Annotated in this window: 47 protein-coding genes (2 of these 47 running past the window's edge); 16 read left to right on the top strand and 31 right to left on the bottom strand. The window is 33.8% G+C overall.

The annotated features are described in order from the left end of the window. Nucleotides 1–348, bottom strand: partial view of an endopeptidase La gene (gene lon, locus O5O44_RS08845; RefSeq protein WP_019386397.1) — the 5' portion only. The gene continues 2,103 nt to the left of window position 1, outside the view; the window shows 348 of its 2,451 coding nt (coding positions 1–348); its start codon is at nucleotides 346–348; the stop codon falls past the left edge of the window. A 167-nt stretch (nucleotides 349–515) separates the two neighbouring features. Continuing rightward, the gene (locus O5O44_RS08840) at nucleotides 516–1,166 is read right to left on the bottom strand and encodes a rhomboid family intramembrane serine protease (RefSeq protein ID WP_289194012.1); all 651 of its coding nucleotides are present in this window, start codon (nucleotides 1,164–1,166) and stop codon (nucleotides 516–518) included. Between the two features lie 106 nt (nucleotides 1,167–1,272). Here O5O44_RS08840 and O5O44_RS08835 point away from each other — a divergent pair, with 106 nt between their 5' ends. Then, on the top strand, nucleotides 1,273–2,154 hold the full coding sequence (locus O5O44_RS08835) for a lysophospholipid acyltransferase family protein (RefSeq protein WP_289194011.1): 882 nt from the start codon (nucleotides 1,273–1,275) through the stop codon (nucleotides 2,152–2,154). Nucleotides 2,155–2,160: 6 nt separating this feature from the next. Here the strand turns inward: O5O44_RS08835 and aroC are convergent, their stop codons facing one another. Next, nucleotides 2,161–3,222 (bottom strand): chorismate synthase, encoded by a 1,062-nt coding sequence (gene aroC, locus O5O44_RS08830; protein WP_289194010.1) that lies wholly within the window; start codon nucleotides 3,220–3,222, stop codon nucleotides 2,161–2,163. 126 nt (nucleotides 3,223–3,348) lie between these two features. Then, nucleotides 3,349–6,258, bottom strand: coding sequence for an FAD-binding and (Fe-S)-binding domain-containing protein (locus O5O44_RS08825; protein ID WP_289194009.1), 2,910 nt, complete (start codon nucleotides 6,256–6,258; stop codon nucleotides 3,349–3,351). A 137-nt stretch (nucleotides 6,259–6,395) separates the two neighbouring features. On the opposite strand from O5O44_RS08825, the gene O5O44_RS08820 reads away from it, so the two are divergent. Next, nucleotides 6,396–6,887 (top strand): hypothetical protein, encoded by a 492-nt coding sequence (locus O5O44_RS08820; RefSeq protein ID WP_019386402.1) that lies wholly within the window; start codon nucleotides 6,396–6,398, stop codon nucleotides 6,885–6,887. A gap of 76 nt (nucleotides 6,888–6,963) precedes the next feature. On the opposite strand, the gene bshA is transcribed toward O5O44_RS08820, so the two are convergent. The 8 genes from bshA to O5O44_RS08780 form a co-directional block, all read right to left on the bottom strand. Further along, entirely contained in the window at nucleotides 6,964–8,100 is a 1,137-nt protein-coding gene (bshA, locus tag O5O44_RS08815) for an N-acetyl-alpha-D-glucosaminyl L-malate synthase BshA (protein ID WP_289194008.1), read from the bottom strand. A gap of 19 nt (nucleotides 8,101–8,119) precedes the next feature. Further along, on the bottom strand, nucleotides 8,120–11,038 hold the full coding sequence (locus tag O5O44_RS08810) for a serine hydrolase domain-containing protein (RefSeq protein ID WP_289194007.1): 2,919 nt from the start codon (nucleotides 11,036–11,038) through the stop codon (nucleotides 8,120–8,122). Between the two features lie 192 nt (nucleotides 11,039–11,230). Continuing rightward, nucleotides 11,231–11,716, bottom strand: coding sequence for an ABC transporter ATPase (locus tag O5O44_RS08805; protein ID WP_289194006.1), 486 nt, complete (start codon nucleotides 11,714–11,716; stop codon nucleotides 11,231–11,233). A gap of 9 nt (nucleotides 11,717–11,725) precedes the next feature. After that, complete coding sequence (locus O5O44_RS08800) at nucleotides 11,726–12,382, bottom strand: hypothetical protein (RefSeq protein WP_289194004.1); 657 nt, start codon at nucleotides 12,380–12,382, stop codon at nucleotides 11,726–11,728. A 10-nt stretch (nucleotides 12,383–12,392) separates the two neighbouring features. After that, entirely contained in the window at nucleotides 12,393–13,184 is a 792-nt protein-coding gene (locus tag O5O44_RS08795) for a (Fe-S)-binding protein (protein ID WP_289194003.1), read from the bottom strand. A 157-nt stretch (nucleotides 13,185–13,341) separates the two neighbouring features. Continuing rightward, nucleotides 13,342–14,655 carry a 4Fe-4S dicluster domain-containing protein gene (locus tag O5O44_RS08790; RefSeq protein ID WP_289194002.1) on the bottom strand — a complete coding sequence of 438 codons (1,314 nt, stop codon included), beginning with the start codon at nucleotides 14,653–14,655 and terminating at the stop codon, nucleotides 13,342–13,344. Nucleotides 14,656–14,669: 14 nt separating this feature from the next. Then, nucleotides 14,670–15,632, bottom strand: coding sequence for an MlaD family protein (locus O5O44_RS08785; protein ID WP_289194001.1), 963 nt, complete (start codon nucleotides 15,630–15,632; stop codon nucleotides 14,670–14,672). A gap of 50 nt (nucleotides 15,633–15,682) precedes the next feature. Beyond that, a complete protein-coding gene (locus tag O5O44_RS08780; RefSeq protein WP_289193999.1) occupies nucleotides 15,683–16,792 on the bottom strand; it encodes an N-acetylmuramoyl-L-alanine amidase family protein in 1,110 nt (369 codons plus the stop codon). Nucleotides 16,793–16,963: 171 nt separating this feature from the next. Here O5O44_RS08780 and O5O44_RS08775 point away from each other — a divergent pair, with 171 nt between their 5' ends. Continuing rightward, nucleotides 16,964–19,726, top strand: a complete 2,763-nt coding sequence (locus tag O5O44_RS08775; protein WP_019386411.1) for a putative LPS assembly protein LptD — start codon at nucleotides 16,964–16,966, stop codon at nucleotides 19,724–19,726. Between the two features lie 11 nt (nucleotides 19,727–19,737). Continuing rightward, a complete protein-coding gene (locus tag O5O44_RS08770) occupies nucleotides 19,738–20,118 on the top strand; it encodes a RidA family protein (protein WP_289193998.1) in 381 nt (126 codons plus the stop codon). A 10-nt stretch (nucleotides 20,119–20,128) separates the two neighbouring features. On the opposite strand, the gene O5O44_RS08765 is transcribed toward O5O44_RS08770, so the two are convergent. After that, entirely contained in the window at nucleotides 20,129–21,550 is a 1,422-nt protein-coding gene (locus O5O44_RS08765) for a response regulator (protein ID WP_289193996.1), read from the bottom strand. A gap of 131 nt (nucleotides 21,551–21,681) precedes the next feature. On the opposite strand from O5O44_RS08765, the gene O5O44_RS08760 reads away from it, so the two are divergent. The 4 genes from O5O44_RS08760 to O5O44_RS08745 all read left to right on the top strand — a co-directional run bounded on the left by O5O44_RS08760 (nucleotide 21,682) and on the right by O5O44_RS08745 (nucleotide 29,710). After that, nucleotides 21,682–22,722 carry a GMP reductase gene (locus O5O44_RS08760; protein ID WP_289193995.1) on the top strand — a complete coding sequence of 347 codons (1,041 nt, stop codon included), beginning with the start codon at nucleotides 21,682–21,684 and terminating at the stop codon, nucleotides 22,720–22,722. 199 nt (nucleotides 22,723–22,921) lie between these two features. Next, nucleotides 22,922–26,251 (top strand): transglutaminase family protein, encoded by a 3,330-nt coding sequence (locus O5O44_RS08755; protein WP_289193994.1) that lies wholly within the window; start codon nucleotides 22,922–22,924, stop codon nucleotides 26,249–26,251. 6 nt (nucleotides 26,252–26,257) lie between these two features. Then, on the top strand, nucleotides 26,258–28,819 hold the full coding sequence (locus O5O44_RS08750) for a circularly permuted type 2 ATP-grasp protein (RefSeq protein ID WP_289193992.1): 2,562 nt from the start codon (nucleotides 26,258–26,260) through the stop codon (nucleotides 28,817–28,819). Then, nucleotides 28,820–29,710, top strand: a complete 891-nt coding sequence (locus O5O44_RS08745; RefSeq protein WP_289193990.1) for a transglutaminase family protein — start codon at nucleotides 28,820–28,822, stop codon at nucleotides 29,708–29,710. 6 nt (nucleotides 29,711–29,716) lie between these two features. On the opposite strand, the gene O5O44_RS08740 is transcribed toward O5O44_RS08745, so the two are convergent. From O5O44_RS08740 to O5O44_RS08670, 15 genes are all read right to left on the bottom strand, one after another. Beyond that, entirely contained in the window at nucleotides 29,717–30,238 is a 522-nt protein-coding gene (locus tag O5O44_RS08740; protein ID WP_289193989.1) for a nuclear transport factor 2 family protein, read from the bottom strand. A gap of 127 nt (nucleotides 30,239–30,365) precedes the next feature. Next, nucleotides 30,366–30,899: a hypothetical protein gene (locus tag O5O44_RS08735; RefSeq protein WP_289193988.1), complete on the bottom strand. Its 534-nt coding sequence runs from the start codon at nucleotides 30,897–30,899 to the stop codon at nucleotides 30,366–30,368. A gap of 117 nt (nucleotides 30,900–31,016) precedes the next feature. Continuing rightward, on the bottom strand, nucleotides 31,017–32,771 hold the full coding sequence (locus O5O44_RS08730; protein WP_289193986.1) for an ATP-binding protein: 1,755 nt from the start codon (nucleotides 32,769–32,771) through the stop codon (nucleotides 31,017–31,019). A 170-nt stretch (nucleotides 32,772–32,941) separates the two neighbouring features. Continuing rightward, nucleotides 32,942–33,541 carry a hypothetical protein gene (locus O5O44_RS08725; protein WP_289193984.1) on the bottom strand — a complete coding sequence of 200 codons (600 nt, stop codon included), beginning with the start codon at nucleotides 33,539–33,541 and terminating at the stop codon, nucleotides 32,942–32,944. Between the two features lie 160 nt (nucleotides 33,542–33,701). Then, entirely contained in the window at nucleotides 33,702–33,833 is a 132-nt protein-coding gene (locus O5O44_RS08720; RefSeq protein ID WP_289193982.1) for a hypothetical protein, read from the bottom strand. Nucleotides 33,834–33,976: 143 nt separating this feature from the next. After that, complete coding sequence (locus tag O5O44_RS08715) at nucleotides 33,977–35,422, bottom strand: hypothetical protein (protein WP_289193981.1); 1,446 nt, start codon at nucleotides 35,420–35,422, stop codon at nucleotides 33,977–33,979. Between the two features lie 162 nt (nucleotides 35,423–35,584). Then, a complete protein-coding gene (locus tag O5O44_RS08710; protein WP_289193980.1) occupies nucleotides 35,585–37,027 on the bottom strand; it encodes a P-loop ATPase, Sll1717 family in 1,443 nt (480 codons plus the stop codon). A gap of 156 nt (nucleotides 37,028–37,183) precedes the next feature. After that, the gene (locus tag O5O44_RS08705) at nucleotides 37,184–37,735 is read right to left on the bottom strand and encodes a hypothetical protein (RefSeq protein ID WP_289193978.1); all 552 of its coding nucleotides are present in this window, start codon (nucleotides 37,733–37,735) and stop codon (nucleotides 37,184–37,186) included. Nucleotides 37,736–37,885: 150 nt separating this feature from the next. Then, entirely contained in the window at nucleotides 37,886–38,020 is a 135-nt protein-coding gene (locus O5O44_RS08700; RefSeq protein ID WP_289193977.1) for a hypothetical protein, read from the bottom strand. A 141-nt stretch (nucleotides 38,021–38,161) separates the two neighbouring features. Next, entirely contained in the window at nucleotides 38,162–39,760 is a 1,599-nt protein-coding gene (locus tag O5O44_RS08695; RefSeq protein WP_289193975.1) for a DUF4062 domain-containing protein, read from the bottom strand. A 183-nt stretch (nucleotides 39,761–39,943) separates the two neighbouring features. Then, a complete protein-coding gene (locus O5O44_RS08690) occupies nucleotides 39,944–41,155 on the bottom strand; it encodes an ATP-binding cassette domain-containing protein (RefSeq protein ID WP_289193973.1) in 1,212 nt (403 codons plus the stop codon). 9 nt (nucleotides 41,156–41,164) lie between these two features. Beyond that, entirely contained in the window at nucleotides 41,165–42,025 is an 861-nt protein-coding gene (locus tag O5O44_RS08685; protein WP_289193972.1) for an N-acetylglucosamine kinase, read from the bottom strand. A gap of 283 nt (nucleotides 42,026–42,308) precedes the next feature. Further along, nucleotides 42,309–43,316: a type I glyceraldehyde-3-phosphate dehydrogenase gene (gap, locus tag O5O44_RS08680; protein WP_289193971.1), complete on the bottom strand. Its 1,008-nt coding sequence runs from the start codon at nucleotides 43,314–43,316 to the stop codon at nucleotides 42,309–42,311. A gap of 17 nt (nucleotides 43,317–43,333) precedes the next feature. Further along, nucleotides 43,334–44,320 carry a 6-phosphofructokinase gene (gene pfkA, locus O5O44_RS08675; protein WP_019386429.1) on the bottom strand — a complete coding sequence of 329 codons (987 nt, stop codon included), beginning with the start codon at nucleotides 44,318–44,320 and terminating at the stop codon, nucleotides 43,334–43,336. A gap of 145 nt (nucleotides 44,321–44,465) precedes the next feature. After that, nucleotides 44,466–48,854: a translocation/assembly module TamB domain-containing protein gene (locus O5O44_RS08670; RefSeq protein WP_289193970.1), complete on the bottom strand. Its 4,389-nt coding sequence runs from the start codon at nucleotides 48,852–48,854 to the stop codon at nucleotides 44,466–44,468. A 254-nt stretch (nucleotides 48,855–49,108) separates the two neighbouring features. Between O5O44_RS08670 and tsaD the strand changes: the two genes are divergently transcribed. The 8 genes from tsaD to O5O44_RS08630 all read left to right on the top strand — a co-directional run bounded on the left by tsaD (nucleotide 49,109) and on the right by O5O44_RS08630 (nucleotide 55,473). Continuing rightward, on the top strand, nucleotides 49,109–50,131 hold the full coding sequence (gene tsaD / locus O5O44_RS08665; protein WP_289193969.1) for a tRNA (adenosine(37)-N6)-threonylcarbamoyltransferase complex transferase subunit TsaD: 1,023 nt from the start codon (nucleotides 49,109–49,111) through the stop codon (nucleotides 50,129–50,131). Nucleotides 50,132–50,254: 123 nt separating this feature from the next. Continuing rightward, nucleotides 50,255–50,893 carry a peptidylprolyl isomerase gene (locus O5O44_RS08660; RefSeq protein WP_289193968.1) on the top strand — a complete coding sequence of 213 codons (639 nt, stop codon included), beginning with the start codon at nucleotides 50,255–50,257 and terminating at the stop codon, nucleotides 50,891–50,893. After that, nucleotides 50,893–51,597: a 16S rRNA (uracil(1498)-N(3))-methyltransferase gene (locus O5O44_RS08655; RefSeq protein ID WP_289193966.1), complete on the top strand. Its 705-nt coding sequence runs from the start codon at nucleotides 50,893–50,895 to the stop codon at nucleotides 51,595–51,597. Before O5O44_RS08660 ends, O5O44_RS08655 begins: the two co-directional genes overlap by 1 nt. Before the next feature lie 6 nt (nucleotides 51,598–51,603). Then, nucleotides 51,604–52,245: a DUF4159 domain-containing protein gene (locus O5O44_RS08650; protein ID WP_289193965.1), complete on the top strand. Its 642-nt coding sequence runs from the start codon at nucleotides 51,604–51,606 to the stop codon at nucleotides 52,243–52,245. Nucleotides 52,246–52,307: 62 nt separating this feature from the next. Next, the gene (locus O5O44_RS08645; protein WP_289193964.1) at nucleotides 52,308–52,808 is read left to right on the top strand and encodes a TrmH family RNA methyltransferase; all 501 of its coding nucleotides are present in this window, start codon (nucleotides 52,308–52,310) and stop codon (nucleotides 52,806–52,808) included. A gap of 21 nt (nucleotides 52,809–52,829) precedes the next feature. Continuing rightward, complete coding sequence (locus tag O5O44_RS08640) at nucleotides 52,830–53,918, top strand: AI-2E family transporter (RefSeq protein ID WP_019386436.1); 1,089 nt, start codon at nucleotides 52,830–52,832, stop codon at nucleotides 53,916–53,918. Nucleotides 53,919–53,926: 8 nt separating this feature from the next. After that, nucleotides 53,927–55,120 carry a THUMP-like domain-containing protein gene (locus O5O44_RS08635; protein WP_289193963.1) on the top strand — a complete coding sequence of 398 codons (1,194 nt, stop codon included), beginning with the start codon at nucleotides 53,927–53,929 and terminating at the stop codon, nucleotides 55,118–55,120. Then, nucleotides 55,117–55,473 carry a hypothetical protein gene (locus O5O44_RS08630; RefSeq protein WP_289193962.1) on the top strand — a complete coding sequence of 119 codons (357 nt, stop codon included), beginning with the start codon at nucleotides 55,117–55,119 and terminating at the stop codon, nucleotides 55,471–55,473. The genes O5O44_RS08635 and O5O44_RS08630 overlap by 4 nt, the downstream gene beginning before the upstream one ends. A 36-nt stretch (nucleotides 55,474–55,509) precedes the next feature. Here O5O44_RS08630 and O5O44_RS08625 read toward each other — a convergent pair whose 3' ends face one another. The 3 genes in view from O5O44_RS08625 to O5O44_RS08615 are tightly spaced (at most 11 nt apart) and all read right to left on the bottom strand, a layout consistent with a single transcriptional unit that may run on beyond the window. Then, nucleotides 55,510–56,493: an MlaD family protein gene (locus O5O44_RS08625; RefSeq protein ID WP_289193961.1), complete on the bottom strand. Its 984-nt coding sequence runs from the start codon at nucleotides 56,491–56,493 to the stop codon at nucleotides 55,510–55,512. An 11-nt stretch (nucleotides 56,494–56,504) separates the two neighbouring features. Continuing rightward, on the bottom strand, nucleotides 56,505–57,284 hold the full coding sequence (locus O5O44_RS08620) for an ABC transporter ATP-binding protein (protein WP_289193960.1): 780 nt from the start codon (nucleotides 57,282–57,284) through the stop codon (nucleotides 56,505–56,507). Between the two features lie 2 nt (nucleotides 57,285–57,286). Continuing rightward, nucleotides 57,287–57,671 carry the end of an MlaE family ABC transporter permease gene (locus tag O5O44_RS08615; RefSeq protein ID WP_289193958.1) on the bottom strand. 386 nt of this gene lie beyond the right edge of the window, so 385 of the gene's 771 nt are visible here — the last part of the coding sequence; its start codon lies off the right edge, out of view; its stop codon occupies nucleotides 57,287–57,289.

The raw sequence follows: 57,671 nt of genomic DNA, 5'->3' as shown, positions 1-57,671 counted from the left end.
CATTTTTAAAACTCGTAAAATTCTAGCAACAGTTCCCGTTTCATGAATTTCTTTTGCTGAAGGGTTTTCAACTGATTCATCTTTTTGAGCCACGACTCCAATAACTTTTCCTCCCTTATTGGCGTCGTTTATAAGTTTTATAGACTTATCTCGTCCTGCAGTAATTGGGATAACCACTCCTGGAAATAACACCGTATTTCTTAACGATAGAATTGGTAGAGTTTCTGGCAATTCTTCGTTATTTATAGCTTCTTCATCCTCCGGTGTCATTAACGGAATTAATTCTGAGTTTTCATCAAATTCCTGTAATGACAAACTGTCAAGAGTTGTAAATTTTGATTTCTTCATATATCTTATTAGGTCAAACTGTCAGAAAACAAATTAGACCATTTATTTTATTAATAAAAGCAATTTTTTAAAATGTTGATAATCAATATTTTAATATTAAATATATAGACTCAACATACTTATAAATTCAATAGCTATGCCAATTCAGAAAATTAACACTTTAAATATTACATTTTACCCATTTTCTTTAAGCCAAAAAGCAAAATAATAGGAATAGCTAACAAGACCACCATAAGTAAGTTGGTTTTAAATAGCCAAGGTGAAAGTATTAAGGTAATTAAATAACCGCCCACGGCGCCACCAAAATGCGCATCATGACCAATATTTCCAATTCTATTTTTCATCCCGTAAATAGAATATAACAAATAACCAATTCCAAAGAGATAAGCAGGAATTGGTATTGGAATAAAAAAGAATAATAATTTCATTCCCGGTTGCAAAAGTATAGCAGAATAAATAATACCACTAACGGCTCCACTGGCTCCAACGGCGCTATAATGATATTCGTTTTTATGAAAATAAAGGGATAACAAACTTCCTAACAATAAACTCCCTAAGTAAATAAGTAAAAATTGAAAAGGGTTTAAAAGATCAATAACAACGTCTGCGAAGAAGTATAAACTTAACATATTAAATAACAAGTGTTGTGTATCGGCATGTAGAAAACCAGAACTAAACAATCTTATTTGTTCACCACGCTGCACACTACCTACTTGAAACTTATATTTTTCAAAAAAACTGTAATCACTAAATCCTTTATAAGAGATAATCACATTTGCTGCAATTATTATCATTGTTACTAAATCTAACTTGCCCATAGGGTATAAACGTTTATTATCAAATTAACATATATTTCTTCTATTTATGCTAAATTTTGAATGAAAAATTTCATGTACTTTTGTCCCACAAATCTAAAACTAATTCATGCAATTTCTAGTTTATATTCTGGTTTATCCCATTTTATGGGTCATATCTGTATTGCCTTTTAGATTATTATATTTTTTATCCGATGGCTTTTATGTGATATTGTATTATATCATAGGCTATCGGAAGAAAGTAGTTACCGAAAATTTAAAATTATCTTTCCCTGAAAAAACCTCTGAAGAAATAGCTTTGATTAGGAAGCGATTTTATCATCATTTAAGTGACATGATGTTTGAAGCTATTAAATCGATTACTATTTCGGAGGCTGAAATGCATAAGCGATATGTTTTTACTAATGTAAACGAGATTCATAAACTTGAAAAAGAAAATAGAAGTATTGTTTTATTTATGGGGCATTATGCCAGTTGGGAATGGGTTTTTATTTTACAAACACACGTTAGACACAAAGGGTATGCGGTTTACAAAAGACTAAGTAATAGATATTTTGACGCACTAGTAAAACGTATTCGGGCAAAATACAACAGCTATTTAATAACAACTAAAGAAACGTTTCCTACGCTTATAAAAGCCAAACAAGACAACGAATTAACACTTAATGGTTTTGTTTTTGACCAATCGCCTAAACTTAGTAGAGCTATTTATTGGCAAGAATTTATGGGAACTGAAGTTCCTGTGCATGTTGGTGCAGAAATTTTAACTAAACGATTGGATATGGTTTCGCTTTTTTTAAAAGTTAAAAAAGTAAAACGCGGACATTATGAAGCCACTTTTACAGATATCATTAGAAATACTAAAGACTACAAAGATTTCGATATTACAAATCTTTATTTAAAACGCGTTGAAGAGCAGATTCAAGAAGCTCCCGAGTATTATTTCTGGACACATAAGCGCTGGAAACATCGTGGTAAAAAACCACAATAAAATGGCTTAATTATAAAGCTTATTTATTAAATGAAAATCAGCTAATACCAATGCAGCCATGGCTTCTACAATAGGTACCGCTCTAGGCACTACACAGGGGTCGTGGCGACCTTTACCTTGCATTTCTACAGTATTACCTTCTTTATCGATAGTTTCGTATTTCTGTATTAATGTGGCGACTGGTTTGAAAGCTACGCTAAAATAAATATCCATTCCGTTACTAATTCCTCCTTGAATACCACCTGAGTAATTTGTTTTTGTAGTACCATCATTATTAAAGGCATCATTATGCTCACTTCCGTACATGGTACTTCCGTGGAAACCACTACCGTATTCAAATCCTTTTACAGCATTTATAGAGAGCATTGCTTTACCTAATTCGGCATGTAGCTTATCAAAAACGGGTTCACCTAAACCTACTGGCACATTTTTAACTACGCAACTTACAATACCGCCAACGGTATCGCCTTTTCCGCGTACTTCTTTTATGTATGTTTCCATTTTTTTAGCCATTTCTAGATCTGGACACCGCACGATATTCGACTCTACGAGCGACAGGTCAATTTCGTTATAAGGTGTGTTTAACTTCATGGTTCCAACTCCTGAAACATAAGCCTTTATTTCAATACCTTTAAGCATTTGCTTTGCAATGGCGCCAGCAACAACACGACAAGCAGTTTCTCGCGCAGAACTACGACCACCTCCGCGATAGTCTCTAACGCCATATTTTTTGTCGTATGTATAATCGGCATGACTAGGTCTGTAACTGTCTTTTATATGCGAATAATCGTGAGATTTCTGGTTGGTATTCTCAATAACAAAACCAATAGAAGTTCCGGTAGTTACACCTTCGAAAATTCCAGAATGAAATTTAACTGTATCGGGCTCTTTACGCTGAGTAACAATAGCAGATTGCCCTGGTTTTCTTCGGTCCAACTCTTCTTGAATCGCGTCTAAATCTAAAGCAATTCCCGAAGGACATCCATCAATAACACCACCTAAAGCAGGTCCGTGAGATTCGCCGTAAGTTGTTAAATTAAATATTTTTCCGAAGGAATTTCCAGCCATAATTATATTTTTTGGCTAAAATAAAGCTAATACAATTAATAAGGAAATGAAATTACATTTCACTTTATTATTTCTTTACAAATTTCGAGTGTCATTATTAAAATAATTATAGTTCTAATTGCTGAACTACAAAAGTGCTTCCTTTAAAATAGTGATTGGGTGTTTGGCTTCACGCTGTGTTCCGTCCTTTATTTGATGCCTACAACTTGTGCCATTTGCTGAAATAATCGTGTCTTGAGTTGCTTTTCTAACCGCAGGAAACAATGTTTGTTCGCCTATTTGCATACTCACCTCGTAATGCTCTTTTTCGTATCCGAAACTTCCTGCCATCCCACAACATCCGCTCGGAATAATAGTTACTTTATAATTTTTTGGAAGATTTAATACCTTAAAACTAGATAATTGATTAGAGCTTGCTTTTTGATGGCAATGCCCATGAAATTTAATTGTTTGCTCCTGAGTTGTGAATTGATCAGGAGTTATGTTGCCTAAGTCTATTTCTTGTTGAATGAATTCCTCAATTAAAAAGCAATGTTTGGCTATCGCTTCTGCAGAAGTTTTATCATCAGCTAATTTTAAGTATTCATCTTTAAAGGTTAATATAGCCGAAGGTTCAATACCAATTAACGGCGTGTCTTTTGAAATTAAATCTTTGTAGATAGATACATTTTTATTTGCAAAATTTTTAGCTTGCAGGAGCAATCCTTTTGATAAAAAAGACCGACCAGATTCTTCATTTTTTACCACTTCAACTTGATAGTTTAATGCTGTTAGAAGTTCTAAAGTATCTATTCCAATTGATGTATCTAAATGATTCGTAAATTCATCGTTAAACAGATAAATTTTTTTTATATAATCTTTATTATATGTCTGACTATCAATTCTTTTAATATATTTATCTAAACTTGTATTTGAAATTAAAAGCAGACTTCGTTTTGACGCAATTCCAATCGATTTCTTTATGAGAGAAGCTAAAATCGGGTTTGAAAACACAAAATTAGAAAGCTTAGGTACTTTGCTTCCTATACTATTAAATCGGTTATTATATGCGAATAACTTTGAGCGTAATGGCACACCATTTTCCTTTTGATATTGATATTGAAATTCCGCTTTTAAACTTGCCACATCAACACTACTTGGGCATTCGCTACTGCACGCTTTACAGCTTAAACATAAATCAAAAACCTCCTTCAATTCGGTATGATTAAACTTGTTTATCTTTTCAGAGTTCGTTAAAAACTCACGTAAGGCATTCGCTCTTGCTCGTGTGGTGTCTTTCTCGTTTCTGGTAGCACGATAACTAGGGCACATGGTGCCGCCAAATTCAGGAAGCTTGCGGCAATCTCCAGAGCCATTACATTTTTCAGCCTCTCTCAAAATGCCTAAAGATTTTGAAAAATCTAAAAGGGTTTCAATTTCAGGTTCTTGTCTATCACTTACGTAACGCAAGTTCTCATCCATTGGTAATGCATTGACAATTTTTCCTGGATTGAATATATTCTCTGGATCAAATACAAATTTTATCCGCTTTAAAATGTTGTAATTATCTTGACCAATCATGAATTCGATAAACTCTGAACGCACAATACCGTCGCCATGTTCACCACTCATTGAGCCTCGATAAGATTTTACTAATTGTGCTACTTCAGTGGTAATCAGTCTAAAAAGATGAACGTCTGTAGATTTTTTTATATCTAATATGGGTCTTAAATGAATCTCCCCTGCTCCAGCATGTGCATAATAAATAGCATCTTGATTATGCTTTTGCATGAGATCGGAAAAATCGTTTATATAATTGGCTAAATCGGTTAAGGCCACAGCGGTATCCTCAATACAAGCCACACCTTTTTTATCACCAATAATATTGCCTAAAAGCCCTAAACCTGCGCTACGCAATTCATTGGCCTTATTAATATTATCGCCCTTAAGTGTTGGGAAGGCATAACTTAAGCCAGTAGATTCAATGGTGTTTACTAAGTTTTGAGCCTGTTTATCAACCTCTTCAATAGTTTCAGCCCTGACTTCGCACATTAAAATCGCTTTGGGATCCCCAATTATAAACCGCCTGTTATCTTGCTGGGTTTTATTGTGTTTTGTACAGTCTAAGATGGTTTTATCCATCATTTCGCAAGCGTATAGGTTGTGTTCCATTAATGATTCTACTGCTTGCATGCAATTTTTAATACTATCAAAATGAACTGCCACCATGACAGCTTCTTGCGGTGGCAACTTATCTAATTTAAGTGTAATTTGTGTTGTAAAAGCCAAAGTGCCTTCGCTTCCTGAAAGCAATTTACACATGTTGAATTTGCTATTAGATTTTGAAAATACTTGAGTTTTAATCAATTCATCAATAGCATAACCTGTATTTCTTCGATGTATTTCTGGTTTCGGAAAATGATTCAAAACTTGTTTTTGTACTACTTCAGACTTTAATTCTGTAAAAATCGTCTTGTAAATCTGCCCTTCTAAATCATCCTGCTTTAACTTCTCTTGAAACTCATCAGTTGATAATTCACCAAAAACTACTTCACTTCCATCGCTCAAAATAGTGTGCATTTCTAACACTTTATCTCTAGTAACACCATATTGAATAGAAGTTGTTCCTGAAGAATTGTTGCCTACCATTCCTCCAATCATACATCGATTTGATGTGGAGGTATTCGGACTAAAAAACAATCCGTGAGGTTTGAGGTAATTATTTAACGCATCGCGAACCACTCCAGGTTGAACGGTAATGGTTTTATTTTTTTCATCAAAATTAATAATGTCTGTAAAATACTTTGAAACATCTACAATTATTCCGTCGCCAACACATTGTCCAGCTAAAGATGTTCCAGCAGTTCTTGGAATTAATGAGGTGTTTTTTGTCTTTGCAAACTGTATTAATTGTTTTAAATCGTCTTTATTTTTAGGATAAGCTACAGCGAATGGCAGTTTTCTGTAAACTGAGGCGTCAGTGGCATAAATTGATTTGATTAAATTGTCATCATACAATTCTCCCGATAGTTCTGATTTTAAAGCTTTTAAAGACATTAATTAAAAAATATATTACTAGCGTAAATATATATACAAAATTGGCGTTATTTTTGTAAAGTTAAATAGATTATTACTAAGTGGTCTATTTAATGACAAAGACCGTATATAGAACAACAATCTAAAATCTTTAAATTATGAAAAAAGTATTTTTATTATCATTAACAGTATTAGGATTTGTTTTAACATCGAATGCACAAGACATTGCAGAAAATGCCATTGGTTTGCGATTAGGCGATAGCGATGGTCTGGGCGCTGAAATATCTTATCAGCATGCTTTAGGCGATAACAATCGTTTAGAAGTTGATTTAGGTTGGAGAGACGGGAACAACTACGATGGTTTTAAACTAGCAGGTTTATACCAATGGGTTTGGAATTTAGATGGAGGCTTTAACTGGTACGCTGGTGTAGGTGGAGGTTTAGGCTCTTTTAGTTTTGACAACCCGGGTGGAAAAGATATTGATGATACTTTTATTTTCGCTGCAGGTGATATTGGTATTGAATACAATTTTGACATTCCTTTATTGTTGTCGTTGGACTTTAGACCAGAAATTGGTTTTGGTGATGACACTTACAACAACAACGATTTAGATTTTGATATTGCACTTGGTATTCGTTACCAATTCTAATATTTCAAGACATAAACATAAAAAAGCACCATATTTTGGTGCTTTTTTTATGTTTTAATTTTATCTATAAATAGATCTATAAAACCATACACTTCGCTAATGTGTCCTCATAGATGGCTTCATACTGTGGGACAATAGCATGTAAATCGAATTTTTCGGCCACTTTTCGTGCTGATTTTTTAAAGGCTTTTAAACGTTCTTCATCACTTAAAATATATAAGGCATTTTTAGTCATATCTTCAACATCTGCAACATTACTTAAGAATCCTGATTCACCATGAATATTCACCTCAGGTAAACCACCTGAATTACTCGAAATAACAGGAACACCAGAAGCCATAGCTTCTAAAGCCGCTAATCCAAAACTTTCAGTTTGTGAAGGCAATAAAAATAAATCACTAAAACATAATATTTTATCAATTTCATTACTCCTTCCAAAGAAAACAACTTTATCTAGAATACCTAGTTCTTGACAACGGAGTTCTATTTTTTCTTTCTCAGGACCTTCCCCAATAAACATTAATTTTGCTGGTATTTCCTTTTGAATGTTGTAAAAGATACTGATCACATCTTGAACGCGCTTCACAGGCCTTAAATTACTAATGTGCGTTATGATTTTTTCATCATCATTAGCCATCATTCCTCTTTGACAATCTGTGAACTTATGATTGTATTTCTCTAAATCAATGAAATTTGAAACCACATGAATATCATTCTTGATATCAAACAAGCGTAAAGTATCATCTTTTAAACTTTGTGAAACAGTCGTAACAGCATCAGATTTATTAATACTAAAAGTTACAGCTGATTTGTAGAAAGGATGACTTCCAACAAGAGTAATATCGGTACCATGCAGTGTCGTTACAATTGGCACATTAATACCTTCTTCTTGAAGCATTTTTTTCGCCATATAAGCAGCATAAGCATGCGGTATGGCATAATGCACGTGAAGAATTTCAATATCATGTAGCTTAACCATATCCACCAATTTACTAGATAAAGCTAATTCATAGGGTTGATAATGAAATAATGGATATTCAGGAACGGTAACCTCATGGTAATGCACGTTATTGCTAATTAATTCTAAACGTACTGGTTGATTGTAGGTAATAAAATGTATTTCGTGTCCGCGTTTAGAAAGTTCTAAACCTAGCTCTGTAGCTACTACACCACTTCCACCAAATGTTGGATAACAAACAATTCCTATTTTCATATATGAATTTTAAGTGTCTTTAATTTTCAATTGCTTCGTAAATCAAGCGTTGAATTTCTGTTCTAATATTTTCTCTTAACAATAAATTTTTTCCAGCATGTGGAAATGTTCGATTTGCTAAAAATACATAAACTATTTCCTCTTCTGGGTCTGCCCAAGTGTATGTTCCGGTAAATCCAGAATGCCCAAAACTTGTCATTGAAATACAACCACATGTAGGACCATCATCACCTAATTGAGGTTTATCAAAACCGATACCCCTACGGTTATTATTATCACAATAATAGCAGGTGTTAAATTTATCAATAGTTTCAGGTTTTAAATAACGCTTACCGCCATAATAGCCTTTCTGCAAATACATTTGCATAATTTTCGCAACATCGTTGGCATTACTAAACACACCTGCGTGACCACCTACACCATCTTGCATTGCTGCACCCATATCATGAACATAACCATGTATTTTTTGGTACCGATAATAATCATCCATTTCTGTTGGCACAATCTTCTTACTACTAATTTTGTAATATGGATTATACAAGGTATAATTTGCTCCTAACGGTTCGTAAAAATGCGATTGTGCAAGCTCGTCTAACCTTCTGTCGTAATGTTGTTCTATAAATTTCTTTAAAATATAATATGGAAAGTCACTGTAACGATATCTTTGAGACTCTAGTAACTCCGAATTTTTTATAATTTCAGGTATAGAATCCTGATAATCAGTTCTTAAAAATAAATTCTTAGTCACTTCAATATTAAAATTGTTGCTTCTTTTATTTCGATAATATTTTTTACTTGGGCGCTTGGTAATCGTGTCTAGAGTATGATAGTAGAATGGTTCCCAAGGACGTAATCGCGCATAATGTGACAACATACTTTTAAGAGTGATATGCGATTTGTTTGAATTTCTATACTCAGGTAAAATATCTGATAGTTTTGAGTTTAAGGATACGATACCTTGTTCTTCAAGCTCCATTAATAAAGGTAAGGTTGCTAAAATTTTAGTAAGGGATGCTACATCATAAATATCATCAAAGGCAACTTTTTCTTTACCGTTATATGTGTGTTTGCCAAAATTTTTATTGTAAATAACTTTCCCTTTTCTCGCCACTAACAACTGAATTCCTGGAGTCATCATTTTATCTACTGCGACTTGAGCTACTGAATCTATTTTTTTTAATTTTTCAGAATTCACACCAACCCGCTCCGGAATGGTATACCCTAACCTTTTTAATTCGTTATTGTGAATGCCTTCTCCTACTTTAAAATGATTTCCAATAGATACAGGTAGGTTTCCTTTAGAAGGGATGGCACCAAAAATAAGCTGTGCCGATTTACGTTGGGCAATTTCACTATTTTGATAACTTACAACGATGCTTTCAAAATTCTCTAAACTCTTAAGACTAGAAAGTGCATATGGTTTAACAAAAGCATCTAGAATAACCGTATGGTTTTGTGCTATTTCGTGTAACCAAACCAATTCTTTATTGCTGAATTTATAAGATTTCCACGGATTATCATTAGAACGATGAAAACCTACAATCACTGTATTATAAGCTTTTAGGCTACTCATTAACGTATAAAGATTATCAGATTGAATCTCGTGAACTTTAGCATATTTTCTTAATTCATCTAAAAACGCAGAACCTGAGTCGTCACCCAATTTCACATAGGCAAACGTTTTGGTTTCAAGCCTTTGCAACGGTAATAGGTTATTTTTGTTTTTTACTACTGTTATGGCGTTTTCTAGCAATTCTTCGTATAAAATATCATCTTTAAGTCTGAGTAAATCTTTTGATAAATTATAAAGCTTTACAGGTTTATATTTATTTAAACCAACTTTGTACTTGGCTTGAAGCACTTTTTTAACGGAATGCTCTAAACGAGACTCTGAGATTTTTCCAATTTTATAGGCTTCAATAATTTTTGCAACGCCGACTCCTACATCTTCCGACATGAGCATCACATCATTTCCTGCTTGAAATGCAGCCAAATCAATATCTCCAGTTTGACTAAAGTTTGCAGCACCTTTCATGGTTAAAGCATCTGTAAAAATAAGTCCTTTAAACCCTAATCTTTCTTTTAAAATATCGGTTACAATATGTTTTGACAACGATGAAGGATACCCATCTCGAGGCTCTAAACTTGGCACGTTAAGATGCGCAACCATGACGCTAGATAGTCCTTCGTGAATTAATTTTTTATATGGGTATAACTCTATAGAATCGATGCGTTTTTCATTAAAGCTAATAGTTGGTAGTGTTAAATGTGAATCTTGGTCTGTATCGCCATGACCTGGAAAATGCTTTGCATTAGCCAAAACTCCGGCATCTTGCATGCCTTTCATAAAAAAAGATGCTTTTTCAGTGACATTATCCCGATCTTCACCAAAAGACCTATTGCCTATTATTGGGTTTTTGGGATTGGTGTTGATATCAACCACAGGTGCAAAATTAAAATGAACACCTAAGCGTTTGCAATGCTCCCCTATTTGTCTGCCTGTTTGTTCAATAAGCTTATTATCTTTTATGGCGCCTAATGTCATATTCCAAGGAAAGGCATACGTAGAATCTAAGCGCATGCTTAAGCCCCATTCTGCGTCCATACCTATAAGCAAGGGAATATTCGATAAAGCTTGCAGCTCATTATTTAGTTTAGCCTGTCTTACTGGACCACCATTCGAGTATATGATACCTCCAATTTTATGTTCCTTAATGGTTTTAATGACCTTGTTTTTAGTAGCTTGGTCTTGATTGGACATCACCTGAACCATATACAGCTGTCCCACTTTTTCCTCTAAAGTCATTGAAGCATATAAGCTGTCGACCCATTTTTTTTGAGCAGCGTAGTCTGATGTTAAAAGCGGATTTTTAGTTGTTTGAGCAACCGAAAGGGCAAATGAAAATAAGGCAATAAATATTATAGTGATTTGACGCATATTTAGATTTTTAATGGGGATTACCAGTAATTACTAATACCAATAATAGCGCCAAAATAATACTTTTAAGAAGAAGATAAAAAGACTTTAAGATAGATTTATAAAGAAGTTTGTGAACAAACACGAACTATATTAAAACTGAGGTAAACCTTAAACTTGATTTGTCTTTAAATAAGTTTTAAGAATGAAACATTACTTTATAAAACGGGCATGCCAGCTTTCGCTTGCAGGTACTTCCCAGTTTTCATTAAATTCTGCTACCGTGTTTACTAAATTGTTGAACACAATGGTGTTTTTAGACACAGCTTTGTCTTTTGCCATTTTACGAAAATCGGTAAGTGATTTGTGTGCAATGAATTCGCCTTGTTTGTAAGAAACATTCATTTTATCCATTAAATCGACGTTATACTCTTTCTCTAATTGTTGAATAAAATGTACCGAAGCATCGATAGAACAACCTGTGGCATTGTTTAAGTTTTGATTTAAACCTATTACTATAAATCGCTTATATTTAATGAGATAACCTGCTTGCAGGTCACTACCATGTGCCGTCCAGTTTTCAATAAAGATATCTAGTTTAGCTTTTATCTCTTCCAATTCGGATTCAGAAAACGAACGATTGGCTTGGTAAATCCAAACACGAGATTCTTCTGGTAATGTATTAAATTCTACTAGCATGAATGTGATTTAATCTATTAGTTCAAGGTATTTAACCACCTTCTTTTTAACGTATTTGCGCTCACTTAAATCGAACATATCTATTTCTTTATAATAGATATTAAATGACTTATTAAAGTTAGATTTCTTTAATAATTTATAACCATCAAATTGCTCATTTATTATAAAGGTATGTGTTTTATCAAAAGCATCTTTAACTTGAAAATAGGAAACCGCATCGTTACTTAAGGACAATAATTCGGCTTCTAATTGTAAATCATTATCGTTTTTTGCTGCAGGTGGTGGTGGCGCAGTTTCATCTTCATCTACATCGTCAATAATTTCACCTAACTGTTCGTCGCTAAATATGGCCATAAACTCAACACCACAAGTTGAAACCATTTGAATGCCTACTTCTTCGCCTAGTGCTTCAAAATCGTCTATACCACTATCTTTCATGGCTGAAGACTCAGATTTACGCGTGTTGTAACTTTTTAATAAACATAAACCTAAAGCAACTTGCTTTTGATTCATGGATTTATCTTGAGTGAAAGAGGTTTTGTCTTTTTTTATACATTCGCAAGTGTCTTCTGCCATTAATTCAATCACTTGTTCTCTGGTTTTGTCTTGTGCAAAAACATTCACAACAAAACATAGGCTTACTACTAATAAGGTGTATTTTAACATGGTATATTATTTATAAATCTTGGGCATTTGCAATTAATTCGGCAACATCCATTACGGCGACGTCGCTTTCTTTTTCTTTGGCTTTAATACCGTCGGTCATCATGGTGTTACAAAATGGACAACCGGCAGCAATTATTTCTGGTTTTATGTCTAAGGCTTGTTCTGTGCGTTCTACATTAACATCTTTATCACCTTTTTCTGGTTCTTTAAACATTTGCGCACCTCCTGCTCCGCAACATAAACCATTGCGTTTGCAGTTTTTCATTTCTATTAATTCGGCTTCCAACTTTTGAATGAGTTCTCTTGGTGCTTCGTACACATTATTAGCTCTACCTAAATAACAAGGATCGTGAAACGTGATGCGTTTGCCTTTATATTTTCCGCCTTCAATAGTTAAGCGACCTTCATCAAGCAGAGTTTTTAAAAACTGGGTATGATGCATAACCTCGTAATTTCCACCAAGCTCGGGATACTCATTTTTTATGGTATTAAAACAGTGTGGGCAAGCCGTAACTATTTTTTTTACTTCGTAAGCATTTAATACTTCTATGTTTGTAACGGCTTGCATTTGAAACAAAAATTCGTTACCAGCACGTTTTGCGGGATCGCCAGTACAACTCTCTTCGGTTCCTAAAACTGCAAATTCTACATTGGCTTTGTTTAATAGTTTTACAAATGCTTTTGTGATTTTTTTAGCTCTATCATCAAAACTTCCAGCACAACCAACCCAGAATAGTACTTCGGGTTGTTTTCCTTGAGCCATGAATTCTGCCATGGTTGGTACTTTAAGTAATTCGCTCATTTTTTTTTAGTTTAAGACCTCTAAAGTTTAAAAACTCTGCAGGAATTTGTTTTATGTTGTTTATCGCGTTAGGGATTGTAGCGGTATCCTTTTTGCCATGAAAAGCAAAAAGATATAGTGAAAGCCCGACCCTTGTGGTAACGCCCTTATTATTTTATTATTCGTTTTTCCAGTTTAAACGGTCCATTTGGTTGTAAGGCCATGGCGCACCGTTATTTTCTATATTCGTCATCATATTATTCAATTCGGTAGGCGCTGCGGATTGTTCCATAACTAAATAACGACGCATTTCTAGAATGATTGAAAGCGGGTCGATACTAACAGGACAAGCTTCCACACAGGCATTGCATGATGTACATGCCCAAAGCTCTTCTCGGGTAATATAATTATCTAGAAGCTGTTTACCGTCTTCTTTAAATTCGCCTTTATTAGCATCGATGTTTTTACCAACTTCCTCGAGACGGTCTCTGGTATCCATCATGATTTTTCTAGGTGATAATTTTTTACCGGTTTGGTTTGCAGGACATTCACTTGTGCAGCGTCCGCACTCGGTACATGTATAGGCGTTTAGTAATTGCACCCAATTTAAATCTTGAACATCGCTAGCACCGAATTTTGCTGGAACCTCATCTTCACTACCTTCGGCAGGTGCAGCAAAAGGATCGACATTAGGATCCATCATCATTTTTACTTCATTAGTAACTGCTTCTAAATTATTAAACTGCCCTTTGGGTTTTAAGTTGCCATAATAGGTATTAGGAAACGCCAATAAAATATGTAAATGCTTTGAGAAATATAAGTAATTAAGGAATATTAAAATACCAACAATATGCAGCCACCAAGCGCCTCTTTCTATAATGTGTAAGGTGCCTTCGCTTAATCCTGAAAACCATGGTGCCATATATTGACTGATAACATTACCAGAATTTAAGGCTTGAAAATTTACATCGGTGGCATTCATGACTAGAAATAACGTCATTAAAACCATCTCGAAATACAAGATATAATTACCATCGTTTTTTGGCCAGCTGGTCATTTCGCTTTTCCAGAAACGCGCTAGTTTTATTACATTTCTTCGTAACCAAAACACAATAACTGCGATAAAAACTAAAACGGCTAACACCTCAAAACTACCTATTAAAAAACCATAAACCGATTGTGGTAATATTTGAAGACCTATGCGGTGTGTGCCGAAAATACCATCAATTATAATTTCAAGAACTTCAATATTTATAATTATGAACCCCACGTAAACTACAACATGCAATATCCCTGCAATTGGGCGACGCACCATTTTACTTTGCCCTAACGCAATCATCGCCATATTTTTCCAGCGTTGCGCTTTATTATCGCTCACATCGGTGTCTTGACCCAGTTTAATATTTCTCATTAATTTTTTTACATTTTTTGCAAAAAAACCAATTCCTAGAAATAGTATTATTACAAAAAGGAGATTAGGAAGATAACTCATATCTATGGCTTAATTTAGTCTTTAGTTTCAATCTCATTACCCTCGGCATCGTACTGTTTTGGCTTTTTTCCAAATAAAGAGAAATGCACATAACGTTTCGGGTTCAATTTCATGTCTTCTAATAACTGCTCGAGCTGCAAACTTGCCCCTTCTAAGTTATTATAAAGTCCGTCGTCTTCTAAAAGTTTTCCAATCGAGCCTTCTCCGTTCTTAATTTTATTCGAAATGTTATTGAAGTTTTGAATAGTAGATTCAAGATTTTTGATCGTTTCTTCTAAATTGGCATTAGCTAACTGGCTTGTTGTTTTATTTAAATTAGAAGAAATATTATCAACATTGGCTAAGGTATTGTTCAATTTTTCCTCGTTACTAGCCATCAAACTATTTAGTGAATTCGAAGTATTTTTGAAATTCTGAATCACATCATTTAAACCCGCAAAACTCGCTCTTAAGTTGGCTTTTGTTTTTTCGTCGAAAACCTCATTGATATTATTGAGTAACGAATCTGCTCCTACCATCATGATTTCAATTTTTTCTTGTAATGGCGTTAAGCGCTGATTCACTAAAGCTGTTAAACCTGGTTTAACTGAACCTTCTAAAAAATCATTTTTTTGAGCGTTTTCAGCACCATCAAAGGCAGGTATGATAGCAATGGCTTTCCCTCCTATTAATCCTGTTTCGTATAACTCTGCTTTACTGTTTTTTGAAAATTTAAAATCACTGTCAACCGACAATTCAATCTGTAATATTCCAGAGCCATCGCCTTTAAAACCAATACTGGTTACCTTACCTACTTGCAAACCATTAATGGTTACTGGTGTTGACGGCACTAAACCTTCAACATTATTATAACTTGTGTAAATAGTTAGTGAGGAACTAAGCAGGTTTTGACCTTTGAGGTAATTGAATCCAAAAATAAAAAGGACGATGCCTAATAATACGAGTATGCCTGTTTTAACTTCTTTAGATATTTTCAAACTGAATTCTTTAGAATAACAAATTTAATATAAATTTAAGAAGAATACCTTTAATTAGGAATGGATTTTAAAGCGTCGATTAAAGCTATTTTTTTTCCGTCTTTAAATGCTACTATAAAACTTGAAGTATATCCTTTGCTTTTTGCCTCTTGTTCAAGGGTTTTAGTTGCTTCATAATCTGAAGAATTGCCATAAAAATATTTATACAAATTACCTTCTTTATGCCTAGAAATCACATCTAAACCTTTAAAATTATAAGGTTTTGTATCTAAAGCTTTAGAACTTGCGGCTATTTGAACTTTAAATGTGATGTTATCAAGATTGGTGTCAGAATCTGAAATTACGTCAGTTTCAATATCATTTAAAACATAATCACTAACATTATTATCTATTCTACTTTTATAATCTAAAATGGCTTCTACAATAGATTCTGCCATTTGTATTTGGCCTTTTTTAGAATTTAAATAAGCACCTTCTTTTTTATTGGTTAAAAAGCCCAACTCCACCAAAACACTAGGCATTACTGTTTGATGTAATACGATAAAACCGGCTTGTTTTACTCGACGGTCTTTTCGATTTAATTTAGACGTGAATTTTTTCTGAATTAAACTTGCTAATTGAATACTTTGATCGAGATATTCCTCCTGACTTAACAAAATACTCATCACTGATTCTGGGGAATTAGGGTCGAAACCGGCATAGTTTTTCTCGTAATCTTCCTCCATAAAAATTACTGAGTTTTCCTTTTTAGCAACTTCAAAATTGGTTTGATTTCTATGTGTTCCTAATACAAATGTACCTGCACCATAGGCCTGCGACGTATGAGAATCGCAGTGTACAGAAACAAATAAATCTGCTTTTTCTTTATTGGCAATTTTTCCTCTAACAAATAAATCTACAAACACATCGGTTTTACGCGTGTAGACAACCTTTATGTTTTTATTTTTCTCTAACTCTTTACCAATGGCCAAAACTGTTTTTAAGGCAATATCTTTTTCTCTGTACCCATTACCAAGGTTTCCTGGGTCTTTACCACCATGACCAGCATCCAACACCACTACAAATTTTTTAGAATTGTTTTGTGCCTCAACACCAGTAAAAGAAACTAATGTTAATAGTATTATAAAAGATACGAAATGCATAATGTTGTTCGTTTTCATGTGGTAATTACTATTTTTTCATCTGGCGCCCCATCATTTCATCAAAGGCATCATTTTTGATAAAAACTAAATTCAATTTTTATGCCATTTTAACGACTAAAAAACCTTGTTTATTTTAAATTTAAATTTTTACTTGAATATTAAATTAATCCCAGAAAAATATATGTAATTTTGGCTTTTCAAAAACCGAGCCATACTTTTACAAAAATACATTTAAAAGCGTTGCGTACAAACAACTTTAAAATACTTTTTGCATTAAGTTTTACAGTGTTTATTAACACGTTAAGCTTCTCTCAAGACATCCCTAAAAAAGGAAAACCGCTTGATAGAACCGTAAAAGACAGTGTGAGTACAAATGTAAATGATCTTCTAATTCCGGCTTCAGAAAAAACTCAAGATACCATTGTAAAAGACTCTATAAAACCTAAAAAAGAGCTTTTAGAAAATATAGTAAAGTATCATGCCAATGATTATACGCGCTTTAGTCAAAAAAGGCAAAAATTGTATTTATACAACGAAGCGCGAATTGATTACGGCGATATGAATATTACTGCTGGTGATATTACCATAGATTATAACACAAACACGGTTTACGCCAAAGGGATTACTGATACTATTAATGGTTATACCCAAAAACCTGTTTTTACTCAAGGCACAAACGTTGTTGAACCTGACTCTATTGTATTTAATACCCAGTCGCAAAAAGCACTTATTTACAACTCTAAAACCGAGCAAGGTGAAGGAACTGTTGTGTCAAATATCACAAAAAAAGAAAACGACTCGGTTTATTTTGTAAAAGACGCCAAATATACGACTGCCGAAAATCTTGAAGATCCTGAATACTACATCAAACTTAGAAAGGCTAAAATTGTTCCTGGTAAAAAAATAGTAACTGGACTTGCAAACCTATTTATTTATGATGTACCAACACCTTTAGGATTGCCATTCGGATTTTTTCCTCAAAGTGAAACCCATACTTCAGGTGTGATTATTCCAACTTTTGGAGAACAAAACGATCGTGGTTTCTTTCTACAAAACGGTGGTTATTATTTTGCTATAAGTGATTATGTTGATTTAGCTGTTTTAGGTGATTATTATACAAACGGAAGCTATGGAACCCGCTTAGAAAGTACTTATGCCAAACGTTACAGATTTCGTGGTAATGTAGGTTTTAGGTATGAAAATTTAATTTCTAGCGAACGTGGTTTTCCTGATTATGCTAAAAATACGGTATATAATCTTAGATGGTCGCACAGTCAAGATTCCAAAGCAAATCCAAGTTCTCGTTTTTCGGCCTCGGTGAACTTAGGTAGTAGTACGTATTATCGATCTTCGGTAAACCAAGTCAATTCCGGGGCGTTTTTAAACAATACCTTATCTTCTTCAGTCTCTTATTCCAAAACATTTTCTGGAGAACCTCAGGTTAATTATAGTTTAACGGCAACGCACTCGCAAAACACCAATACAGAAACGATTAATATGACGCTACCTACATTTCAAGGTAGTGTTGGCCGAATGTATCCATTTGCCTCTAAATCTGGCTCAAAAAAAGGAATATTTCAAAATATAAATTTACAGTATAACGTAAGGGGTGAAAACCAAATACAAACTACAGATTCGTTATTCTTTAAAAAAGAAATGTTCGAAGAGGCTAAAGCAGGTTTTCAGCATACCATTCCGCTTGCAACCAACTTTAAGCTATTTAAATATTTTAGTGCTAGTGCCAGTACGAATTTTAATGAGGTTTGGACGTTTAAAACCATCAACAGAAGTTACGACACTACAGAAGATGAAACCATAACTGAAGATGTTAAAGGGTTTGATGCTTTTAGAACCTATAATTTTAGTACAAGCATAGGAACAACCATTTACGGTATGTTTAATTTTGAAAAAGAAGGTCAGGATAAAAAAATAAAAGCCATAAGGCATGTTATGAGACCTTCTATAAGTTATAACATCAACCCATCTTTTGATCAATATTATGATTCTTATGAAGGTGATGAAATTATAGACGCTGATGGAACAACAACAAGAGACATTATAGAATACACCCGTTTTGAAAATGGGGTTTTTGGTACGCCTAATAAAAACTTTTCAAGTTCTATGGGTATTTCAGTTTCTAACAATTTAGAAGCCAAAGTAAGAGATAGAGATTCTACGGCAACGGAAGCTAAAAAGATTACCTTATTAAACAATTTAAATTTTTCAACTTCATATAATTTCGCAGGCGATTCATTACAATGGAGTCCAGTAAGGATGTCAGGTGGTACACAACTTTTTCAGAATAAGCTTAGTATTAACTTTAATGCCACACTTGACCCCTACGCTTTAGATAATAATAATAAAAAAATCGACAAGTTTAATATTGATAACGGAGGAAGTCTTTTTAGATTAACTAGTGCAAGTATGAACGCCAGCTGGTCATTACAAAGTAAAAAGGCGGATACTAAAGACAAGAAAAAGGACAGCGGTATAGAAGAAAATATTCGAAGCGGTGGTCGTGCAGACGATTTATTTGGGGTTTCAGAAGATTTTGCAAATCAGCAAATACGAGGCGACGAAGGTAAAGAAGAAGAAGATTCCGGTGAGTTATACAACTATAAAATCCCCTGGAATTTGAGGGTAGCTTATGCGGTAAATTATTCTAACAGTGCCAGACAAAATGAAATATCCTCCCACTCGCTTATGTTTTCTGGCGATATTCAACTGTCACCAAAATGGTCTATTGGTGGATCTTCGGGTTACGATTTAAAAAATGCTGGATTTACATATACGCAATTACGATTTGAACGCGATTTATTGAGTTGGCGAATGAATTTTAGTTGGGTACCTTTTAGTGATAGAAGTTCTTGGAACTTTTTTATTGGTATAAAATCTAGTTTACTTAGCGACCTTAAATACGAAAAACGTAGACAACCAGATATTCAGTTTTAAACTCTTTGCTTATGAAAACCATAATAACTACTGATAAAGCGCCTGCTCCTATTGGACCTTATAATCAAGCCATTTTAGTTAACAATACCTTATACACATCGGGACAAATAGCTATTAACCCTGAAACTAATGCCTTAGTTTTAGAAAACATAAAAGATGAAACGCATCAAGTTATGCAGAATCTTAAAGCGGTTTTAGAAGCAGCAAGTATGACTTTTGACAACGTTATAAAATCATCAATTTTCATTTCTAATATGGATGATTTTGCACAAATAAATGAAGTCTATGGAAGTTATTTTGATGATGCTAATGCACCAGCAAGAGAAACGGTACAAGTTGCTAGACTACCTAAAAATGTTAACGTAGAAATTAGTGTTATTGCTATACAATAAAAACGTAAAATTATTCAGTCTCAATATCTTTGTGAGCGTATTTTACTAATAGCTTTTTTAACTTTTCAACATCAATAGGTTTTGATAAATAATCATCAATCCCTGCGAGTTTCGCTTTTTCAATATCTTTCTCAAAAGCACTCGCCGAAACACCAATAATAGGTGTTTTAGAAATGGCATACTTGTCGGTTTCCTTTATGAATTTTGTAGCTTCATACCCATCCATATCAGGCATGTATATATCCATAAAAATCATATCGAAGTCTAATATTTTGTATAAATCTACTGCTTCTAAACCGTTTTTAGCAAAGGTGCAATCCGCCCCTTGTCGCTCTAATATAAACTTGATAACCTTTTGGTTCATCCTATTATCTTCTGCCACTAAAACATTAAATTTATCGGATAAAACGGGACGATGTATCTCTTCTTCCGATTTTACATTTAAAGTCTTTTTCAACTGTAAACTAAAGTAAAACGTAGAGCCTTCATTCTCTTTACTTTCTACCTTGAGCTGCCCACCCATTATACTCACCAATTTATGAGAAATTATAAGGCCCATACCGCCACCTCTATAATCTCTTAAAATAGAATTTTTCGCAATGCCTTCAGTATTCATAAAAATATCTTTAGCATCTTTTGCCTTCATACCAATTCCAGTATCTTTAATATAAAAGGTTATGATTTGATCGTTATCTATTCCAATAGATTGATCAACGATGATAGATATTTTTCCGGTGTGTGTAAATTTTATAGCATTATTAATTAAATTAATTAATACTTGCTGAATCCGAGCTGAATCAGCTAGTACAAAATATTTAGCATTTTCTTCTGATAAAAATTTAAAATCAAATTCTAATCCTTTTTCCCATGTTTGATATTCAAAGACTTTAAACAGTTTGGTTAAATCTGCTTTTAAATCTACCGTTTTTAAATTCAATGCCACCTCCTCGTCATTCACTTCAGCATTGTCGGTCACCATATTAACCAATTGCAACAAATGTTTTGAAGAATATTCGGCAATTTCAACCTGCGCTGATTGGTCGCTATCTAAATTGGTTTGTTTTAGCATGTTAAGCATGCCCAAAACGGTATTTAATGGCGTTCGGACTTCATAACTCATATTAGCTAAATAAATAGATTTATGATTAGCCAATTCTTCACTTATTTCTAGTTTTTCCTTTAATTCCTCTAACCTTAGTGTGAGATTAGTTTTTATCACCTCATTTTTAAGTTGATTTTTAAGGAAGAATTGTAAAGCTAAAACTTGAACTATAGCCAAAATCAATAGGAAAATTGCTGCACTTTCAGCATATATTTTTTTTTCAATAAAGAAAAATCCAATAATTAATATCGCAGCAATAGACACAAAAATGAAGATTGAAAGCTTCTTTTTCATTTTTATTTTACCAATAGATTTAGGGAAAATCTTCATTTAGTGCATTTTTGACAAACATATCCATAATTATGGTAATTAACAAAACTATTCTACCTATTAAGCTTCGTATTTCTTCTGAAATTCTCTATTTTTAGAATGAAATAAAAACTCTCAATATAAATTGATTTATGCGCATTGAATACGAAATAAAATTAGGATTTAAAGATGTTATGATTCGCCCAAAACGATCGACGCTTAAAAGCAGATCTGAAGTAAGTTTAAACCGCGATTTTAAATTTTTACACAGTCCGTTAACTTGGGAAGGCGTCCCAATTATTGCGGCAAATATGGATACGGTTGGAACTTTTGAAATGGCAATCGCTTTATCAAAGCACAAAGTCATTACTGCGATACATAAACATTACAGTTTAGAAGAATGGGATGCGTTTTTAGAACATGCCCCAAAGGGTATTGAAGATTATATAGCCATAAGCACAGGTATTGGTAAACAAGATACCAAAAGATTAAGCGCAATTTTCACTTCGCATCCGCAACTTAAATTTATATGTATTGATGTAGCTAATGGATACTCTGAGTACTTCGCCAATTTTGTAAAAAATATACGCGATCAGTATCCAGAAAAGGTGATTATAGCAGGTAATGTTGTTACTGGCGAAATGGTTGAAGAGTTGTTATTATCTGGTGCCGATATTATTAAAGTGGGTATTGGCCCTGGTTCTGTATGTACCACACGCGTTAAAACCGGCGTAGGCTATCCGCAACTTTCGGCAATTATAGAATGTGCCGATGCGGCGCATGGATTAGGCGGACAAATTATAAGTGATGGTGGTTGCGCTTCTCCAGGCGATGTGGCAAAAGCCTTTGGTGCTGGTGCTGATTTTGTAATGTTAGGTGGTATGTTGGCAGGACATAATGAAAGCGGTGGTGAAATCGTTGAAAAAAACGGACAAAAATTTAGACAATTTTACGGGATGAGCTCTACAACAGCTATGGATAAGCATGCTGGTGGCGTTGCCGAATATCGCGCTAGCGAGGGCAAAACGGTTGAAGTGCCTTATCGTGGCGAAGTCAATGAAACCATTCTAGATATTTTAGGTGGATTGCGCAGTACTTGCACCTATGTAGGCGCCGCCCGATTAAAAGAATTAACCAAACGCACGACCTTTATTCGCGTTGCCGAACAAGAAAATCAAGTTTATAAATCTTAAAGCCACTTATTTTTTTAAGCCTCCCCACAATAAAAAGTTTAATAGAAAACTTACGCTTTTTGAAAATTTTTATTTTCTGAGCAATAAATAAATTAAAATCACAATTAATGCCTAATAATAATATGACTATTTAAATGGTATTTCTACTATATCTAAAAAGAAATAACTTAAATTGTAATTTTAAAAAACCAATCCATATATGGCGCTTAAAGTAGTTATTTCTCATAAAACATTGTATAAATACGATCGTTCTGTAGCATTATCTCCTCACATTTTTAGACTTCGTCCTGCACCACATAGCAGAACACCTATTGAGGCCTATTCAATAAAAATAAAGCCTGAAAATCATTTCTTTAATTGGCAACAAGATCCTTTTGGGAACTATTTAGCACGATTAACGTTTCCGGAGAAAACAACGGAACTAGCTGTGGATGTAGAGATTATAGCAGATTTAAAAACCATAAACCCGTTTGATTTTTTTGTAGAAAAATATGCTGAAGAGTTTCCGTTTAAATATACCGAAACTACTCAAAAAGAGCTTATTCCCTATCTGGAAATAACAGATAAAGGCAGTTTATTGCAAGAATTTTTAAAGACTATAGATTATACACCTCGAAAAACAATTTATTTTTTAATCGATATCAATCGAAAAATATATGAATTTCTAAACTATAACATCCGTATGGATCCGGGTGTGCAATCTTGCGAAGAAACCTTAGAACGCAAAAATGGATCTTGTAGAGATTATGCGTGGTTGTTTGTTCAGGTGATGCGTCACTTAGGATTGGGAGCACGATTCGTTTCTGGCTATTTGGTACAATTGGCTGCCGATGAAAAGTCATTAGATGGTCCTTCTGGTCCTGAAGCCGATTTTACCGATTTACATGCATGGGCAGAAGTTTATATTCCTGGTGCTGGTTGGATTGGTTTTGATGCTACTTCTGGTCTTTTGGCTGGTGAAGGACATATTCCGCTGGCTTGTACACCGTCGTTTGAAAGTGCTGCTGCCGTTTCTGGTATGACTGATGTTTGCGAAACGGAATTCTTTTATGAAAACTCGGTAAAACGAATTTTTGAATCGCCTAGAGTTACCAAACCTTATACCGAAGAGCAATGGAACGCCATTTACAATCTTGGTTTTAAAGTAGAAGAGCAATTAGAAAAAGGCGATGTGCGTCTCACCATGGGAGGCGAACCAACCTTTGTATCTATTGATGATATGGAATCTCCGGAATGGAATACTGATGCCGATGGTCCACATAAAAGGGAGTTGGCTAAAGACCTCTCCGCAAAATTATACGACGAATTTGGTAAAGGCGGTGTGCTCCATCAAGCCCAAGGAAAATGGTATCCTGGTGAACCACTCCCGAGATGGTCTATTGAAATTTGCTGGCGAAAGGATGGGAAACCCATTTGGAATACTAAAAACTTATTATCGCTATTTGCTGATGATTATACCTTGCCAAAAAATGCCGATAAAAAATTCCTAAAAACCCTAACCACCTATTTAGGCGTTTCAGATAAATTTATAAAACCCACTTACGAGGATAGTTTTTATTTCTTGTGGGAAGAAGGTAAAATGCCCATTGATATTGATCCGACTAAAGAAAACGGTAATTTATTAGTCAAAGATAAATTAAAAGAAATCCTAAAAGAAGGGACTTCCAAACCTGTGGGCTATGTTTTACCTTTAAATAATTATAAAAACACTTGGTTTACTGCGGCTTGGAAATTAAGACGAAAAAACATCTTTTTAATTCCTGGAAATTCTCCAGTGGGATTGCGACTACCTCTAAATTCACTTATTAAAAAGCCGAAGCAAGAAGAGTTTCCCGTGGTGCAGCCCGATCAATTTTCAAAACCAAAAAAGTTTCCAAATTTCACTGCCCTAGTGAACAAACGTTTTGAAGCGTTTCAGAATAATAAGGTTGAAAAAAGTGAAGAAAAATTCTTTATTCGTACCGCATTGTGTGCAGAGGTAAGAGAAGGTAAACTCTATCTGTTTTTACCGCCTTTAGACACTGCTGAAATGTTTTTAGATTTAATGGCGTCCATTGAAGCTACAGCCAAATCGTTAAATATTCCGGTAATTATTGAAGGTTACGATCCTCCAAAAGATAACCGTTTGGAATCCATGAAAATAACCCCAGATCCGGGCGTTATTGAGGTTAATGTACACCCAGCAAAAAATTGGAAAGAGCTTACTGATAATACTATCACCCTTTACAAACATGCCAAACAATCGAGATTAGGTACCGAAAAATTCATGCTAGACGGTAAGCATACAGGCACTGGTGGTGGTAATCACGTGACTTTAGGTGGTGTAACGCCCGCAGATAGTCCGTTGTTACGTAAACCAAGTTTACTACGAAGTTTATTGACCTTTTGGCAGCATCACCCGGGATTATCCTATCTATTTTCTGGTGCTTTTATTGGGCCCACAAGTCAAGCGCCACGAATTGATGAAGCTAGAATGGAAAACCTTTACGAACTGGAAATTGCCTTTAGCAAAATCCCGAAAGGTGGCGATGTACCGTTTTGGTTAACCGATAGATTGTTTCGACATTTATTAACCGATTTAACCGGAAACACACACCGTGCAGAATTCTGTATTGATAAATTGTACTCTCCAGATTCATCGTCTGGTCGATTAGGTATTCTTGAACTTCGTGCTTTTGATATGCCTCCTCACCCACAAATGAGTTTGATGCAAAATTTATTGGTGAGAACTTTAGTGGCTTGGTTTTGGAAAACACCTTACGAACACGACTTGGTGCGTTGGGGAACCGAATTACACGATAAATTTTTAATTGAACATTTTGTTCGTGAAGATATCAAGGACATTGTACGCCAGTTAAATAAGGCTGGTTATGAATTCAGAGAAGATTGGTTTGACCCATTTTTCGAGTTTAGATTCCCGCTTCACGGTATGACGACTATAAACCACATGCATGTGGAATTAAGAGCTGCTATTGAACCTTGGAATGTCCTTGGTGAAGAAATGGCAGGCGGCGGAACTGCACGTTATGTGGACTCGTCGTTAGAACGCATTCAAATAAAAATTTCAAACTTTGTAGATGAAAGATATATTGTAACTTGCAACGGCGTAAAAGTGCCTTTAAAAAACACGGACGTAAAAGGTGAATATGTATCTGGAATCCGTTATAAAGCATGGAATCCGTATTCAGCTTTACACCCAACCATTGGTGTTGATGCGCCTTTAGTTTTTGATATTATTGACACTTGGAACAAACAATCCATTGGTGGTTGCACCTATTTTGTGGCGCATCCAGGAGGGCGTTCGTATGAAACTTATCCTGTAAATAGCTATGAAGCCGAATCGAGACGCATTAATCGTTTCTGGGGCTTTGGGCATACGCAGGGTGATGTGGTTCCGGATCAAGACGATAAAATCACTAAAAAAGAATACCAAGGTATTCAGAAGAAAACAAGTTTAAAAAAGTTTAAATATAAAGAGTTGCCTATTAATTTTGAGTTTCCAAACACGCTCGATTTAAGAAAAAAATAACACCATATGTCCATAGATTCAAATACGCTATTTCAAAATTATTTTTCTGATTTCAGGAATTATGATGAAGTATTGAAATCGGATATGTCCATAAATCCCAATTGGGAGCGCTTACTTACTAATTTATCTCAAGTAGGTCCCAAAAACCTCAAAGCTAAGCAAGACGAGGTGAATTGGTTAATGGAAGAAAATGGTGTAACCTATAACGTGTATAACGATCCTAACGGGATGCACCGTTCTTGGGGCTTAAATCTCGTGCCTTTTTTAATTCATCAAACGGAATGGGAAAACACCATTGAAAAAGGTATTCAACAGCGTGCTGAATTATTAAACCTCATTCTAAAGGATATATACGGCGAAAGAACGCTTATCAAAGATGGTATTATTCCGCAGGAAGTCATATTTGCTCATCGCGGATTTTTAAGACAATGCGATCAAATTCAATATCCGGCATTAAAAAATTTACTCATTTATTCAGCAGATTTAGCCAGAGGACCAGACGGCCGCATGTGGGTAGTTAGCGACCGAACACAAGCGCCTTCAGGTATGGGTTATGCTTTGGAAAATAGGTATGCGCTTAACAGAGTCATGCCTAATATTTTTCAAAATATACATGTGAAACAACCTTCGCAGTTTTTTCATGAGTTCAATCAAATGCTTATTGATGCGGCGCCTCAAAATAAAAGCAATCCTAATATTGTGATTCTAACTCCGGGTCCGCATAACGAAACCTATTTTGAACATGCCTATTTGGCTTCGTTTTTAGGGTATCCGTTAGTTATGGGTAACGATTTAATTGTTAGAAATGGCAAGCTCTGGATGAAAACCTTAAAACAACTCAAACAAGTTGATGTGGTTTTAAGACGTGTGGACGACGTGTTTATGGACCCTTTAGAATTACGTGAAGATTCTTATCTCGGTGTTGCTGGCCTTATGGAAGTGGTACGAGAACAACAAGTCAGCATCGTGAATCCTATTGGTAGCGGTATTATTGAAAACTCGGGACTTATCCCGTTTATGAACGCCATTTGCAAATACTTTTTTAACGAAGATTTAATCTTACCTCAAATTGCGTCTTGGTGGTGCGGACAACAAAAAGAACGCGATTACGTCTTAAATCATTTGAAAGATTTAGTCGTGAAACGCATCGACAGATCGAATAGAGAAAACATCTTTTTCTGTGAGTTTTTGGATGAAACGGCGCTCAATAAACTCAGACAAGAAATAGAACAAACACCCTATCAATTTGTAGCACAAGAAAAAATATCATTTTCTACAGCGCCAAATTTCACCAATGGTATTTTAGAACCCAGAAAAGTGATGTGCAGAACCTTCGCCATTGCTAAACAAGGAGGTTATAGTATCATGCCTGGTGGTTTAGTGCGTGTGGCTTCAGAACGTGAAAATTTGTTTGTATCGAACCAACGTGGTGGTATCAGTAAAGACTTTTGGGTGGTTTCTGATACGCCTCAAAATTACATTCAAAATTATTCTTGGGACAAAGCTTCCAATCAAACGGTTTCCGATATTAACGATTTACCAAGTCATACCGCCGAAAACCTGTATTGGTCTGGGCGCTATTTAGGGCGTGCTTTAGTGACCGCGCGTTATTTACGCATGGTGCTGAATCGCATGACGCAAGAGCAATACAACAACCGGAAATCCGAATCTGAAAGTTTGGTGCTTTTATACAAATCTATAACACACATCACCTCCACCTTTCCTGGTTTTGTTGGCAAAGGTTCAGAAAAACGCTTAAACAATCCTTTGGAAGAAATTGTGTCTTTAATGCTCGACGAGAAGCGTTACGGGAGTTTTGCACAAACGCTTTCAAGTTTTAATAACTCGTATTATTCGTTACGTAGCTTATGGTCTAAAGACATGTGGCGCGTTTTTGACGGCATTAATAAACAGTGGCGCAAATTTAAAGACGCCGAGAACTATTCGGTGATTGAGCTTTCCAAAGTTCTAGACCGTATCATTACCAGATTGATTGCTTTTATGGGACTTATTGAAGAAAGCATTTTAGTAAACCAAGGTTTGCTGCTTTATTTTATAGGTTTACAAACCGAACAAGCCATGATGAATGTGGCCAAATGCCGTTCGTTATTGGTTTCTAATTACAACGAGCAGCTGCAATATGAAATTTTAGAGTCGCTGTTAACCAGTCATGAAAGTCTTAATATTTACCGCTATAGTTACCGATCGTATTTGAGTTTAGAAAATGTGATTAAACTTATTTTATTAGATAAAGATTACGCCAAATCGTTGACATATCAAATCAATCGGATTAAGAAAGATATAGACCGACTCCCCTATTCTGAAGGCTCAAACCAAGTTTCTATTTGCCAGCAAAAAATTGATGAAGCGCATCGTAAAATGCAAAGCTTGAATATTGAAAACTTGCTCCTTCTGAGTTCTGATGGTAGTATACGACCGAATTTAGACGATTTATTAGCAGAACTAAGCGATTTGCTGCATAACACCTCAATGGCGATTTCCGATACGTATTTCAACCATTCGTATCAGCAAACCCAATTGGCTAATCAAAATTTCCCCATAAACTAAATGTTGTATCGTTTATCACATACCACGAGTTATAAATACGAAAATGGCGTTACCTTTTGTCATAACATCGCCACGTTGAAACCGAAAGATATGTTGGGGCAAAAAGTGGTGAACTATGCTTTAGAAATTCATCCGAAACCGACTGACTTTTCGGAGAAAACAGACTTTTTTGGCAATACCATTACTCGCTTTTCCATTCAAGACTACCATAAAACCTTAAAGGTTATTGCGATAAGCACTATTGAAAAAGATTATACACTAATGCCCGATATCAATCAATCTTTTAGTGGAAAAAGCATCACCTTATCTGAAGGTTTGAATCATTTAAAACATCAAGATCCGGGATTGTGGGATGTGAAGCAGTTTATTTTAGAATCTGTGCTTATTGCGAATATTTCGCCAGAAATACGAGCCTATGCCGAAGTCTCTTTTCAGCCCAATCGGTCTATTTTTGAGGCCGCTTACGAATTGATGCAACGCATTTACACCGAATTTGAATTCAACCCGAATGTGACTAATGTGGCGACGCCTATTCACGACGTGATGATGCAAAAGAAAGGCGTTTGTCAAGATTTTGCGCAAATTGCTATTGCCTGTGTGCGTTCGGTTGGTTTGCCCGCACGTTATGTGAGTGGTTATATTGAAACTTTGCCGCCACCAGGAAAAGAAAAACTTGTAGGTGCCGATGCGTCTCATGCGTGGTTCTCGGTGTATATCCCCACTTTTGGATGGGTAGATTTCGATCCTACCAACAACCAAATACCTCAAAACCAACACATCATTACCGCTTATGGTCGCGATTATTATGATGTGCCGCCTTTAAAAGGTGTGATTTACAGTTCTGGTGACAACAAAATGAAAGTGGCTGTCGATATCAGGCCTGCGGTTTAAACAGTTTTATTCTGTAGCTTCTGGTTGCTTGAGCTCCGAATGGTGTTCGTGTACAATTCTCCAACCCTTATCGGTGTTTAGAAATAACAAGGTCATTTGTTCGTTTACCACCGCGAGGTCTTCTCCAAATTGTAAATGAAAATCGGTGTGTAAGGTCACGTTCGCGACGTTATCAAAAACGGCAATTTTCATGTCGTTGATATCAAATTTCACCACTTCGGTAACCGAACCAAAAACACCACGTTCAAATTTTTCATTCTCAGCACCATCATTTCTAGGTTCCCCATTTTTAAATTCTGTGAATTTCGGGCCATAGGCATGAAAGGAAATGAGTTTATCCAAATCACCATCCTTAACACTTTGTAAAATACTGTCCATAGTCAGTTTTACAGCTTCTTGAGCTTCTGGGAAAGGCTCATTTAAAAGGTCTACAGGGGTTTCAACAACCATTGCTTTGTCGGTTTGCTTGCAACTGCTTATGGCCAAAGCCAAAACAATCAGCATCATCACTAATGTTCTTGATTTCATAAGTTCGTATTTATTTGATTAATAGCTAGTTATCAAGGTACGAAAAATAAAATGGAGGGTGTGCTTGTTTAGTGCTTTACGGAACTAAAAAAAAGGTGTAAAAAAATGATTTTAGATGAAACGGTTGCTAGTTGATGAGAAAATATTCCACGTTTAATAATTGAATGGAATTAATTACAGCTAAGTCTAAAGAACTTTCTTGATCAAAAGTTAAAATACAGCTAGAATTTGCAGCAATTTCAAGACAGGGTACCGAAGCATAATTAGAAAAACTGGCTGTTGTTACTAAACCGTCTGCGTTCATGGTGAGCAAAGGCACTCCAGAAACTGCATAAGCGTTTGGATTATTTAATTTGATTTCGAATTGTAAGCGCGATGTATTGTTGCCTGTATCGGGTGTAAACTCAAACTTTAAAACTTCATAAGTAAAGCCTTCTAATTCAGGGGCTTGAATCAATTCAGGCTCTGTGGGTTCTGGAAAATCACAAGGCACTTCTTGCGTTGTTTCGTAACTATACGATTGATTATTTATAAAATAATATTGCGGAATGGTAATGGTTTTCACGCAGTCACTATCATCAGCCTTATCATCACTTGATGAACATCCAAATAGGAATACGCTGCTGATAACTAAGATGCCATTTTTTAGGGTTGTGGTCATTATTAGGTTTAGTGATTTAAAGGTAATGTTAGTAAATACAAAGCTAATACAAAATCTGTTAGGATTGACTTAAGTAGTCTAGAATTAGTAGTAATATATTGTGCTGAAAGCATTACTTTATTCCTTTTTTAATTCCTCTATCAACCACATTAGTTTTTGCCTAGCCACACTTATCAAATCAACGTATGTTCGATAAAGAACATCTCCACGATCATTATGAGAACTTATTATTCCTTTCACTTTACCGCCTAAAAGAATTATTTCAATCTTTTGACTGTGAAAATATACGTTTAATTCGTCACGATATTTTAGTGCTTGTGCTTCAGTATCACGATTTAATGTAAAACTTGGTCTTTTAAATTCTATTAATATTAAAGACCTTGTAATATTTCTTCCGAACAGAATGTCAGGTCTATCATCGGGTTTGTCTCCTTTATAAGACTTTTTAATTACTTTTTCAATTGAATTTTTTAAGCCTTGATCAGAAAATATCACAGAATAATCATCTCCAAAAAGCCAAGTATTTTTTTCAAACGCTTTATGAACTGATGATTCAACAGTTTTTGGATTTTCAATTAAAATATTTAATTCATCCAAAAATCTTAAACGGTTAATGGCTTGACTAGAAATAATACTCATTTCTAAAAATCCGAATTCAGAAAGTGCTTCTGCAAATTTCTCAACATCTCCTGTTCGAGTATCTTCAATATTTTGTACAATATCCCAATAATGGTCTTTCTCCATTGCTGCAACCATTACTGAAATAACAGTATTGATTCTATCTTCAGTTTCTCCATAAAACTTCTCAAGAACTTTGTATAATGCTTTTTTTGCAAAGGGTTGTTTGAAATCGGGAAGTTTTTCAAGTTCTTTATTTATTTTTCTTTGATATCGAGCCTTTGCCATTTTCATATCAGTCACAAATACTTCGTCAACTGATTTTCGTAATTTTTTTGTAGTATTTTCGGTAAGTTTTTGATAAAGTATACTATTATCAATTACAGCACCAAAATCGGCTGTTAAATCATCTTCTAAATCATCACAAATAATTTCTCCGTAAACTCTATTTTGAAGTTTTTTCGGAATAATTTCATCCTCTGAAAGAAAGTTTTGAGGTCTGCCAATAATTTTATTATTCACCCTAATTGCAATACCGGATTGCTTTATTGGCTTATCAGTTACTGTATAATTTAAAGTTGCTGATTTACCATTTGATAGTAGTATTTGTTCAGAATATGACTTGCCTTGAAGGTCAAGTACACCAATGTTTTCCCCATTAATGGTTATGTTAAAATCCATTTCTCTACCATAATCACGAATTAAAATTTCTTTTAATCTTTCTGGGTTTGGGAAATTAAAGTTTTGATTTATGCCTTCTAGTGTTATTCTTGTTCCGTGCTTAGTTTTATTGCAGCCACTTACGTTTATTGGAAGAGGAACTTTTTCTAAATCATAACCTGCTTTTGCCAAATCATCTTTGTTAATTGTTAACGAAGTCATTTTTCCACTTGCAAACGTTTCAATTGTCATTTGACTAGCTACCATAAGTCCTGAAAATTTTCCGATACCTTTTCTTCCTTTAACTTTTCTCTTTTTTAAAAATGTAATATTCCCTTTTCTAGAAGTTCGACTATTTGCAATGTTCAAGTATTCATTCCGGACTTCGTATTCTTTCATTCCTGAACCATCATCTTCAATTACTATTATTGGATCAGGTATTAATTCGTTTGGCAGTATTATATTCACATTTTCAGAATCAGCATCATAAGCATTATCAATCAATTCCTTTATAGCTTCTTCTACTGAACGATAAGTTTCACCTAGTAATTCGGCTAGTTTTGGGTCAACTTTAAAATGTGCTGCTTTTGTCATATTTATTTAATGTTCAAATGTTGGTTTTGTATTGTATTAAACTTGTTCGTTTATGGTTAGTTGCATTGGTAATAACTATGTTAGCAAAAGAAAACAATCAAAAGGAAAATCCTATGAATTATCATAATATCAGAATCTAGCAATGAACTAAAAACATAGTTGCAAGCTTACTATTTTGATATTCTATTTTCGGAAACTAATTCCCATTGCCTAGTTTTAAGTTCAGAGAAATCTTTTATTATTCTTTTTTGAAATCCTAATGGAAAATTTTCACGTGCATGTAAATCATATTCTCTTCCTATTTTTAAATATTGGTCATGCAACAGTTCCCAACCGATTGCATAATCTATATATACTTTAAAAATCTCTGGAAATTCATTGCCAATTAAATAGTGAGTATTAGATTTAATTAAATCAACAATTTTTCTATTGTTAGGTAAAAAATAATTTTCTGTATAGTATAACCATAATTTTTCCTCCTCATTCGAAAGGGGAATATTGTGTCTAAATATTGATTTACGGCCTAATTGTTCTATTAAAACATTTCTGATTCTGTCATTTTCTAAAAGAATTCCGTGAATCTTTCCATATAATTCAGATAATTGATTATCCAACAATTCCTTTTCCCATTTTTTTAGTTCAAGGTGATAATCTTGTTTTTTAGCCAACCAATAAGTTATTCCCCAGCCTATTATTACTAGTACTAGAGCAATTATTTCGAGTAAATTTTTCAATTCCATAAAAATTGCCTTTAAGCCTGAATAAAACATGTTTTAAAATTACTTTCAATACTCTTATCCATCAAACCATTTAAGATAAAAACACTTTCAGTTATTTATAAGTTCTAAAACTAAAAAAATAAAATTGTAAGTAAAATATTAATCGAAGAAATGCAAATATAAGTGAGAAACAACAAATACTACAGCACTATCAGCTTCTACCTACAGAACCATTTGCGTGTGGCGTCAACTCTAAAACAAAATCGGGTTTAATTAACTCTTCTTTTCGGTGCGATACATAAATAATTGCAGTATCGCTTTCTTGGGCTATTTTGTTTACCAATTCTGAGAATAATTGGGCATCGGTATCGTCATTCTCTTAAGTTTCGGGTATATGAATTAATTTTAGGTATGGCACTTAAGTTAGCAAGTACACACCAAACTGAAAATCCGCGAAGATTTTCAGAAGTAGGCGAGAACAAGCAATTAATTATAGCCATTGTTGGCAATAGTTTTTGTGTAAATTCTAGTTGTTTCTGTTCTATTGTCAATTAGTATTTGTTGTGGCTTTTCAAAACCAATTTTTATTTGTTCAATATCATCAAATATCATATTCTTTTCTTCCAAATAGTTTTCTAATGTTGTAAATTTTTCAATTATTTTAGATGCTTTTGAATCAATTTTACTTTTAGTTATTTGGCTATTTGCTTTATGTATTTCGATTTCAGATAATAGATTTTCCTTTAAATCCGATTTTAGTTGCTCCATTTCATCATAAATACTGTCTTCGTAATTAAAATCTGCTATTGATTTATAAAGTTCCTCAATTCTTCCAATTCGGTTATGGTTTGGTTTTTTATCAGACAAATTTATTTTTAATTCCAATAGCTTTAAAAGTTGGTATAATTGTTCTGATTTTAAAGCGATTTCTGAATAGAAAAAAAACTTACTATTATTTACCTTTTCTGAAAGTTTTTCAACTTTTTTATGTGAATTTTCAGATTTAGATTTTAAATAGTTTATTCCAGATTCGATTCCAGATTTTTTATAGGTTGATGAAAAAAATGAAGATATTTTTTTGGCATTGCTTTTTATTGAATTAAGAGCTTTCTCAACGTGATTACTATCTTCTGATAATATATCAATTATTTCTTCTTTATTTTCTTTTCCATTTTGTATCTCAAAAGTGTTAATGATTTCTTGTTGAGCAGAAAGTAAGTATTCAAACCTAATAATTGACAAGTCAAATTTTAATCTATCGACAATAACATAATCCTCGGTTGTGAAATAATTCCGATTATTTAATTCGTTTGTTTTAGTGTTTATATATCTCAATTTTGCTAATCTTTCATTATGATGCAAACTGATAAGTTCGTTTATACCTTTTTGGACTGATGTTAATTGTTTTGTTAGACCTTTAAAATAATATTGACCAGTAAGCATTGAAGCAAATTGGACAGCTAAAATTGGTGTAAAAACAGCAGGATTTGCACTAACAAAACCTGCGTGACTTCCGAATTGTGAACCATTCATTGTTATTGAACTCAAAGAGCCATTTCCATAAGTCATTAAACTTCCTGTATTCGCAGTTGCAGTGTATAATCCATTTGCTGAATAAGCGACTGAACCTCCTATTGTTGAAGTTCCAGCAACTTGAGAAAGAAAATTCGATTTGTTGTTTTGAGTAGTAATTAAAGACCAACTATTATCTAAACTAATATTATTATTTAATTTGAAAGTTAAATTTGAAATATCGTTTTTCATTTCAAAACTATCAACTACCTCAATAATTTCTTCTTCCTTTTTTTTCGGTTTTAGGTTTTCTATTGATTTATTAATCTCAATAAGTTGGCTTTTGGTCATAGAATTGCTTTCAACAATATTTTTGTCGATAGTATCAATTCCGAGTTTTTTCCTTAACCATTTTATCATTCTATGTTGTTCGTTTTAAATTATTGCCAACGGTTTTGTGTATGGTTAGCTGCGTGTTTTAGTAACTAATTTAGCAAATACAAACTGAATAGAAAATCCGCGAGAATTTTCGTGAGTAGGCGAGTACCAGCAATGAATTATATACGTTGTTGGGCATAGTTTTTACAATTGAAGTGCCTTAAATAATCCTCTGTGAATTACAATATTTTCAGTTCTATTAAAGGTCATATTGGTGTGCATATATTTATAAAAAAACTTATCCTTTCTTGATTTATGTTGATTTCCAATTACACTGAAATTGTATAACGTATCAAGTACATAGTCGATATTCTTTTCTTGAATTGTACCTGCTTTTAAATATTTATTATACTCCTTTGTGAATTCCTGAAGTGTGAAATTCCACTTACGTATGTTTGCGAAAATTTGAAAATATTGTTCTATTTCAGGTAGTACAGGAAAAACTTCATCAATTATTTCATCCTTTAGGTAATTCGAGAAAGCTCTGTCTACAAACTTTATATTCTGCTCTTTAATGAATTTGTGATTATTTGAAGAAGTTTCTTCAGCACACTTTTGGATATACTGAACAAAATCTCTAGGTCTTAAATGCGTACTTCTTGCAATGAAATCAAAAGAATGAATTTTCTTTTCTTGCTTATTACCAAACCCAATATCTTCTCTGAAAAATATTTTATCCCAAGCTTTCTGAAAAGGTAGAGCTTTTGATAGTGTCTCATCATAATCCTTTGAAATACGATAAGCTAATAGTTGTTTTAGTTTAGCTTTGTCCCATTCAATTTCAACCTTAAAGTCACGCCATTTATTCTTATCTGAATCCTTAATTAGTGTATAAATATCATCTCTAAGGAAAACAATAGGTTTTATTTGTAAACCAGTATCAAAAAATGTAGACTTTATGTCCTGAACAGCTTTAAACAAACTTGTAAGCAAGAATATATATTGGTCAGTAGTCTTTGTGTTTTGAATTGTTCGATAATCTTCATCTAGTTCATCAAAAACTACGAAATATTTTGAATTATCACAATGATCAAAAATTATATCTTCTAAAATGTTAGTTTTCTCAATCCAAGGAATTTCATTTCTATTAGATTCTCGTTCTACTTTAATATTTCCCCCATTTCCTAAAACTGTAGCACCAAATTCAGCAGAGGTCCATTTAGAAATAGTTCTTGCTAATGACTTTATAGCTGATTTTGGATAGAGTTTCTCAAGAGTATTTCTAACTGTTGAGTCTATGGATTCATTTTGTACCATTAGGCGGCATATATTTGAATATATCAAATACTTCCATAAGGTAATATATTGGTTCGGAGGAGTATAAGTTTGATTATCAAGACTGTACAATTCATTAAATGGAAAATTCTTAAAGTTTAATTTAACCGAAAAACAATCGTGTTTACTTTGTTTTAAAATATGTTCAGAAATTGCCGACTTTCCCGAACCTTTTCTACCAATTACATAGCATTTATCTTTTTGCACAATGTCGTTGACTTGGTCGTTATTAAAGAAGTATTTTTCAGAATCTTCTAGTTTTGCTTCCAATTTCCAATTATCTGCAATATTTTTTAATGTATTGTTTTTCATTCGTTTCAAATTATGCCCAACGTTTTTGTGTATGGTTAGTTGCGTGTTTCAGCAACTAATTTAGTAAACAAAAACGAACGCGAGAAAATTCCGAAGGAATTTTCTAAATAAGCACTTGCCAAAGCAATTAATTATACATGTTGTTGTGGTACGTAATTACTTTTTTCTTAATTCTTTAATTGCCATTAAATAATATATTTTGTCAATTAATAATTCAGACGCTTTTTTGTAAACAGGTTGATAGTTGGTTTCTACTTCAAAAGTATGTGCTGGTTTGCTGTCAAGAAGTTTCTCAAATAGTCGGAATGTTAATCCGTGTGCTACAGGATTTCTTATTTCAGTATAAAATGTGTCATACTCTTGTTTTTCAATTTCTGAAATTACATTTTTGTTTTTTAATTCTTTGGTGATCTGACGAAAAGAGAGTTTTTGTGTATTTATTATATCATTCTCTTTTTCCATCAAATATTTCAGTTGCTCATTTATATTTTCTTTGCTTGGAATAAATCCGATTGGATTTGCTGTTTCTCGGACTAATCTGGTTGTAAAAATCATTTCGTAAAGAGTAGAACATAAACTCGCAGATGTACTGAATTTGTTGTCCATAAAAAACATTAACGCATCTCTAAATAAGTCGTTTTCAATTGCTCGGTGAAATCTAACATTCCCAAGAAGAAATTCAGAATAAATTTCGTTTACTGGTTTCATCTGCTATTATGTTGCACAACGTGTTTTAAAACAACCTTATGCCTTTAATCTATTAAATTTAACAGAATTAGAGCACATTTAGTTATCTCATAAAAATATAAAAATTTATATAAGTGAAATATTATTTAAATAAATAAAATTAAACTTTTATTATACTTTTTTACCTACAGAACCATTTGGGTGCGGTGTCAACTCAAAAACAAAATCGGGTTTAATGAAATCTTCTTTTCGGTGCGATACATAAATAATAGCGGTATCGCTTTCTTCGGCTATTTTGTTTACCAATTCTGAGAATAATTGGGCATCAGTATTGTCTAGTCCGTTGGTGGGTTCGTCTAAAATAAGTAGTAGCGGGTGTTTATGCTAAGAATTTCAGATGTTACATATGCGCAACGACCTTTGCTAAAGCGCTAAAACCGCAATTATTTATACGTTGTTGGGCATAGTGTTTACAAATTTCATAATTTCCATTGCGTTAATCATTTTGGGAATCGAATATTGCCATTGAACTTCATCAAATGGATTAGTCAATATCGGATTAACACATAATGTCTTTGCTCCTGATTCATAAGCGAAAATATCATTGATAGAATTCCCAACGAATAGAACTTCGTAAGGTGCTATTTTTTCTTTGGTAATAATTTTTTTTAAGTAAGTTGCCTTTCCTTTAAAATCAAATTCAGTACCAATTATATCTTCCAAATTTCCATTTGCTCCAAAATAAAAATTGTTTGCCGAAATCTCTCTAAAATGACTTTTAAGTTTTCCTAAAGAAAGTTCCACAATTTCCTCAATTGAACCAGAAAGTATATAGAGCTTAATATTTAATTTATCAAGTGAAACGAGTAATTCTTGTAAACCATTAACTAAAATAATTTTTTTGGCAATTTTTTTAATATCATTAATATTTAAGTTTTTATCCTTAAATTTTTCAAGAGTGAGATTACACCATTCGCTATGATTAATCTCCTCGGTTACATATTGATTATGATATTTAGAACATAAATTTTCATCATAACCCAAATAATCCCAAATCATTTCCCAAGTAGTTTTGTTTTTTTCAGGAATGGTAAGTGTTCCATCAAAATCAAAAACCACAACTTTTGTCGTAAAGCTTTCATTCGGTAAGTATTTGTTTTTTTTAGCTCTTTTCTTTTTATAATTATGATAGTATTCTATTAGTTTCGAACTAAAATCGTCAGAATTTGGGCTAATAACGTCTTGAAAAGAACAATTAAGGCAATTGCATAGTTTTTTCAGCTTATTTTTATCTATTGACTGAAACTTGGTGTAGTCAAAAGTTGTACCCACTAAATCAAATTTTTCGAGATTACAAAGAGATTTGTAATCAATTCCAACTTCTTGAGATAGTTTTTTTAATGTTAGATTTTTGATTGTTCTTCTTTTGTAAAAGAGTTTGAATGGATTTACATAATAATTAGGCACATTCTTATCAAAAACTGCTTTTTTCTCTTCTACAAAATTTTGAAATAATCCCGATATTTGAATTTTTAACCAATCAATTATTTCAGAAGTATATTCATATTCTTTAACATAGTTATTTCTCGTTTGTTTATAGATTTCATCAAGCAGATAAAAAATATTTACATTGTCAACAGCTGGATAATTTATATGTGTCTTATCTCTATTTCTTCTAAAAAACCTATAATCAGAAGAAACTTCTTTATCTATGAAAGTGAAAATAGGAATATTATTCTCTCTTGCTCTTAAATATTCTTTTTTGGTAATCGAATTATATTTTTTTATTTTTTTAATTCTTGTTTTCTTTGGTTCGTCACTGGCAGGTGAACCGTATCTTCCACCAATAATTAAAACAAAAATTGTCGATTTTTCTACTTCGTTGTAACAAGCTGAATCAACATTTTTATATGGGTCAAATGCAATACTTCCTCTTTCAAAAAGTATAGGTTCCATTTGATTATCTAAAAAATATTGTTTCAGACTTTCCCTTGTGTCTTTTAAATCAACAAAGGTTGAACTTATAAATACTTTCGTTTTTCCCATAGTTTATTTTACATTATGCCCAACGTGATTTAAAACAACCTTTATGACTCTTATCCTAAATATAATTCAGAATAAAAGCACAATTAGCCATTCTAAAATCCTAAAACTAAAAAAATAACATTGTAAGTAAAATATTAATCGAAGAAATGCAAATACAGGTGAGGAAATGCAAATACTACATATTTATAAGCTTCTGCCTACAGAACCATTTGGGTGCGGTGTCAACTCAAAAACAAAATCGGGTTGAATAAACTCTTCTTTTCGGTGCGATACATAAATAATAGCGGTATCGCTTTCTTGGGCTATTTTGTTTACCAATTCTGAGAATAATTGGGCATCGGTATCGTCTAGTCCGTTGGTGGGTTCGTCTAAAATAAGTAGTGGCGGGTGTTTTACCATGGCTCTGGCAATAAGTACCAAACGTTTATGCCCATTGGATAAAAACTGAAAGCTTTTATCTTTAATGGCGCTCATGTTGAGTAGCGAGATCCATTGTTGTGCAATACGCATTTGCCTATCGGTGGGGTAACTGTACAAGCCAATAGAATCTACAAACCCAGAAATAATCATACTTTCTATAGTATCTCTGCGTTTAAACCCACGAAGCATTTCGGAGGTGTAAAAGCCAATGTGTTTTTTAATATCCCAAACAGTTTCGCCACTGCCCTTTTTAATACCAAACAAGGTCATATCTGCCATATAGCCTTTGGGGTTATCGCCAGAAATTAAGGAGAGAATGGTGCTTTTTCCCGATCCGTTAGGACCAATAAGCTGCCAGAACTCTCCTGGTTTTATTTCCCAATTGATGTTTTTAATGATGGGGCGCTCGCCATAACTCACCGACACGTTATTGAGTTGTATAAGTGGGTTAAAGGTTTCCCTATCGAGCTCGTAAGGCTGTGGTAAGGCTTGGGTGAAATTTTTGTGCTTTCTTTCAGCGGTTTCTATATACAATTTAGGTTCGCCATCTTCTAGCACATAAATGTCTTCTATAAAATCTAAAATATCGCGCTTTCTGGTCGCTACTTGGATAATTTGCGTGTGCTGACTTAATTGTGTGAGTGTGTTTTCGATGTTGGCTTGAGCTTCCACATCTAAACAATCAAAAACATTATCTAGAACTATATACTCGGGTTTCGATTTTAAAATATGTTGGAGTAAGGCCCGTTTGCGTTCGCCTTCGGAAGAATTTTTTAAACTGTTAGTCGTGGCGGTTTGCACATCGAATCGCCCGTGTCGGGTTTCTTCTTCAATAAAGGCATTGACTGTAAAATCTGAAAACACAGCACCTTTAAGCGTGTTGAGTTCCTTAAACCACTGGCCTGAAGTAATCTGTTTAAGCAGTTGCTTTTTGTTCTCAGTATTGGATATGTAAAAGGCTTTATGCTTAGGCATAAGCGCGATTTATATGCCTGTGGTATGAAATTTAACCAAGCCTTCTATGGGTCTGCGTTCGAAATTACCAACGGTAAAGCCCATTTCTTGTGCTACTTCTTTGATTTCATTTTGTGCAAAAAAAGCGATAGACCCTGCAAAATGTACGGGAACTGTTTTAAGCTCTTCTTTGTACTGCATGATATAATTCTCTACAAAAATGCGAAGTCCCTTTTTAATAAGGTTTATAATATAATCTGAATCTTTGTTTAGAAACATAAATTCGGCAAAGTTTGCCAAATACGCATTAGGATGTGGTTGTTTGTAAATGTTATACTTTACATAATCGGCTTCTAAGTTGTATTTACTACCAAAAGCGACTTTGATATCTTCTGGCATATGGTTAAAATAATAATCGCGTATTAATTGCTTACCATAATAGTTTCCTGCGGCATCATCCATTAAAATATAACCTAAAGATTGTACGCGCTGGTGGAGTTTTTTGCCATCGTAATAACTACAGTTTGAGCCTGTACCTAAAATACAAACTACTGCTGCTTCATCTACTTTATTAATGGTGCCGTAAACAGCAGCCATAGTATCTTCTTCAACTGTAATATTGGCGTTTACAAAAAATTCATCCAAAGCACTGTAAACTAAATCTTTACCACGGTCTGTTCCGCAACCTGCACCGTAAAAGTACACGTGGGTTACAGCATCCTTATGTGCTTTTAAGATCTCGTTATTTTTAATTGTTTTTTTGAGTTTCTTCTGCGTTAAGATTTCAGGATTAAGACCTTTTGTTCTTAACTTCTCTAAAAGTTGTTTTCCGTTACTATCAACGGCTATCCAATCGGATTTTGTAGAACCACTATCAACAATTAAAATCATAAGACTTAGAATTAAAAGATTAATAACATGTTGCATGACAACATATTACAAGTAAAGTAATTAACTGAAAAGCACAGGTTCTTGACTAAACAGCGGGCAGTTTATGTTGTTATAACAAAAAACCTATCAACTGCGCTCAAGGTGACCATTGAACTTAGTTTCAGCTGGTATGTTGTTCAACTCACAGTATTGAATGCGTTTAAAAACGCATCAAAATGAGTTTCACAATAAAAAAAACCACAGCATGCTTCCTAAGAACCATACTGTGGTAATATATTAATTATTATTTTAAAGCTCCGATATGTTGTGCTAAATCAACTAATTTAGTTGAGTAACCAAACTCGTTATCATACCAAGAAACTAATTTTACGAAACCGTCATTTAATGCCATACTTGCGTTAGCATCGAATGTACTTGTTTTAGGTTCTGATACGAAATCTTGAGATACAACACCTTCTTCAGTATATCCTAAAACACCGTTTAATTCACCTTCAGAAGCATCTTTTAAAGCTTTCTTGATTTCCGCCCATGGCGCTGGTTTCTCTAAACGACAAGTTAAATCTACCACAGATACATCAACAGTAGGGATTCTAAAAGCCATACCAGTTAATTTTCCGTTTAATTCAGGAATTACTTTTCCAACCGCTTTAGCAGCACCAGTTGAAGCTGGTACGATGTTGTTTAAAGAAGCACGTCCTAATCTGTAATCTTTTCTTGAAACACCATCAACAGTAGATTGTGTTGCAGTAGCTGCGTGAACTGTAGTCATTAAACCTTCAGCGATTCCGAATTTATCGTGAATAACTTTAGCTAATGGCGCTAAACAGTTAGTGGTACAAGATGCGTTAGATACAATAGTATCAGCAGCAGTAATTTTCTTGTGGTTTACACCCATTACGAACATTGGTGCATCTGCAGATGGTGCAGAAATTGCAACCTTCTTAGCTCCTGCTGTAATGTGTTTTTGAGCACCTTCTAAGTTTGTGAAGATACCAGTACAATCTAAAACAACCTCTGCTCCTACAGCATCCCATTTTAAATCTTCTGGGTTACGCTCTGCAGTTACGCGAATAGTGTTTCCGTTTACAATTAGGTTACCATCTTTTGTTTCGATAGTACCATCAAATTGTCCGTGAACTGAATCAAATTTTAATAAGTAAGCTAAATGATCAACATCTAGTAAATCATTAATACCTACTACTTCGATATCATTTGGTCTAGAAGCTGCTACTCTAAAAGCAATTCTACCTATTCTTCCAAATCCGTTAATTCCAATTTTTAATTTTGACATAATCGTGTTTATAAATGTTAAGTGCTCATGATGTCTGAGACACGCAATAATTCTAAGTTTATTTTTGTTTTTCCTTTAATGGCTTTATCTAAAGGTGTTAGTAGCATTTTACCGTTCATGAGACCCACCATAAAATTGGTTTCGCCTCCTAGCATGGATTCTACAGCTTTTACACCCATTCTACTCGCAAGAACGCGATCAAAACAAGACGGTGCGCCACCACGTTGCATGTGTCCTAAAACAGATACTCTAACGTCGTAACCTTCCATATTCTGGTCTACGTAATCCTTAAGTTCGAATATATTCTTTCCTATTTTATCACCTTCAGCAACGATTACGATGCTCGATGATTTTCCTGAGGTTCTACTTTTATTTAAAGAATCAACCAAACGGTCTAATCCTAAATCTTCTTCAGGGATTAATATTTCTTCAGCACCACCAGCTATACCTGCATTTAATGCAATATGACCAACATCGCGACCCATAACCTCTATAAAGAATAGTCTGTTATGCGAACTTGCTGTATCACGTATTTTATCGATAGCTTCTACAACCGTATTTAAAGCGGTATCAAAACCTAAAGTATGTGATGTACCAAATATATCGTTATCAATTGTTCCAGGAATACCCATTACTGGGAAACCAAATTCTTGATTGAAAATTAAAGCTCCGGTAAACGATCCATCTCCACCAATAACTACTAAACCTTCAACTCCGGCTTTTTTAAGTGCTTCATGGGCCTTTTGGCGACCTTCAACAGTTCTGAATTCTTTTGAACGTGCCGATTTTAAAATGGTACCTCCTTTATTGATAATACCTCGAACGCTTCTGGCATTCATTTCTTTAAAATCGCCTTCAATCAATCCTTCATAACCTCGGTAAACACCAACGCATTCAATTTTATGATAAGCACAAGTTCTAACTACCGAACGAATGGCTGCATTCATTCCTGGAGAATCTCCTCCTGAAGTTAAAACGGCAATTTTTTTTATCTTTTGTGACATTAATTATTTCATTTAACAAGGTAAAATTACTAAACAAAAAGCACATATCTATAGCATTTACAGTAAATTAACAACACTTTTAAAACTATAACGTTTTAGTTGATAAAAAAAAGTTTATGGCTTGAAAATAATGGGTAAAAACGGACTATTTCTCTGAAGTTGACTTGAATGAAATGTACTCTGGAGTGGTATTTTCATCTTCATTTTCCGACGTTTCGGGATTCGATTCCTGAACTCTTTTCTCTTTTTTAAATAGCTTTCTTATTAATTCTTTGAAGGTATCAAAATCGACATTATAAGATAAACCTACTCCTTGGGTATAGCCAATATCTTCTCCGAAATTTCGGATGCTGTTTTCTCTATTGAATACATTGGCAGTTAGTGTACCTTCTTCATTTAACAGAAAGTCGATTTGCACATCGCCCGCAATTACCGTTTCTGTAGCGCCACCTACCGGCACCCCTACTTTACCGTTTATTAATACACGATCGCTAATTTGTGTTTGCAGGGTTACACCAAATCTGTCATCGGTTTGGTAATCGGGTCTGTTTTGTCCAGCTTCGTAGTTGATGCCAACGTTTACTTTACCATCTTCTGAAGTGAAAATACCATTTAAGATGCCGTTTAAACGTTCGGCAATCGTACCAGACGCATTTAAGCTATTAAGTCCACTAGAAAACGACCCCGTAGATACTAAAAACAAGGCTTGTTGGTCGCGTTCATCTTTAGATTCTAATCGGTAATTAAGCTCTGATTTTATGGTAGAACTTACATTAGGAAACTCGAAACTAAACTCGGGTTTAGGCTGCTCTAAATTTCCCGTAATCTCAATATGTAATTCAACAGGAATACTTCTATTAATAGGATTATCAAGCAATGGCGAAGGGTTGGCTTGCGTTTTGTAAATGGCTAACATGTTTATTTCTGCATCAAGCGGGTCGCCCTCCCATGCTAATGTACCACCAGGTTGCACAATGAATTGCTTTTGAATAATACCACCGTATGCGAAATTATAAACCCCTTCAAATACCGCGAAATCGCCCCACATATCGAATTTTCCGTTGGTGTTTATTTCTACTAAGAGTCCGCCTCTACCTCGACCTTTTAAAGAGTGCCCCGTATCTTTATCGATGATGATTTCAACTTCGGCATCTTCGGTAACATCTAAATCGAAATCGAGCTCTAGTCCTTTAATTTCATCAAATACCACTTCAACACCTTTTCTTCGTGCTTCTTTTTCTTCTTTAGTAATAAAATGGATGTATGAATTGTCTCCAAAAGATTCGGCATCCGTCAAAGGGATTTTAAATACCGTGCCTTTTTTCGTTTCACCAATTACATTAATAACCAATTGCTCTGTAGGCCCGTTAATAGTTGCGCGACCACCTATAAAGCCCGTACCATAGTACAATGATTCCTCAGTTTCTGGAGTATCCAAGATAAGTAACCGTGGCGTGGTAATAATTAATCCTAGGCTCCATTTTGAAAAATTGACATGACTTAAAGAGCCATTAACATAGCCTTTAGAATTAAATTTAGTATCCGTTAAAGCAACATCATTAAAAATAAAACTTTGGTTTTTTAAGGTTATCGATGAGTTGTTATTAAAAGCATAATCTACATTTAGGTAAGGAATGCCTAAACCTCCGTTATTTAATATCAAATCACCATTAATATCTGGTTTCTTTAAATCGCCAACCACTTGAATTTTGCCATTGGCCTTTCCACGAATATCGGATAAGACACCATCGAGCAACGGATTAAGCGGAAATAAATCGAATTTATTCAAGTTAATAGCCACATCTATAGATGCTTTTCTACCTGAAACCGAGATATCGCCTTTGGCACTAAACGATTTATCGATATCATTCTTAATGGTAGCATCCACCTTATAGTTGGTAAGTGATTCGTTTCCTGAAATAGTGGCATCAAACGAGCCTAAGAGATAATCATTCACTTTTAAATCGTCAACAACAATGGTTGAATTCGGTAAATAACTGCCGTTTTTCTGTAGAATATCGAGTTTCCCATTCACATTACCAGCCAAGGACAGACTGTCTATATCGGGCGTAATTTTAGCTAAATCCACATTGGTGAAATTCAGTTTAATATCTTTTTGGGTTGAATCTTTAATGAAACCAGAGAGTTTAATTTCTTCATTTTCATGATTGATTCTAAACTTATCGAGATTGAATTTTGTGAGCTTTTTATCAAAAGATATTTTATGGAATTTATCCTGATTTTCGTTGATAAACCATTTGTTGTCTTTTATGGTAACATCGGATTGTTTGAAACCAATAACCGATTCATTTTCGGCATTTATGGTATGGTAAAAGCTTAAATTAAAAATATCCTTATTTCGTTTACCACCTTGAAACTCCGATCGCATAAAAAGCGTATCACTTAGCGTTACATTAATTAAACTGAATTTAGAAACGTTATAATATTTTGTATTTAAACTATCAATCTCAACATAAGTATTAAACAGCGGATTACTGTTATCTACTTGCAATTCTATGTTATCAGCGAAGTTCTCTATATAACGTATTTTAGGTGACTTAAACGTAAGTTTAAACTTTTTTTCATCGCTTTCAACACGTCCTCGGATAAAGGTGTTTTTACCCAATTCAACCTCAGGATATATTACTTCAATAATTTTATTATAAATTTTGAAATTAAAATCGATGCTTTGATTGGTATCTACTTTATGAGGCACATAGTTGGTGTAAATATTACCAATAGAATTTTCAAATAGTTTTTTCAAATCTTTTAGAAAGAAGCGTCCTTTTAACTCGCCTTGAATAATATCTGGTGAGCTAATTTCTACAAAACGTATTTCATTTTCGAACCTTGATGACACATCAAAACTATCAAAATAATAGGTGTCATTCTGGTTTTTATAGCTGGTATTACTAAAGGCAATTCTACCAAAAGCATCATCATAACTACTGCTATTCATGTTCATTTTTACCCGACTCTTAAAAATGGAAACACTATCCTTCTTTATAAAATTAAGGGTATTTAAATTGGCATAATCTACAACAGCTTCAAAATCGTACTTCCTTATCTTTTGCGAGAAGTCTACTAATCCGGTAAAGTTTAATTGCAAATTACTGTCGTTTACATTTAAATTTCCATCGAATATTTTGTTCTTGACATTACCTGCTACTTTTATGTTTTTGTAGTTGTAATCGTTATAAATGAGCTCAAAAACATCACCTTTAACTTGCGTATCAATTTTTTCAGCAATGAACCCTTTGCCATTTACATCAAAATCTAATGAGCCTACGCCTACATTAGGGTCGTTTAAAAAGATGCCAAAATCGAATTCTTGAAATGCGATTTTTCCTTTATAATCGGCATTATCAATGTCGTTAATTTTAGTGATTTCAAGATTAGAATCAACCAAGCCTAATGCGGTATTCATTTGAATATCGGCAATTACTTTTGAAGCGGTGACTTGCGAGTTTCCTGTGATTGTAAAATAACCTAAACGATCAAAAGACGTTGGTATCGCTTCACCTAAAACGTTAGGCAGCATGCCCGTTAAATCTTTATACGTTGAAGATAAGTTGCTGAAACTTCCGTCCATTAAAAAATTATCTTCTTCCTTATTAAATAGGTTTTTAAAGTTTATATCGCCGTAAACCCTTGTGTTGTAATTGGTATTTAGTTTTAAGTTATTGGTATGTAAATCGTTAAGCGTTCCTGATAAATCAACACTAAATCGGGCAGACTGATTGACACCAAACTCGTTGTAAAAGGTGTTGAGCTCATCAAGTAACACGTTAGAATCTTTAAAGCTGGCTTCAACTAATACTTTGTCGGTAAAGAATTGTAAATCTTCACGCTGATATTTGAATTTTAAGTCGCCTTTTAACACAGATCCGGGCGTTTTTATTTGAAGATTAGCAAACGTCATGTCTTGCAAGGTGTATGCAAAATCGGTCATCATGTTTTTAACCTCTACACCTCTGCTGTCTTTAAAAGCTAAAGTGTTGATTCGCGCACTTACATCGCTGCCGTTAATTAAAAAGTTTGTGGCATTAATATTTAAATTGTCAAAATGAAGTACTTCTGTGGTTTCTTTGTTTTCATCCGAAAGGGTAAAAACGCTATCGTAAATTGAGACATCGCTCGAGGATAATAAAAAACTACTTTTTTCTTTTCTGGGGTTGTCGCTTTCAAATTTTTCAACAAAAACATTAAGATTGGATAGTGGCTCGTCTTTGTACGTTTTAATATTGAATAACAAGTTTTCGATATCAATATCACCAAAAACCAAATTCCCGTTGTATAAATTTCTGAAACTTAAAATAGACGTGTTAAGCTCTGCTATACTAATTAAGGTGTCTTTTTTGTAATCTTCAATGTAAATTTCTTTCAGCTCTACATCGCCATTAAACTGCAAACTTACTTTACCAATATTAATGTTGGTTTTAAATTCGTTGTTTAACTTCTTTGTTGCGTATTTACCCAAACCTGTTTGAACAAAGGGAATAGATAGTACCAACACCAAAATGATGAACAGCATAAGCAGAATACCTGCTATTTTTGACAGTATTTTTAGAAATTTTTTGATGCCCTTAAAGTTATAACTTTATTAAGAATAAACTACTTTTCATTAGTTATCAATTATTTTATAAATCGGTCTATGGTAAACCACACAAACTCAATTTACTTCCTTATTGAAAATTAAATGAGTAGTTTTGTATTTACGAATAAAAGTAACAGTTGAGATGTTTATTCGTTTTCAAAATTAACAATTATTGTGCCTAATTTTTATTAATGTCTTCACAAAATATTTATATTCTTGGAATAGAGTCTTCTTGCGATGATACAGCGGCCTCTGTAATACATAACGGTCGTATTTTAAGCAATGTTGTTGCCAGCCAAAAAATACACGAGGAATACGGTGGTGTGGTACCAGAATTGGCTTCAAGAGCGCATCAGCAGAATATTATTCCGGTAGTTCATCAAGCCATAAAAAAGGCGGGGATTTCTAAAAATCAACTTAGTGCTGTGGCTTTTACTAAAGGTCCAGGACTTATGGGGAGTTTATTAGTGGGAACCTCGTTTGCTAAATCATTGTCCTACGGTTTAAAAATTCCATTAATTGATGTGAACCACATGCAAGGTCACATTTTGGCGCATTTTATAGATGAAGATGGCTTTGATAAACCGCCATTTCCTTTTTTAGCCATGACCATTTCTGGTGGACATACTCAGATTGTTAGAGTTGATGATTATTTTGATATGAAAGTTATTGGCGAAACCATTGATGATGCTGTGGGTGAAGCTTACGATAAAAGCGGAAAAATTTTGGGCTTAGGCTATCCTGCAGGTCCTGAAATTGATAAACGTGCGCAATTAGGAAACCCTAAAGAGTTTAAATTCACAAAGCCTAAAGTGGATGGTCTCAATTTTAGCTTTTCTGGTTTAAAAACGGCTATTCTCTATTTTGTTCAAAGAGAAACCAAGGCGAATCCAAATTTTGTTGAAGAACATTTGAATGATATTTGTGCTTCCATTCAATACACCATTATTGGGATTTTGATCGACAAATTAAAACTTGCTACCAAGCAAACGGGAATAAAACATATTGCTATTGGCGGCGGCGTTTCTGCAAATTCTGGCATTAGGAAAGCATTAAAAGACGGCGAACAAAAATTTGGTTGGACTACCTATATTCCTAAGTTTGAGTTTACTACCGATAATGCGGCTATGATTGCTATAGTAGGTTACTTAAAATTTCTTGAAGGTGATTTTGCAGACCAAGATGTTTCAGCTTCAGCACGATTGAAGATTTAAATTTTTTAATTCACTTCTTTGTTTCGAAAGTTATAAACAATGCCTTCTTAAAAACTTCTTTTTTCTTTTAGCATATCGCTCAGTATTCCTTTTAAATTTGAAATTGAATTCAAAAAAAGCCACATGTTACAAAAATTACTTTCTTTATTTTTTATTTGTTTTTCTATCATTCTAACAGCTCAAACCTCGGTTGAGGAAGAATTAAAAGTTTTGGAATCGCCAGAACAGGTTAAATCTTATCTAGATACTAAAGCCTCTAAAAAGAATAAAATTATAGTTTTTAATGAAGAAAAACATAGAACCATTTTAGCAAAAGAGCTCTTTAAGCAAAATATAGGCGGGACAAAAATAAATGAAAATGAGTTTGAGAAAACCTATTACAAAGTCATTAATAAAACAGAAAAAACTTATCATCGCGTGGCTTACATTTATTTAGATGGTGCGGAATATAATCTTGAAGAACTTAATGATTTGAGAGGTAAAATTATCGCGCAATACCATAACGGTGCCCCATTTGATTTTTTAGCAAAACAATATTCAATGGATGGTAATGCTAAAAAAGGTGGTGATTTAGGATGGTTTTTAGAAGGTGAAATGCATCCTGATTTTGAAGTTGCTATTTTTAATACCGATTACAATGTCAATGATATTTTTACAGTAGATATTCCTTCTGAAAATTGGTATTATGTGGTGCTGAAAACCCACGACCCAAAAGATATTTCAGAAATTGAAGTTTTGAAAATTGTTGAATCTAAAATATAATGCAACTTTTTTATAGCCCAGAAATTGACGAAAATACCACGCAGTTTACTTTTGCTAAAGAGGAAAGTAAACACATCGTGAAAGTCTTGCGTAAAAATATGGGTGACACTGTTTTTATAACAAATGGCCTTGGTTGGTTGTTTACTGCAGAAGTTTCTTTGCCAAACATTAATAAATGTAGCGTTCAAATCATAAAAAAAGAGTTACAACCCAAACGAGACTATCAATTGCATTTGGCTGTGGCGCCTACAAAAATGAACGACCGCTATGAATGGTTTTTAGAAAAAGCTACTGAAATTGGTATAGATAGTATCACCCCCATTATTTGCGATCATAGTGAACGCAAGGTTGTTAAAACAGACCGTTTTGAGCGTATTTTGCAATCGGCCATGAAACAGTCTTTAAATTGCTATTTGCCAAAACTTAATGCTGCGATAGCTCTTCAGGATTTTCTGAATGAAGATTTAAATGGTGATTTATTTATCGCGCATTGTGAGGAAACCGATAAAAAATCGTTAAAACAAGAATTAAAACCTAAAACCAACGTTACTATTTTAATTGGTCCTGAAGGTGATTTTTCAACAAAAGAAATCGAACTAGCCATAAATAAAGGATTTAAACCAGTAACTTTGGGAGAAACAAGATTACGAACAGAAACGGCGGCTATTGTGGCATGTCATTCTGTTGCTTTTACTAATGAATAAGTTTTTATGAAATTATTTTTGTCCATAATCTTATCCCTTAGCTTCTATTTAGGAACGAGTCAAGAAATAGCGGTACTCAAGTATAAAGGTGGTGGCGATTGGTATAGTAATCCAACGGCATTACCGAACCTGATTCAATTTTGTAATGAAAATATCAACACAAAAATGATTACTAAACCCCAAACTGTTGAAGTTGGGAGTACGGACATTTTTCAGTTTCCTTTCTTGCATATGACGGGACACGGCAATGTGTTTTTTAGTGAAGCCGATGCTGAAAATTTACGTAGCTACCTGGTTTCTGGTGGATTTTTGCACATTGATGATAATTATGGCATGGAACCTTACATCACTAAAGAGTTAAAAAAAGTGTTTCCAGATAAGGATTTGGTTGAATTACCTAGTAGTCATCCTATTTTTAAATCTGCTTACAACTTCCCTAACGGCTTACCTAAAATACATGAACATGATGGGAAACGTCCACAAGCTTTTGGGATATTTCATGAAGAGCGTTTGGTTTTATTATTTACATATGAAAGTGATTTGGGCGACGGATGGGAAGATCCTGAAGTACACAACGATCCAGCTGATGTTAGAGACAAGGCCCTAAAAATGGGTGCCAATATTGTTAAATATGCTTTTGAAAATTAAGTTGCAACAAATTCACGAAGCTTTTTCACTGAATACTGCGACTGAGAACTGAAACCAAAAAAATGCAACTTACCCACTACAATACGAATTTTAAACAAAGAACATTTCCAATCATACTTGTTTGCGAAAATGTGACCAATGCACCAAATATTGGGAGTTTATTTAGAATTGCTGATGCCTTTGGAATTGAACGACTAATTCTTTGTGGTGAGAACATCCAGTTGGGAAGAAAAATGGCTAAAACATCTAGGGCTACCGAGAAAGTTGTGAATTATGAGATTCAAAAAGAAGCTTTAGAAGTAATTCAGGACTTAAAAAAGAAAAACTATCAAATCATTGCGTTAGAAATTACGAGCCAAAGTCAACCATTACATACCTTTCAGTTCACTTCACAAAAACCCATGGTATTGGTTATAGGAGACGAGAATTTTGGAGTTTCAGAAGCTGTTTTGAGTTTATCTGATTATATCATTCATATCGATATGTTTGGAAATAATAGCAGCATGAATGTGGTACAAGCCACCAACATTGCATTATATGAAATGACAAAGCAACTTTTATAAACAGTTTTATATATTTACTATATGAATTCAAACACTATTTCAAACGGTATTTTAAGAGCTGTGGGTATTATAATTGGTATTGTACTACTACTCTATTTTCTATACCAAATTCAATCTGTAATTGGTTATATCGCCATTGCTTCTGTGATTTCTTTAATAGGCAGACCCATCGTATTGTTTTTAGAGCGTAAGTTGAAATTTAAAAATACCATTGCCGTAATAGTTGCTATGGTCTTGCTTTTAGGAATCTTTATAAGTTTAGTGGCGCTCTTTATACCTTTAATTATCAAGCAAGGTCAAAACTTATCGTTGTTAAATATTGAAGAACTTCAAGGTAATATCGAAAACTTATACAGTGAAATCATAAGGTATTTTGACATACACCAAATAGATGTTGAGCAGTCTTTAAAGCAATCCAATTTACTTTCAAAAATAGACTTCTCTTTAATTCCGAATTTTTTAAACTCGGTAGTTAGCGGTTTAGGAAGTTTCAGCGTTGGGTTATTTTCTGTGTTATTTATCTCGTTTTTCTTTTTGAAAGATAGCAGGTTATTTGAAAATGGGATTCTCACGTTTATCCCTGATAACAAAGAATCGCGCTGGAAAACGTCTTCAACTAAAATAAAAGATTTGCTCTCAAGATACTTTGTTGGACTTATATTTCAGATATTAATCATTTTTGTGATATACACCATTGGTTTGTTAATTATTGGCGTGGAAAATGCCGTTGTCATCGCTTTTTTATGTGCCCTGTTAAACCTTATTCCTTATGTTGGACCATTGGTAGGTGCGTTTTTAATGCTGACACTTACTATGACTAGCAACCTTGGCGAATCGTTTAGCGATGTTATTTTACCTAAAACATTCTGGGTATTTATCGTTTTTATGGTTGGGCAATTGTTTGATAATTTTATCAGTCAGCCAAAAATATTTTCAACTGCAACAAAAGCACATCCATTAGAAATATTCCTAGTTATTTTAATCACAGGTATTTTATTTGGTGTTATCGGACTTATAGTTGCAGTACCTGCTTATACCGCAATAAAAGTGATTCTAAAGGCCTTTTTATCTGAAAATAAGATTGTTAAGAAATTAACTAAAGACCTTTAATCAACACTTTGAATAAAGAAATATTAAATACTGACGTTCAAGAGTTTATAAATAATAATATTGATACAAACACAGCTTCAATACTATTAAAAGGCACACATTTTAATTTAGCTAATACCAAAGAAATTATTGAGCAAATTGAAGCGAAAGTGAGGTGTAAAAACAAGCTTCCTACATGGTTTCATACTGAAAATATATACTATCCCAATAAGTTAAATATTGAGCAAACATCATCTGAAATCACAGCCCAATACAAATCTGAATTGATAGCAGGTGATTCTATAATAGATTTAACAGGTGGATTTGGAGTTGACTGCTTTTACTTTTCGAAACGGTTTAAACATGTCGATCATTGCGAGCTTCATGAAGCACTTTCAGATATTGTTGCGTATAATTATAGACAATTAAATATTCACAACGTCAAAACCATTAAAATAAATGGCATTGAATACCTCAAAAACAATTCAAAAGCTTACGATTGGATTTATGTTGATCCTTCTCGACGTCATGAAAGTAAAGGCAAGGTTTTTTTCCTGAATGATTGTCTACCAAATATTCCATTTCATTTAGACTTACTCTTTAAGCGTTCTAAAAACATCCTGATTAAAACGTCTCCACTTTTAGACTTAACTGTTGGTATAAGTGAGTTAAAGCATGTAAAAACCATACATGTTGTTGCTGTAAATAATGAAGTCAAGGAGTTGTTATGGGTTTTAGAAGCTAATTATAACGATTCTATAACAGTCCACACGGTAAATATTAAAAAAACCACCAAAGAACATTTTCAATTTTTATTACACGAAGAAACGTCAACAATAAGTGATTATAGCGAACCACTCGTCTATTTGTATGAACCTAATGCAGCCATTCTTAAGACAGGAGCATTTAATCAAGTTGCTAAACAATTAAAACTTTTTAAGCTTCATAAGCATTCGCATTTATACACTTCACAAGATGCCATTGATTTTCCGGGACGCGTTTTTAAGGTTAATCAGGTCATCCCATTTAACAAGAAAGCGATAAAAAAATTAGGCATAAAAAAAGCGAATATTACCACCCGGAACTTCCCAGAAACGGTCAATCAAATTCGTAAAAAACTGAAAATTTCTGATGGTGGTGATGTTTATCTTTTTTTTACAACGGATAAGAATGAGCAAAAAATCATGATCATATCCACTAAGCTCAAAAAAACAAATCTATGACCCTAAAAGAATTACCAGGACAATATGCTATTATTGGGAGTAATCAAGATGAAGAATCTAACGAATACAAGGGTGTATTAGATTTGACCTTGGATGAATATAACCGAATTAAGGCCAAATGGCTAATTAACAATACACAAGAACAATTGGGTCTTGGCTTTTTTAGAGACAACATTCTAGTTATTAATTTTAAATACAAGGATGAAAATAAGGTCTATAAAGGTGTGGTGGTTTACAAATGCATATCCAAAGATTTGTTAGAAGGTTTTTGGTCTGAAAAACATGGTGATCCAAATTATTTAGGTTTGGAACGATGCTTCAGAATAGATAAGCTTAAAGAATCTGTCAATTAAAACGAACGTCTATGAACTAACAAAACACTAATAGACTTAATTTTCTTTATCTATTTTCTTTTGTTGACGTTCTAATTTTCTAAAGTAACCACGAGTTAAAAAATTGTGTTTAAAGGCTTCCATGTTTTGATTAAACTTATCAGTACCTTCATTAATATTTTTTATAGTCTGTTCTAGGTTTTCAACAAACTCTTCGTCATCAATAAGATAATTTATGGCACCCTTTCCCTTCTTAAAATCAGCAATGGTTTCGTTTAAATTATTAATTACAGTTTTAATATCATCTGTTGATGTTTCCAAATTAGTTAATACATCTCTAACTTTTTGGGCTTCTAAAGAATCGTTTAGTAATACACCGGCAACACTTTCATTAAAATTTATATCATTGATAATCGTGTTAAGTGATCTCATTGATTTATTAGCTTCAATACTCATAATCCGTAATTGATTTACGGTTTGTTTCAGGTTATTAGACACAATAGTATCATTTATAAGCATTCCAAAAGTGCCTTTACTATCAGCCATAGCATCAGCAATATTCAGTAATTTAGCAGTCAATAAAGCAGCATTTTCATTAGTAACATTTAAAGTGTTTAACATTTCGCCGGTGCCTATTTTAGTATAGGTATTAATGACATCACCTTCGGCTATAGCGTCTGCTTTTCCTTCTGAAGGAATAATATTTACAATCATATTGCCTACCAAACCATCTGTTCCTATTGTTGCAATAGCGTTTTTCTTAATATGCTGCACCATCTTTTCTTCGATAACCATGTTCACATTAATCGTGGAATCGTTTATCATAGAAATGGCTTTCACGGTTCCTATATTAATCCCCGAATAGCGCACGTTATTACCTTGCATTAATCCGTTTACGTTATTGAAATTTGCACTTATTGTGAATGTTTTTGCAAACATATTTTGACGATTACCAATAAAATAAACAGCTAATACAAAAAGTATTAATCCGATAATCACAAAAATGCCTAATTTGAGTTTTTCATTATTTGTTTTTCTCATGACTGTGTTATTTATTTAAAAAACGCTTTTACTTTTTCATCGTTTGAATTTTTTAATGTTTCAAAAGTACCTTCAGCATAATTAATACCATCTACTAGTAAAACCATACGTTCTGATACCACGCGAGCACAATCTACATCGTGGGTTATAATTAGTGACGATGTTTTATATTCTCGTTGAATTCTTCGCATTAGTTCGATGATTTCTTTCGCAGTTATAGGATCTAAACCACTTGTAGGTTCGTCGTATAAAATTATTTTAGGCTTTAAAATTAATGTTCTAGCTAAAGCTACGCGCCTTTGCATTCCCCCAGAAAGTTCAGCGGGCATTAAATCTATGGCATCAACTAATCCAACACTTTCGAGAGCTTCTATTACCAACGGTGTTTTTTCTTTTACAATTCCAAATTTGTGTTTATGTCGTCTTAAAGGAAATTCTAAATTCTCTCTTACGGTCATGGAATCATACAAAGCACTACCTTGAAACAAAAAACCTATTTCAGTTCGCAATTCATTTAAATCATTCTCATTTAGGGTGTTTATGTCATTTCCCATGACTTTGATACTCCCAGAATCTGCTTGCATCAAACCTACCAAACACTTAATCATTACAGATTTTCCTGAACCTGATTTCCCCATAATTACCAAGTTTTCACCTTCAAAAAGTTGAAGATTAAAACCGTTTAAAACATGATTATTCCCAAACGATTTTCTTAAATCTTTGATTTCAAGAATGGGCTTTTTAATGCCCGTTGATTCTTTAATTTCTTGTATGTTTTGAGCTTCGTTCATCTTTAAATTTCGAAAAATATATCGGTTATAAATACAGCAACAAAGTCAATTATAAATAATAACATGGATGAAAACACGACTGCCGAATTTGCTGCTAACCCCACACCTACAGTCCCTTTTTTACAGTTGTAACCTTTAAAACAACCTACTAAACCAATTGCAAATCCGAAAAAAAAGGTTTTAATAGTTGCAGGAATAATATCTCCAAACTCTATGGCATTAAATACTTTGTTGAAATACAACTGAAAAGAAACTTCGCCTTTTAAGTTTTCTACGATGTAAGAACCATATAAAGCAATAGCATCGCCATAAATCACTAACAACGGAAGCATTAAAGTCGTTGCCAAAATTCTTGTAACTACTAAAAACTTAAATGGGTTTGTACCC

This window comes from Algibacter luteus, from assembly GCF_030344935.1.
GTDB classification, from domain to species: domain Bacteria; phylum Bacteroidota; class Bacteroidia; order Flavobacteriales; family Flavobacteriaceae; genus Arenitalea; species Arenitalea lutea.
This window is presented reverse-complemented; position numbering and strand designations above follow the sequence as displayed.

Coding starts and splice junctions, on each gene's coding strand:
- O5O44_RS08750 (WP_289193992.1), top strand. CDS start 26,258: ATGTCCATAGATTCAAATACGCTATTTCAAAATTATTTTTCTGATTTC.
- tsaD (WP_289193969.1), top strand. CDS start 49,109: ATGTCTTCACAAAATATTTATATTCTTGGAATAGAGTCTTCTTGCGAT.
- O5O44_RS08730 (WP_289193986.1), bottom strand. CDS start 32,771: ATGACAAAAGCAGCACATTTTAAAGTTGACCCAAAACTAGCCGAATTA.
- O5O44_RS08660 (WP_289193968.1), top strand. CDS start 50,255: ATGTTACAAAAATTACTTTCTTTATTTTTTATTTGTTTTTCTATCATT.
- O5O44_RS08770 (WP_289193998.1), top strand. CDS start 19,738: ATGAAAACCATAATAACTACTGATAAAGCGCCTGCTCCTATTGGACCT.
- O5O44_RS08670 (WP_289193970.1), bottom strand. CDS start 48,854: ATGCTGTTCATCATTTTGGTGTTGGTACTATCTATTCCCTTTGTTCAA.
- O5O44_RS08780 (WP_289193999.1), bottom strand. CDS start 16,792: ATGAAAACGAACAACATTATGCATTTCGTATCTTTTATAATACTATTA.
- O5O44_RS08630 (WP_289193962.1), top strand. CDS start 55,117: ATGACCCTAAAAGAATTACCAGGACAATATGCTATTATTGGGAGTAAT.
- O5O44_RS08620 (WP_289193960.1), bottom strand. CDS start 57,284: ATGAACGAAGCTCAAAACATACAAGAAATTAAAGAATCAACGGGCATT.
- O5O44_RS08715 (WP_289193981.1), bottom strand. CDS start 35,422: ATGATAAAATGGTTAAGGAAAAAACTCGGAATTGATACTATCGACAAA.
- O5O44_RS08645 (WP_289193964.1), top strand. CDS start 52,308: ATGCAACTTACCCACTACAATACGAATTTTAAACAAAGAACATTTCCA.
- aroC (WP_289194010.1), bottom strand. CDS start 3,222: ATGGCTGGAAATTCCTTCGGAAAAATATTTAATTTAACAACTTACGGC.
- O5O44_RS08740 (WP_289193989.1), bottom strand. CDS start 30,238: ATGAAATCAAGAACATTAGTGATGATGCTGATTGTTTTGGCTTTGGCC.
- O5O44_RS08840 (WP_289194012.1), bottom strand. CDS start 1,166: ATGGGCAAGTTAGATTTAGTAACAATGATAATAATTGCAGCAAATGTG.
- bshA (WP_289194008.1), bottom strand. CDS start 8,100: ATGAAAATAGGAATTGTTTGTTATCCAACATTTGGTGGAAGTGGTGTA.
- O5O44_RS08655 (WP_289193966.1), top strand. CDS start 50,893: ATGCAACTTTTTTATAGCCCAGAAATTGACGAAAATACCACGCAGTTT.
- O5O44_RS08690 (WP_289193973.1), bottom strand. CDS start 41,155: ATGCCTAAGCATAAAGCCTTTTACATATCCAATACTGAGAACAAAAAG.
- O5O44_RS08810 (WP_289194007.1), bottom strand. CDS start 11,038: ATGCGTCAAATCACTATAATATTTATTGCCTTATTTTCATTTGCCCTT.
- O5O44_RS08790 (WP_289194002.1), bottom strand. CDS start 14,655: ATGAGTTATCTTCCTAATCTCCTTTTTGTAATAATACTATTTCTAGGA.
- O5O44_RS08650 (WP_289193965.1), top strand. CDS start 51,604: ATGAAATTATTTTTGTCCATAATCTTATCCCTTAGCTTCTATTTAGGA.
- O5O44_RS08755 (WP_289193994.1), top strand. CDS start 22,922: ATGGCGCTTAAAGTAGTTATTTCTCATAAAACATTGTATAAATACGAT.
- O5O44_RS08805 (WP_289194006.1), bottom strand. CDS start 11,716: ATGCTAGTAGAATTTAATACATTACCAGAAGAATCTCGTGTTTGGATT.
- O5O44_RS08695 (WP_289193975.1), bottom strand. CDS start 39,760: ATGGGAAAAACGAAAGTATTTATAAGTTCAACCTTTGTTGATTTAAAA.
- gap (WP_289193971.1), bottom strand. CDS start 43,316: ATGTCAAAATTAAAAATTGGAATTAACGGATTTGGAAGAATAGGTAGA.
- O5O44_RS08835 (WP_289194011.1), top strand. CDS start 1,273: ATGCAATTTCTAGTTTATATTCTGGTTTATCCCATTTTATGGGTCATA.
- O5O44_RS08765 (WP_289193996.1), bottom strand. CDS start 21,550: ATGAAGATTTTCCCTAAATCTATTGGTAAAATAAAAATGAAAAAGAAG.
- O5O44_RS08685 (WP_289193972.1), bottom strand. CDS start 42,025: ATGATTTTAATTGTTGATAGTGGTTCTACAAAATCCGATTGGATAGCC.
- O5O44_RS08745 (WP_289193990.1), top strand. CDS start 28,820: ATGTTGTATCGTTTATCACATACCACGAGTTATAAATACGAAAATGGC.
- O5O44_RS08820 (WP_019386402.1), top strand. CDS start 6,396: ATGAAAAAAGTATTTTTATTATCATTAACAGTATTAGGATTTGTTTTA.
- O5O44_RS08725 (WP_289193984.1), bottom strand. CDS start 33,541: ATGTTTTATTCAGGCTTAAAGGCAATTTTTATGGAATTGAAAAATTTA.
- O5O44_RS08625 (WP_289193961.1), bottom strand. CDS start 56,493: ATGAGAAAAACAAATAATGAAAAACTCAAATTAGGCATTTTTGTGATT.
- O5O44_RS08825 (WP_289194009.1), bottom strand. CDS start 6,258: ATGTCTTTAAAAGCTTTAAAATCAGAACTATCGGGAGAATTGTATGAT.
- O5O44_RS08705 (WP_289193978.1), bottom strand. CDS start 37,735: ATGAAACCAGTAAACGAAATTTATTCTGAATTTCTTCTTGGGAATGTT.
- O5O44_RS08795 (WP_289194003.1), bottom strand. CDS start 13,184: ATGAGCGAATTACTTAAAGTACCAACCATGGCAGAATTCATGGCTCAA.
- O5O44_RS08640 (WP_019386436.1), top strand. CDS start 52,830: ATGAATTCAAACACTATTTCAAACGGTATTTTAAGAGCTGTGGGTATT.
- pfkA (WP_019386429.1), bottom strand. CDS start 44,320: ATGTCACAAAAGATAAAAAAAATTGCCGTTTTAACTTCAGGAGGAGAT.
- O5O44_RS08735 (WP_289193988.1), bottom strand. CDS start 30,899: ATGACCACAACCCTAAAAAATGGCATCTTAGTTATCAGCAGCGTATTC.
- O5O44_RS08710 (WP_289193980.1), bottom strand. CDS start 37,027: ATGAAAAACAATACATTAAAAAATATTGCAGATAATTGGAAATTGGAA.
- O5O44_RS08800 (WP_289194004.1), bottom strand. CDS start 12,382: ATGTTAAAATACACCTTATTAGTAGTAAGCCTATGTTTTGTTGTGAAT.
- O5O44_RS08760 (WP_289193995.1), top strand. CDS start 21,682: ATGCGCATTGAATACGAAATAAAATTAGGATTTAAAGATGTTATGATT.